The sequence below is a fragment of the Rothia sp. 88186D007BW genome, assembly GCF_053544215.1.
This window is the reverse complement of the sequence record NZ_JBPPTR010000001.1, coordinates 57,672-114,397: the sequence shown is the minus strand read 5'-3', so window position 1 is coordinate 114,397 and position 56,726 is coordinate 57,672. Positions and strand designations below refer to the sequence as shown.

Annotated in this window: 59 protein-coding genes and 2 riboswitches (2 of these 61 cut by a window edge); of the genes, 55 read left to right on the top strand and 4 right to left on the bottom strand. The window is 56.3% G+C overall.

Features of this window, described 5'->3' with window-relative positions; all coding sequences use genetic code 11:
- The 52 genes from ACEE09_RS00560 to glmM all read left to right on the top strand — a co-directional run.
- Positions 1-29: the final stretch of a hypothetical protein gene (locus ACEE09_RS00560; RefSeq protein WP_449081112.1), read on the top strand. 199 nt of this gene lie to the left of the window's left edge; 29 of the gene's 228 nt are visible here — the last part of the coding sequence; the start codon falls outside the window, past its left edge; its stop codon occupies positions 27-29.
- Positions 30-430: 401 nt separating this feature from the next.
- Complete coding sequence (gene rplJ, locus ACEE09_RS00555) at positions 431-940, top strand: 50S ribosomal protein L10 (RefSeq protein ID WP_449081110.1); 510 nt, start codon at positions 431-433, stop codon at positions 938-940.
- A gap of 114 nt (positions 941-1,054) precedes the next feature.
- Complete coding sequence (gene rplL / locus ACEE09_RS00550; protein ID WP_449081108.1) at positions 1,055-1,432, top strand: 50S ribosomal protein L7/L12; 378 nt, start codon at positions 1,055-1,057, stop codon at positions 1,430-1,432.
- 180 nt (positions 1,433-1,612) lie between these two features.
- Positions 1,613-2,638 (top strand): endonuclease/exonuclease/phosphatase family protein, encoded by a 1,026-nt coding sequence (locus ACEE09_RS00545; protein WP_449081106.1) that lies wholly within the window; start codon positions 1,613-1,615, stop codon positions 2,636-2,638.
- 97 nt (positions 2,639-2,735) lie between these two features.
- Positions 2,736-3,326: a PTS sugar transporter subunit IIA gene (locus ACEE09_RS00540; protein WP_449081105.1), complete on the top strand. Its 591-nt coding sequence runs from the start codon at positions 2,736-2,738 to the stop codon at positions 3,324-3,326.
- Between the two features lie 86 nt (positions 3,327-3,412).
- Positions 3,413-4,057 (top strand): N-acetyltransferase family protein, encoded by a 645-nt coding sequence (locus ACEE09_RS00535; RefSeq protein ID WP_449081103.1) that lies wholly within the window; start codon positions 3,413-3,415, stop codon positions 4,055-4,057.
- A 459-nt stretch (positions 4,058-4,516) separates the two neighbouring features.
- On the top strand, positions 4,517-5,755 hold the full coding sequence (locus ACEE09_RS00530; RefSeq protein WP_449081102.1) for an MFS transporter: 1,239 nt from the start codon (positions 4,517-4,519) through the stop codon (positions 5,753-5,755).
- 186 nt (positions 5,756-5,941) lie between these two features.
- Positions 5,942-6,055, top strand: a riboswitch (glycine riboswitch).
- Positions 6,056-6,168, top strand: a riboswitch (glycine riboswitch).
- Positions 6,169-6,223: 55 nt separating this feature from the next.
- Positions 6,224-9,067, top strand: coding sequence for an aminomethyl-transferring glycine dehydrogenase (gcvP, locus tag ACEE09_RS00525; RefSeq protein WP_449081101.1), 2,844 nt, complete (start codon positions 6,224-6,226; stop codon positions 9,065-9,067).
- Positions 9,068-9,084: 17 nt separating this feature from the next.
- Positions 9,085-10,203 carry a glycine cleavage system aminomethyltransferase GcvT gene (gene gcvT, locus ACEE09_RS00520; protein WP_449081100.1) on the top strand — a complete coding sequence of 373 codons (1,119 nt, stop codon included), beginning with the start codon at positions 9,085-9,087 and terminating at the stop codon, positions 10,201-10,203.
- A gap of 63 nt (positions 10,204-10,266) precedes the next feature.
- On the top strand, positions 10,267-11,784 hold the full coding sequence (locus tag ACEE09_RS00515) for an L-serine ammonia-lyase (RefSeq protein WP_449081098.1): 1,518 nt from the start codon (positions 10,267-10,269) through the stop codon (positions 11,782-11,784).
- 282 nt (positions 11,785-12,066) lie between these two features.
- Positions 12,067-15,567 (top strand): DNA-directed RNA polymerase subunit beta, encoded by a 3,501-nt coding sequence (rpoB, locus tag ACEE09_RS00510; protein ID WP_449081096.1) that lies wholly within the window; start codon positions 12,067-12,069, stop codon positions 15,565-15,567.
- A 56-nt stretch (positions 15,568-15,623) separates the two neighbouring features.
- Positions 15,624-19,514: a DNA-directed RNA polymerase subunit beta' gene (locus ACEE09_RS00505; RefSeq protein WP_449081094.1), complete on the top strand. Its 3,891-nt coding sequence runs from the start codon at positions 15,624-15,626 to the stop codon at positions 19,512-19,514.
- A gap of 224 nt (positions 19,515-19,738) precedes the next feature.
- Positions 19,739-21,829, top strand: coding sequence for a neutral/alkaline non-lysosomal ceramidase N-terminal domain-containing protein (locus ACEE09_RS00500; protein ID WP_449081092.1), 2,091 nt, complete (start codon positions 19,739-19,741; stop codon positions 21,827-21,829).
- Between the two features lie 449 nt (positions 21,830-22,278).
- Complete coding sequence (gene rpsL / locus ACEE09_RS00495) at positions 22,279-22,653, top strand: 30S ribosomal protein S12 (protein ID WP_083090707.1); 375 nt, start codon at positions 22,279-22,281, stop codon at positions 22,651-22,653.
- Positions 22,653-23,123, top strand: a complete 471-nt coding sequence (gene rpsG / locus ACEE09_RS00490; RefSeq protein WP_449081090.1) for a 30S ribosomal protein S7 — start codon at positions 22,653-22,655, stop codon at positions 23,121-23,123. Before rpsL ends, rpsG begins: the two co-directional genes overlap by 1 nt.
- Positions 23,124-23,197: 74 nt before the next feature.
- Positions 23,198-25,312 (top strand): elongation factor G, encoded by a 2,115-nt coding sequence (gene fusA, locus ACEE09_RS00485; RefSeq protein ID WP_449081088.1) that lies wholly within the window; start codon positions 23,198-23,200, stop codon positions 25,310-25,312.
- A gap of 194 nt (positions 25,313-25,506) precedes the next feature.
- The gene (gene tuf, locus ACEE09_RS00480) at positions 25,507-26,697 is read left to right on the top strand and encodes an elongation factor Tu (RefSeq protein ID WP_449081086.1); all 1,191 of its coding nucleotides are present in this window, start codon (positions 25,507-25,509) and stop codon (positions 26,695-26,697) included.
- A 556-nt stretch (positions 26,698-27,253) separates the two neighbouring features.
- Positions 27,254-27,562 (top strand): 30S ribosomal protein S10, encoded by a 309-nt coding sequence (gene rpsJ / locus ACEE09_RS00475; protein WP_068169589.1) that lies wholly within the window; start codon positions 27,254-27,256, stop codon positions 27,560-27,562.
- Positions 27,563-27,576: 14 nt separating this feature from the next.
- On the top strand, positions 27,577-28,233 hold the full coding sequence (rplC, locus tag ACEE09_RS00470; RefSeq protein WP_135012885.1) for a 50S ribosomal protein L3: 657 nt from the start codon (positions 27,577-27,579) through the stop codon (positions 28,231-28,233).
- A gap of 6 nt (positions 28,234-28,239) precedes the next feature.
- Positions 28,240-28,863 (top strand): 50S ribosomal protein L4, encoded by a 624-nt coding sequence (gene rplD / locus ACEE09_RS00465; protein WP_449081084.1) that lies wholly within the window; start codon positions 28,240-28,242, stop codon positions 28,861-28,863.
- The gene (gene rplW / locus ACEE09_RS00460) at positions 28,863-29,174 is read left to right on the top strand and encodes a 50S ribosomal protein L23 (RefSeq protein ID WP_449081082.1); all 312 of its coding nucleotides are present in this window, start codon (positions 28,863-28,865) and stop codon (positions 29,172-29,174) included. The genes rplD and rplW overlap by 1 nt, the downstream gene beginning before the upstream one ends.
- 39 nt (positions 29,175-29,213) lie before the next feature.
- A complete protein-coding gene (rplB, locus tag ACEE09_RS00455; RefSeq protein ID WP_135012888.1) occupies positions 29,214-30,050 on the top strand; it encodes a 50S ribosomal protein L2 in 837 nt (278 codons plus the stop codon).
- Positions 30,051-30,062: 12 nt separating this feature from the next.
- Entirely contained in the window at positions 30,063-30,344 is a 282-nt protein-coding gene (gene rpsS, locus ACEE09_RS00450; RefSeq protein WP_083090719.1) for a 30S ribosomal protein S19, read from the top strand.
- A gap of 64 nt (positions 30,345-30,408) precedes the next feature.
- On the top strand, positions 30,409-30,774 hold the full coding sequence (gene rplV / locus ACEE09_RS00445) for a 50S ribosomal protein L22 (RefSeq protein WP_083090720.1): 366 nt from the start codon (positions 30,409-30,411) through the stop codon (positions 30,772-30,774).
- Positions 30,775-31,572, top strand: coding sequence for a 30S ribosomal protein S3 (rpsC, locus tag ACEE09_RS00440; protein WP_449081080.1), 798 nt, complete (start codon positions 30,775-30,777; stop codon positions 31,570-31,572). It abuts the gene before it with no gap.
- Positions 31,573-31,989, top strand: a complete 417-nt coding sequence (gene rplP / locus ACEE09_RS00435) for a 50S ribosomal protein L16 (RefSeq protein WP_135012890.1) — start codon at positions 31,573-31,575, stop codon at positions 31,987-31,989.
- 2 nt (positions 31,990-31,991) lie between these two features.
- On the top strand, positions 31,992-32,225 hold the full coding sequence (rpmC, locus tag ACEE09_RS00430; protein ID WP_083090723.1) for a 50S ribosomal protein L29: 234 nt from the start codon (positions 31,992-31,994) through the stop codon (positions 32,223-32,225).
- 5 nt (positions 32,226-32,230) lie between these two features.
- Positions 32,231-32,503: a 30S ribosomal protein S17 gene (gene rpsQ, locus ACEE09_RS00425; protein WP_449081077.1), complete on the top strand. Its 273-nt coding sequence runs from the start codon at positions 32,231-32,233 to the stop codon at positions 32,501-32,503.
- A 411-nt stretch (positions 32,504-32,914) separates the two neighbouring features.
- On the top strand, positions 32,915-33,286 hold the full coding sequence (gene rplN / locus ACEE09_RS00420) for a 50S ribosomal protein L14 (protein WP_135013742.1): 372 nt from the start codon (positions 32,915-32,917) through the stop codon (positions 33,284-33,286).
- 3 nt (positions 33,287-33,289) lie between these two features.
- A complete protein-coding gene (gene rplX / locus ACEE09_RS00415) occupies positions 33,290-33,625 on the top strand; it encodes a 50S ribosomal protein L24 (RefSeq protein WP_449081075.1) in 336 nt (111 codons plus the stop codon).
- Complete coding sequence (gene rplE, locus ACEE09_RS00410) at positions 33,625-34,185, top strand: 50S ribosomal protein L5 (protein ID WP_449081073.1); 561 nt, start codon at positions 33,625-33,627, stop codon at positions 34,183-34,185. Before rplX ends, rplE begins: the two co-directional genes overlap by 1 nt.
- Positions 34,186-34,252: 67 nt before the next feature.
- Positions 34,253-34,651, top strand: a complete 399-nt coding sequence (gene rpsH, locus ACEE09_RS00405; RefSeq protein ID WP_135013745.1) for a 30S ribosomal protein S8 — start codon at positions 34,253-34,255, stop codon at positions 34,649-34,651.
- Between the two features lie 24 nt (positions 34,652-34,675).
- On the top strand, positions 34,676-35,212 hold the full coding sequence (rplF, locus tag ACEE09_RS00400; RefSeq protein WP_449081071.1) for a 50S ribosomal protein L6: 537 nt from the start codon (positions 34,676-34,678) through the stop codon (positions 35,210-35,212).
- 2 nt (positions 35,213-35,214) lie between these two features.
- Positions 35,215-35,574, top strand: a complete 360-nt coding sequence (rplR, locus tag ACEE09_RS00395) for a 50S ribosomal protein L18 (protein ID WP_185174284.1) — start codon at positions 35,215-35,217, stop codon at positions 35,572-35,574.
- The gene (gene rpsE, locus ACEE09_RS00390) at positions 35,574-36,257 is read left to right on the top strand and encodes a 30S ribosomal protein S5 (protein ID WP_449081068.1); all 684 of its coding nucleotides are present in this window, start codon (positions 35,574-35,576) and stop codon (positions 36,255-36,257) included. Before rplR ends, rpsE begins: the two co-directional genes overlap by 1 nt.
- Entirely contained in the window at positions 36,257-36,466 is a 210-nt protein-coding gene (gene rpmD / locus ACEE09_RS00385) for a 50S ribosomal protein L30 (RefSeq protein ID WP_135013749.1), read from the top strand. The genes rpsE and rpmD overlap by 1 nt, the downstream gene beginning before the upstream one ends.
- Positions 36,467-36,468: 2 nt before the next feature.
- Positions 36,469-36,921 carry a 50S ribosomal protein L15 gene (rplO, locus tag ACEE09_RS00380; RefSeq protein ID WP_135013750.1) on the top strand — a complete coding sequence of 151 codons (453 nt, stop codon included), beginning with the start codon at positions 36,469-36,471 and terminating at the stop codon, positions 36,919-36,921.
- A gap of 215 nt (positions 36,922-37,136) precedes the next feature.
- Positions 37,137-38,447 carry a preprotein translocase subunit SecY gene (secY, locus tag ACEE09_RS00375; RefSeq protein WP_449081066.1) on the top strand — a complete coding sequence of 437 codons (1,311 nt, stop codon included), beginning with the start codon at positions 37,137-37,139 and terminating at the stop codon, positions 38,445-38,447.
- Positions 38,444-39,007: an adenylate kinase gene (locus ACEE09_RS00370; protein WP_449081064.1), complete on the top strand. Its 564-nt coding sequence runs from the start codon at positions 38,444-38,446 to the stop codon at positions 39,005-39,007. The genes secY and ACEE09_RS00370 overlap by 4 nt, the downstream gene beginning before the upstream one ends.
- A 114-nt stretch (positions 39,008-39,121) precedes the next feature.
- Positions 39,122-39,955: a type I methionyl aminopeptidase gene (gene map / locus ACEE09_RS00365; RefSeq protein ID WP_449081063.1), complete on the top strand. Its 834-nt coding sequence runs from the start codon at positions 39,122-39,124 to the stop codon at positions 39,953-39,955.
- 56 nt (positions 39,956-40,011) lie between these two features.
- Positions 40,012-41,193: a 23S rRNA (adenine(2503)-C(2))-methyltransferase RlmN gene (gene rlmN / locus ACEE09_RS00360; RefSeq protein WP_449081061.1), complete on the top strand. Its 1,182-nt coding sequence runs from the start codon at positions 40,012-40,014 to the stop codon at positions 41,191-41,193.
- A 222-nt stretch (positions 41,194-41,415) separates the two neighbouring features.
- Complete coding sequence (gene infA, locus ACEE09_RS00355; protein ID WP_449081059.1) at positions 41,416-41,637, top strand: translation initiation factor IF-1; 222 nt, start codon at positions 41,416-41,418, stop codon at positions 41,635-41,637.
- A gap of 145 nt (positions 41,638-41,782) precedes the next feature.
- Entirely contained in the window at positions 41,783-41,896 is a 114-nt protein-coding gene (gene rpmJ, locus ACEE09_RS00350; RefSeq protein ID WP_004005257.1) for a 50S ribosomal protein L36, read from the top strand.
- Between the two features lie 162 nt (positions 41,897-42,058).
- Positions 42,059-42,427 (top strand): 30S ribosomal protein S13, encoded by a 369-nt coding sequence (gene rpsM, locus ACEE09_RS00345; RefSeq protein ID WP_083090738.1) that lies wholly within the window; start codon positions 42,059-42,061, stop codon positions 42,425-42,427.
- Positions 42,428-42,498: 71 nt separating this feature from the next.
- Positions 42,499-42,903, top strand: coding sequence for a 30S ribosomal protein S11 (rpsK, locus tag ACEE09_RS00340; protein WP_083090739.1), 405 nt, complete (start codon positions 42,499-42,501; stop codon positions 42,901-42,903).
- A 147-nt stretch (positions 42,904-43,050) separates the two neighbouring features.
- Complete coding sequence (locus tag ACEE09_RS00335) at positions 43,051-44,046, top strand: DNA-directed RNA polymerase subunit alpha (protein ID WP_449081057.1); 996 nt, start codon at positions 43,051-43,053, stop codon at positions 44,044-44,046.
- 98 nt (positions 44,047-44,144) lie between these two features.
- Positions 44,145-44,825 carry a 50S ribosomal protein L17, sunset domain variant gene (rplQ, locus tag ACEE09_RS00330; RefSeq protein WP_449081056.1) on the top strand — a complete coding sequence of 227 codons (681 nt, stop codon included), beginning with the start codon at positions 44,145-44,147 and terminating at the stop codon, positions 44,823-44,825.
- Between the two features lie 117 nt (positions 44,826-44,942).
- Positions 44,943-45,872 (top strand): tRNA pseudouridine(38-40) synthase TruA, encoded by a 930-nt coding sequence (truA, locus tag ACEE09_RS00325; protein ID WP_449081055.1) that lies wholly within the window; start codon positions 44,943-44,945, stop codon positions 45,870-45,872.
- Positions 45,873-46,164: 292 nt separating this feature from the next.
- Complete coding sequence (gene rplM, locus ACEE09_RS00320; RefSeq protein WP_135013063.1) at positions 46,165-46,608, top strand: 50S ribosomal protein L13; 444 nt, start codon at positions 46,165-46,167, stop codon at positions 46,606-46,608.
- 35 nt (positions 46,609-46,643) lie between these two features.
- Complete coding sequence (rpsI, locus tag ACEE09_RS00315) at positions 46,644-47,132, top strand: 30S ribosomal protein S9 (RefSeq protein WP_135013062.1); 489 nt, start codon at positions 46,644-46,646, stop codon at positions 47,130-47,132.
- Between the two features lie 174 nt (positions 47,133-47,306).
- Complete coding sequence (ppk2, locus tag ACEE09_RS00310) at positions 47,307-48,398, top strand: polyphosphate kinase 2 (protein ID WP_449081054.1); 1,092 nt, start codon at positions 47,307-47,309, stop codon at positions 48,396-48,398.
- Positions 48,399-48,417: 19 nt separating this feature from the next.
- Complete coding sequence (gene glmM, locus ACEE09_RS00305) at positions 48,418-49,773, top strand: phosphoglucosamine mutase (RefSeq protein WP_449081053.1); 1,356 nt, start codon at positions 48,418-48,420, stop codon at positions 49,771-49,773.
- A gap of 139 nt (positions 49,774-49,912) precedes the next feature.
- Here glmM and mscL read toward each other — a convergent pair whose 3' ends face one another.
- The 3 genes from mscL to coaA all read right to left on the bottom strand — a co-directional run bounded on the left by mscL (position 49,913) and on the right by coaA (position 52,196).
- On the bottom strand, positions 49,913-50,290 hold the full coding sequence (gene mscL / locus ACEE09_RS00300; protein WP_449081052.1) for a large conductance mechanosensitive channel protein MscL: 378 nt from the start codon (positions 50,288-50,290) through the stop codon (positions 49,913-49,915).
- Between the two features lie 158 nt (positions 50,291-50,448).
- On the bottom strand, positions 50,449-51,237 hold the full coding sequence (locus ACEE09_RS00295; protein ID WP_449081051.1) for a M15 family metallopeptidase: 789 nt from the start codon (positions 51,235-51,237) through the stop codon (positions 50,449-50,451).
- Positions 51,238-51,239: 2 nt separating this feature from the next.
- Complete coding sequence (gene coaA / locus ACEE09_RS00290) at positions 51,240-52,196, bottom strand: type I pantothenate kinase (protein WP_449081050.1); 957 nt, start codon at positions 52,194-52,196, stop codon at positions 51,240-51,242.
- Between the two features lie 120 nt (positions 52,197-52,316).
- Here coaA and glmS point away from each other — a divergent pair, with 120 nt between their 5' ends.
- The 3 genes from glmS (at position 52,317) to ACEE09_RS00275 (ending at position 55,701) form a co-directional block, all read left to right on the top strand.
- Positions 52,317-54,200, top strand: a complete 1,884-nt coding sequence (glmS, locus tag ACEE09_RS00285) for a glutamine--fructose-6-phosphate transaminase (isomerizing) (protein ID WP_449081049.1) — start codon at positions 52,317-52,319, stop codon at positions 54,198-54,200.
- Between the two features lie 129 nt (positions 54,201-54,329).
- Complete coding sequence (locus ACEE09_RS00280) at positions 54,330-54,776, top strand: holo-ACP synthase (protein WP_449081048.1); 447 nt, start codon at positions 54,330-54,332, stop codon at positions 54,774-54,776.
- Positions 54,769-55,701 carry an ADP-dependent NAD(P)H-hydrate dehydratase gene (locus ACEE09_RS00275; RefSeq protein WP_449081047.1) on the top strand — a complete coding sequence of 311 codons (933 nt, stop codon included), beginning with the start codon at positions 54,769-54,771 and terminating at the stop codon, positions 55,699-55,701. The genes ACEE09_RS00280 and ACEE09_RS00275 overlap by 8 nt, the downstream gene beginning before the upstream one ends.
- 60 nt (positions 55,702-55,761) lie before the next feature.
- Here the strand turns inward: ACEE09_RS00275 and ACEE09_RS00270 are convergent, their stop codons facing one another.
- A protein-coding gene (locus ACEE09_RS00270; protein WP_449081046.1) for a sugar transferase crosses the window boundary here: on the bottom strand, positions 55,762-56,726 show its 3' portion. 508 nt of this gene lie beyond the right edge of the window; the window shows 965 of its 1,473 coding nt (coding positions 509-1,473); the start codon falls outside the window, past its right edge; its stop codon occupies positions 55,762-55,764.

Below are 56,726 nucleotides of genomic sequence, written 5' to 3'. Positions count from 1 at the left end.
GGCAGTTTCTAAAACTCCAGAAAAAATAGTTTTTGGCAGGCTCCGTTGCGTGCGGAGCCTGCTTTTTAGCTGTGAGATTAGCGCAGCGGCTAGGGGGAGGCGGACGCCCGGGTCTAGAATTTGCGGGCGCAGCCTGGCACTGAACTTGTCAGGCCTTCACCTTTCCCACAATACCCCTCCCAATTTAAGTGATTAATCACCCTTAACCCCGGTTTTAACTTGCCAGGGCCCAGCTAACCGTGGTTAGATGAAGTAACCAAAGACCGCCGGTCTGTGCCTTTTACAGGCACGATAAGGGCTAACCAGCCCACCTGCGTAGGTGCCGATAAAAGAATACAAACCAGTTTCACTGAGCTTGTATTATGCCTCGATGCCTGCGCGTCGGGGCATTTTTTGTTGGCCTGGCGGGATAAGAACTGGAAGGAACACCATGGCAACACAGGATAAGATTGCTGCCGTCTCTGAGATCAAGGAACTCCTTGAATCCTCAAACGGCGTAATTCTCACCGAGTACCGTGGTCTCACCGTTGCACAGATGAAGGAACTTCGTCGTGCACTGGGTGCTGAGACCGAGTACGCCGTGGTAAAGAACACTCTGACCGCTATCGCGGCTAAGGAAGTTGGCATCGAAGCATTCGATGGTCAGCTCCACGGCCCCAGCGCAATCGCATTCATCAAGGGCGACTTCATTGATGCTGCGAAGGGTCTGCGTGACTTTGCCAAGGCTAACCCCCAGCTGATCGTTAAGAGCGGTTACTTCGAGGGCGAAGCTCTCGACGAAGCTGGCATCAACAAGTTTGCAAGCCTCGAATCACGCGAGGTACTTCTTGCAAAGGTCGCAGGCGGCGCAAAGGGCGCAATCGCAAAGGTTGCTCGCACCGTTGACGCTCTGCGTATCAAGCTCGAAGAGCAGGAAGGCGCAGCACCCGAGGCCGAGTAATCGCCTCGAAGCTGCCCACCGCACAGACTTTGGCCTTACGGCCACCCCACAATTTTCAAGCTCGCAGGCTGAAATACTGAGGCTTGCAAGAGAATCAAAGAAGGAGCCAATCTCATGGCTAAGCTTTCAATCGAAGAACTCATTGAAGCATTCAAGGAACTGTCACTCGTTGAGGTTTCCGAATTCGTTAAGGCATTCGAAGAAGAATTCGACGTAACCGCAGCCGCTCCCGTTGCTGTTGCTGGTGCTGCCGGTGGCGACGCTGGTTCTGCTGAAGAGCAGTCAGAATTCGACGTTATCCTCGAATCAGCTGGCGACAAGAAGATCGGCGTTATTAAGGAAGTTCGCGCCCTCACCTCACTGGGTCTGAAGGAAGCTAAGGACCTCGTTGACGGCGCTCCCAAGCCCGTTCTCGAAGGCGTTTCCAAGGAAGACGCAGAGAAGGCTAAGGAAGCTCTCGAAGGCGCTGGCGCAACCGTCACCCTCAAGTAAGTTTCTTACTTTTCTTATCTTTGGCGCAAGGGCGGCACCCATCACGGGTTGCCGCCCTTGCGGCTTTTAAGAAACACCGCCTTACATCTAAGGCAGCGGCCGGCCTTGCCGGGGGGCATAAAGGACGGACGCCACCGCCCATCTCTTCCCCTGCCTGCTGGTTTTAGTTAGGCTGGGGTCATGGGTAAGACTCTGTTTCGTGTGCTCTGGTGCCTGCTGTTGGTAGGTTTTCTGACCTGGCTAGCTATCCTGCTATGGCCGGGCCACCCGGTCATAGCCTGGCTGACCACCCGCCTGGTCATTGCCCAGGCCGTTGCCTTCCCCACTTTGCTTGCGGTTGCCGGGGCGGGCGTCCTGATAGTGGCCCTGCTGGTTGCCCTGCGCTCTAGAACCAGCACAATCACCCGCTACCTCGCCGGGCTGACGGCACTAGCCTGTGCCGCTTCTAGCCTTCTGGCGGTGATTGACCCCTATGGGTCTATGCGATATCAGGCACGCGGGGTGCTCGCCATCGGCTGCGCCAATATGCAGATCTACCGGGTCACCACCTATAACGCCCTCGACACCCTCACCGACCAGGGCCTGGCCCGGCTACTGGCTGATCAACCGGATTTTCTGGTGCTCCCCGAAGTTTCACCCGACACGCCCGCTCTAGCTGACGGGGTACCGGGCTACCAGGTCTTTGCCTCCACGAGCCAAAAGCCCCATATTGCCCCAACCCTGACCCTGGTGAGCGACAGGCTGGGCTCCTACACCGCGCAGGAAGTGCCCATGACATTCGGGGCCCTTCTGCTGACTCCTGAAAACCAGGCCAGCGGGCAGCCCCAGCTACTGGCGGTGCATACCGCCCCGCCTGTCCCTATCTACATGCAGCAGTGGCGTGAAGATCTCGCTACGATTGACCGGCTGGCCCGCGACGAGGGGAGCCTCGACCTGATAGCCGGTGACTTCAACGCGACCCTGCTGCACGGCAGCTTAGCCAGCTATGCGGGGGCTGGCTCACTGCTGGGGGTGGACGCCGCCTTGGCCACTGACCAGGTAGAGGGCACCTGGCCTGCAGACGGAGTGCTAGGAATGAAATCGCCCATTGACCGCGTGATAGTGATGCAGGGCCCACCTGCTGGCGGTGAAGAAGTGACCTACCGCCGTGTGGGGAACTCTGACCATCTGGCAGTGGGTGCCGCCCTGACTCTCTGCAGCCCCTAGCTGCCGCTCTCTTGAACGGTGGGGAAGTGATAGGCGATGGTAGGCTGGTGGCAACCCCGCACACAGCGCACCCCCAATCTACTATGAGGTGAGAACCATGGCAGGCTTCTTCAAAAGGCTCTTCGGCAACAGCAAGACCGCCCAGTCCCCAACACCTGACCCTGCCCAGTCCCCAGCATCTGCCTCCGCCGCAGCGTCCGCTCTGGAAACCACCGTTCTAGAGACCTCCGCTCTGACCGCCCACATGGACGGCACCGTCATTGAACTAGCCAAAGTCAGCGACCCCACCTTCTCATCGGGTGCCCTAGGCCCCGGCGCCGCAATCGAACCCACAACAGGCCAGGTGGTAGCACCAGCAGACGGTGAAATAACCCTAGCCTTCCCCACCGGCCACGCCTTCGGCATTCGTACCACAGAAGGCCTAGAGGTACTGATTCACGTGGGCTTCGATACCGTAGAACTAGACGGCAAATTCTTTGAACCTAAGGTCAAGAAGGGCGAGAAAGTCACCCGCGGCCAGGTGCTGGTTGAATTCAATCTAGACCAGGTCAAAGCCGCAGGCTACACCGCCACCACTCCGCTAGTGATCACCAACGAAAAGAACTCCGTAACAGGCCTGACAATAACCAAGGCCCTTAGCGACGTAGCCGCCGGTACTGACTTCATCACCGCAACCCATCCAGCCTAAAGATAAAGCCCAATCGCACAGGCCTCCTAGCCCGCCCCTAACTGACCAGGTACCCTTGAGAAGTAAACCGTACCCAGGAGGATTCTATGCCCGAGCAGACCTACAACTTTACCGTGCGTGAAGCTACCGAAGCTGATTACCCCGGCGTCATTGAGGCACTCACCAACGCCTTTGAATATGACCCTGTTATGAGTAAGGCCATGGGCGGGGATGGCCGCACCGAAACCGTCCGAGGTCTTTTCGATTTTCAGATACGCACCACCTACGGCCCTAAAGGCACCATTGATATCGCTGTTACCGAAGACGGCAAGGTGCTGGGGGCTGCTCTCTGGCTCTCACCCCAGGCGCAGAAGGGCAACCTGCTGGCTGACCTCAAGGCTCTCCCTGATTACTACAAGGTGCTAGGGAAGGGGCTGATTCGTGCCGCTTTCACCGAGTTCCGGCTGCTAGCCAAGCGCCCCAGATTCGCCCACTGGTACCTCTACACCATCGGTGTGCACGAGGACGCCCGCGGTCACGGCATCGGCTCCCACCTGCTGGATTACCGCTGTGAGCGCCTAGAGCAGGTTCCTGCCTATTTGGAGGCATCTACCTACCGCTCAGCGTCATTGTATGCCCGCCACGGTTTTGTGGAGCTCTTTCGGTTCAAAAGCGGCAAGCCTGCCCTGGGCATGTTGCACCCGGCCCCGGTGACGCAAGTATCCTTGCATGACCTTCACCGGAACAAGTAGTAATTTCTCTGTTCTTCTCTCCTGATGATGTGCATGAGCTAGTCAGTACTTTACGGGGAGCTGCTCTGCTGAAGATAGCGATGTGGCCGAAGCGGGGGCGTATGCAACAGTTTGAATAATTAATGTGATTATTTAGATAAACACTGATTTCGAGTGTCATAATCCTGGGGAATCAGTTTTGGTGATTTTCACTTGAAGTCGCTAGCTGCTCGGCGTTCTTGATTAATACCAATATTTGGGATGAACTAGGCTAGTTTGGAGCTGTTTTCAGGCAGAAGGGCCCCTGGAATGAAAATAGGGGAAATTATACTATATTTCCTACCTTAGAGGGTGCTTGACTGTAAGAGGGGCTACGCCAGCATGCATACCATGGGGCCAGTAAATGAGTTAGTGTCATAACTGGATTCGGTTACATGTAACTGAGTATTAATCGTGATATATCATCAGGAGCTACACATTATGGGTTCTACGGCTGCGGCTGACACTGCCCCTTCACAAGACCTCACCCAGGAGCTGAAAAAGAATCAGCTCAAAAACCTTCTTCTAGCTACCATCTTCTCAACCATTGGGTTCTGGGCCTGGACCCTGATAGGCCCCCTCGCAAAGGGTTACTACGCAAAAGAATTTGACCTCACTCCCGGTCAGGTTAGCCTGCTGATTGCTACCCCCATTCTCGTTGGTGCTTTGGCTCGTATCCCGGTAGGTGCTTTGGCCGATAACTTCGGCGGACGCATCATGTTTACCATCGTGCTAGGTGTATCTGCCCCCTTGGTTCTACTGACCGGTATCGCTGGGCTTTCAGATAGCTTTGCTTTCTTGATGGTTTCTGCATTCCTGCTGGGTCTGGCCGGTACTGTTTTCGCAGTGGGTGCTCCCTTCACTAACCTCTGGTACGAGAAGCACCGCCGTGGTTTCTCATCAGGTGTCTTCGGCGCCGGTATGATTGGTACTGGTCTGAACGCATTCCTGACCCCCCGCCTCTTCAACGCGTTGGGCTACTGGAACCTTCACCTGCTGATGGCCGCCGTTGTTGGCCTGGCAGCAGTGCTCTCCTACCTCTTGCTGCGCGAATCTCCTCTGCGCCCCACCGGTAAGTCTGCTCCTCTTCTGCCCAAGATTGCAGCAGCCCTAAAGCTGATCCCCACCTGGCAGTTCTCCGCTTTGTGCGCCATCGGCTTCGGTGCCTTCGTTTCTTTCTCTAACTACCTGCCCACCTACCTGGGTAACGTCTACGGCTGGGAAGCAGTGGATGCGGGTACCCGTACCGCTGGGTTCGCTCTGGTAGCTGTTATTGCCCGTCCTATTGCAGGTTCTCTTGCTGACCGCATCAGCCCCAAGCTCATCTGCCTTACCTCCTTTATCCTGGTAACCATTCTCGCGATGCTGATTGCCTTCCAGCCTGAAGGTGAGTACGTCTACGGTACCCTCTTCTTGCTACTGGCCGGTTCACTAGGTATCGGTATCGGTGGCCTGTTTGCTTGGTTGGCTCAGGTCATTGCCCCTGAAATGCAGGGTTCTGTTGCAGGTGTCGTGGGTGCCCTAGGTGCCTTCGGCGGTTTCTTCCCTCCCCTGGTTATGGGCGCAACCTACAACGAAGAACTTCACAGCTACTTCCTGGGTCTGACCCTGCTAGCTGGTGCTTCAATCCTTGGTCTGCTGATAACTCTCATTACTAAGAGCAAGAAGCACGCCGCATAGTAGAACTATCTAGAATCTATTGACATAGATACCCCAAGTGCCCCTGGCCTCTATAGGCTAGGGGCACTTTGTCATGCTGATAGGAAAGTGCTTGGCTCTAGCATCGCTGGGACGATAACCCGTCTCAATATGGCGCCAGGTGTGTAAGGTATGGCACAATAAGGGGTATTATAAATAAAAGCTGTTACAACTGGCGCGGGAGAGACCGTGCAGACTCGAGGTTGAGGGACCACGAGCGCCGGCGCCGAAGGAGCAAATCCTCCCCGGGAAACTCTCAGGCACATGTACCGCTCAGTTAGGCAACTCTGGAGAGGGGCATCAAACCCCCACCGAAGGGGCAAAATTCGCGCCCGCTACTACGCGTGATGGGTAGCTGCGAACCAAAACTCTCAGGTAATAACAGAGCGGGGAGGGCACCCCCACAGGGCACCCTGTGGGTAGGTTTACCCTCTACCCTTGGAGCCTCATATGTCATTCCTCGACCGTCACCTTGGCCCCCGCTCAACTGACCAAGAAACCATGCTAGCAGCCCTAGGCTATGACAGCCTCGGCGCCCTCATCAAAGAGGTCATTCCCCCCACCATTCGTCTACAGGGTGATCTCAATCTGCCCGCTCCACTATCTGAGCTAGAGGCCCAGAGTAAGATCGCCTCCTATGCAGCCCTCAATCAGGTCAAGCACCAGATGATTGGCGCAGGCTACTACGATGCCATCACCCCGGCTGTTATCCGCCGCAACATACTTGAAAACCCGGGCTGGTACACCTCCTATACCCCTTACCAGCCCGAAATTTCTCAAGGCCGTCTCGAAGCTCTGCTAAACTTTCAAAACACCGTCATGGAGCTGACCGGTCTACCCATCGCTAATGCCTCCCTTCTAGATGAAGCAACCGCCGTTGCAGAAGCTGCGGTGATGATGCGCCGTGCTAACCGCAAAGTCAAGAAGGGCTTCTTCGCTATCGACGCCCGCGCCCTGCCCCAGACCCTCTCAGTCGTCCGCGGCCGTGCCGAAGCATTGGGTATTCCCTTTACCATCACCGACTTTGCTGACGGTCTGCCCGAAGGCGACCTCTACGGCGTCATTATCTCTAACCCCGGCCAAGACGGCCAAGTGCGCGACATCGAGCCACTCATTCAGGCCGCTAAGGAACGCGGGGCCCTAGTCACCGTCATCACCGACCTGCTAGCCCAGACCCTACTGACCACCCCCGGTCACCAGGGTGCCGATATTGCTGTGGGCTCCTCACAACGCTTCGGCCTGCCCCTCTGGTACGGTGGCCCCCACGCAGCCTTCATGGCCGTCGCCCAGGGGCTAGAACGCAACCTTCCAGGCCGTCTGGTCGGTGTATCAAAGGACGCCACCGGCAAGCCCGCCTACCGCCTAGCCCTACAAACCCGCGAACAACACATCCGCCGCGAAAAAGCTACCTCTAACATCTGCACCGCCCAGGCCCTACTGGCCATCGCCGCCGGTGCATACGCTATCTACCACGGCCCCGAAGGGCTACGCGCCATTGCTCAGCGTCTGCACGATAATGCCGCCCGAATTGCCGCAGCCGGCACGTCCGCCGGACTGAAACTAGTCCACGAAACCTTCTTCGACACCGTAGCTTTTGAAGCACCGAATCGCGCCGACGAACTGGTCGCCCAGGCGCTAGAAGCAGGTATTAATATCCGCCGTCTCTCCGCTGACCGTATCTCTATCTCTGTAGGCGAATCCCACACCGAACAGGTACTCGAAGCCCTGGCAACCGCCCTGGGCGGCGAACTAGGGGAGACCGACTCCTACCAGCTACCTCAGGCCCTGCTCCGCACCGATAACTACATGAGCCATCCGGTCTTCCACCTCTACCGCTCTGAAACCTCCATGATGCGCTACCTGCGCTCCCTGGCAGATAAAGACCTGGCCCTAGACCGCACCATGATTCCCCTGGGCTCTTGCACTATGAAACTCAATGCAGCAGCCGAGATGGAACCCATCTCCTGGCCCGAATTCGCCTCCATCCACCCCAACGTCCCTGCCGACCAAGCCACCGGGTGGAAGGCCCTGATTGAAGAGCTCTCCACCTGGCTCACCGAAATCACAGGCTACGACGCTATCTCCTTGCAACCTAACTCCGGTGCGTCCGGCGAATACGCGGGCCTACGCGCTATCCGCGCCTACCACGAAGCTCAAGGCGATACCCAGCGCACCATCGTCCTCATTCCCATGAGCGCCCACGGCACCAACGCCGCCTCTGCCGCCCTAGCCGGTCTGGCTGTTGCCGGTGTGGCAACCGCCGCCGATGGCTCCATCGACGTAGAGGATCTAAAAGCCAAGATTGAAAAATACGGCGACACCATCGCCGGGATTATGATTACCTACCCCTCCACCCACGGTGTCTTCGAACAGCAGGTTGTGGAAGTCTGCCAGCTGGTGCACGAAGCCGGGGGCCAGGTCTACATAGACGGTGCCAACCTTAACGCCCAAATGGGCCTAGCCCAACCCGGAAAGTTCGGTGGCGATGTCTCCCACCTGAACTTGCACAAAACCTTCGCCATCCCCCACGGTGGTGGAGGCCCCGGCGTCGGCCCGGTTGCTGTGGGTGCCCACCTAGAAAAATACCTACCCGGCAACGGCTTTGAAGCGGACGCCCAAGGCCAGCTAGCCGGTGCGCCCCTACCCATCTCCCAGGCCATGTTCGGCTCAGCCGGTGTGCTACCCATCTCCTGGATGTACATTGCCATGACCGGCGCTGAAGGGCTACGCGCATCCTCTGAGACCGCTATCCTCTCAGCCAACTACATTGCCAAGAAACTAGGCTCCCTCTACCCGGTACTCTACGCGGGTGAAACCGGCCTGGTAGCCCACGAATGCATCCTAGATTTGCGCCAGCTAACTGCGGCCTCCGGAATCACCGCCGAGGACGTCTGCAAGCGACTCATGGACTACGGCTTCCACGCCCCCACCCTAGCCTTCCCCGTACCTGGCACCCTCATGGTTGAGCCCACCGAGAGCGAGTCCTTAGCTGAACTCGACCGCTTTATCCAGGCCATGACCAAGATTCACGCCGAGATTCAAGAGGTCATCGACGGCAAAATCAGCGCCGAAGAATCCGTACTGCGTCAGGCCCCGCACACCGTTGAGGTCCTCACCGCTGATGAATGGACCCGACCCTACCCCAGATCCCAGGCAGCCTACCCCGTCCACGAGCTACGCCTGAATAAGTACTTCACCCCCGTGGGGCGTATCGACGGCGCGGGCGGCGACCGTAACTTCGTCTGCGAATGCCCGCCCATGGAAGCCTTCGACATCGAAGCTCCCAGCGCCTAGACCAGAAAGGTAAACCTATGTCACCCCAGAAAACTGCCCTCCACCAGGTCCACATCGATTTGGGTGCCACCTTCACCGACTTCGGCGGCTGGGAGATGCCCCTCAAATACAGCAACGACGTCGAAGAGCACAAGGCCGTACGATTAACAGCAGGTCTCTTTGACCTCTCCCACATGGGCGAATTCCGCATCACCGGCCCCGACGCCGCTACTTTCTTGGACTACGCCCTACTCTCTAACATGTCCATCCTCAAGGTGGGCAAGGCCAAGTACTCCCTGCTCCTAGCCGAAGACGGCGGGGTCATCGACGATGTGATTACCTACCGACTAGGCGAGGAAGAATTCCTGGTAATCCCCAACGCCGCTAACGTTGCAACCGACTACGAGACAATGAGCGTCCGCACCACAGGATTCGAGGTGCAACTAGTCAATGAGACCGCCCAGACCTCCCTCATTGCCCTACAAGGCCCAGCATCAGAGGCCATCCTGCTAGAGATGGAACCCTCCGAAGCTGAAACCATCACCTCTATGGGCTACTACTCAGCTGCCCCGATTCGCCTCGGCAACATTCAAGCCCTGCTCGCCCGCACCGGCTACACCGGTGAAGACGGCTTTGAAATCTATGTTGCCAACAAGGACGCCGCCAAGCTCTGGGCCCTAGCCTCTGAACGCGGCCAAGAGCACGGGGCTATCCCCGCAGGCCTAGCTGCCCGCGACTCCCTACGCCTTGAAGCAGGCATGCCCCTCTACGGCCACGAACTAGGCCGGGACATCACCCCCTTCGAATCAGGCATGGGCAAACTCGTTGAAATCGCCCTGAACAAGAAGACCGCCGATTTTGTCGGTAAGGACGCCCTACTTGCGCTCGCCGATGAAACTCCAGCTCGTTCCCTGGTCGGTCTTAAAGCTCAGGGCAAGCGGCCTGGGCGGGCAGGTTCCACACTGGTAGACCAGGACGGTACCAAGATTGGTGAGATTACCTCCGGTATCCCTTCACCTACCCTGGGCTACCCCATCGCCATGGCTCTTCTGGCTACCGAGCACGCTAGCTTGGGGCAGACTGTGCAGGTGGATATTCGCGGTAAGGCTGCTCCTTTCGATATTGTTGAGCTGCCTTTTTACCAGCGCACACAGTAGAAGACGAGGCTGAAAGAGTCCACTGAGAATTCTGTACTACCCCTGCTGAGAGGAACATAACCTATGGGCCTGAATAACATCACCGATTATCTTTCTGAGCCGCCTCACACAGGAGCACAAGCTCAAGCAGAAGCCCTGGGCTATGACATTTCCGTCTTTGAGCTCTTTTCTATTGGTATCGGCCCCTCAAGCTCCCATACCGTAGGCCCCATGCGAGCCACCAACCGGTTTATTGCTGAACTGATTGATACTGGAACCCTTAAGGACGTTACCCAGGTTCATATCGACCTCTACGGTTCTTTGGCAGCTACCGGCGCTGGGCACGGAACCATGAGCGCAGCTCTCAAAGGGCTGGCTGGCTTTGTACCTGAAACCATTGATATTGCCGCCGCCGAAGCTCTCATGGGCCGTAACCAGGTAGACGGAACTCTACCCCTGGCCGGCTACCCCTCGGCTGCTTTTGAAACCGGTGCCCCCGGTCCGGACGCTACTAAGGTGAGCGGGCCCGTCCTTACCTATAAGGAATCTGATATCACCCTGCGCCCGCTCACCCTGTTGCCTCGGCACACCAACGGTATTAAAGTCACTGGTTATACGGGGGAGAAGGTACTGCTAGAGCGCACTTACTTCTCTATCGGTGGTGGCTTCATCGTAGAAGAAGACGAAGAATTATCAGAATCTACTGGCCTTTCTCAGGCCCCTTACCCTTTCGGGTCGGGCCGAGAGCTACTGGAGATGGCTAACACGGCCGGATTATCTATTGCTCAGCTCAAGATGGAAAATGAGAAGACAGAGCGCACTGAAGCAGAGGTCCGAGCTGGTATTTTGCATATTCGGCAGGTTATGAAGGAGTGTATTGGCTCGTCCTTAGAACGTATGGGCTATCTGCCCGGCCCGCTTAAGGTGCGCTGCCGTGCAGGGCAATGGCACCGTGACCTGCTAGAAGAAGACCCTCGAAAGTCAGCTGATTTCGCCATCGACTGGGTTAATCTGATTGCCCTGGCTGTCAACGAGGAGAACGCCTTTGGCGGGCGTGTTGTCACGGCCCCCACCAACGGGGCTGCTGGCATTATCCCCGCAGTCTTGCACTACGCACTCAACTATGTGCCCTCGGTGGCCCATCACGGGCAGAAAGCTATTGATGATGCCGTCGTGGACTTTTTTCTAGCTGCCGCCTCAATTGGTGCCCTCTATAAGAAGCGGGCCTCAATCTCTGGCGCTGAGGTAGGCTGCCAGGGTGAGGTGGGCACAGCCTCATCCATGGCTGCTGCCGGTCTAGCGCAGGTTATGGGAGGCACCAATGAGCAGATTGAAAATGCCGCCGAGATTGCTATGGAGCACAACCTGGGTTTGACCTGCGACCCTGTGGGCGGCCTGGTACAGATTCCCTGTATTGAACGCAACGCCATGGCCGCCTCTAATGCGGTCACCGCCGCTAAGATGGCCCTACGAGGGGACGGACAACACCGGGTTTCTCTGGATCAGGTGATTGAAACCATGCGCCAGACCGGTGAGGATATGTCTCACCGCTATAAGGAGACATCTATGGGCGGCCTGGCTGTGAATGTAGTGGAGTGCTAGGGAGAGTTTGCAAAAGCCGCAGAGATTGGGTATGGACAGCTTAAATATTATGCTGTAGCATGAATATTTGCGCTTCCCTAATCTTCTGTGCCTTCATATAGCGGTGGGCAGGTTGTAACAGGTTTTAAGTACGCCCCCGTACCCTCGAACATCAATCTAGCCACACAACAGCACGGCACAGGTGCTATGGCCGGCTAGTTTGCCTTTTCAATGGGTCCTTGAGCGTACCGCCCCTGGTGGGGGAGCGGGCACGAACAGACATGTCTGTGGAAGGATCCAATCTTGGTCGCCTCGAGCACCTCTAATACTGAAGCCGCTAACGGCGTAGGTTCGCAGCGCCGAATCTCATTCGCAAAAATTGCTGAGCCCCTGCAGGTACCCAACCTGCTCGCGCTCCAGCTTGACAGCTTTGATCAGCTCGTCGGTAATGAACGCTGGGCAGCTAAAGCTGCTGTAGCAGCAGAAACCGGCGATACCTCCGTCAGCCAGACCTCCGGCCTGGCCGACATCTTCGAAGAAATCTCCCCGATCGAGGACTTCCAGGGCACCATGTCCCTGTCCTTCTCCGATCCTGAATTCGCCGACCCCAAGTACACCATGGAAGAGTGCAAGGATCGCGATGCGACCTACGCTGCTCCCCTGTACGTCAAGGCCGAATTCATGAACAACAACACGGGCGAAATCAAACAGCAGACCGTGTTCATGGGTGATTTTCCCCTGATGACCGAGTCCGGCACCTTCGTCATCAACGGCTCTGAGCGCGTCGTTGTTTCCCAGCTGGTTCGTTCACCTGGCGCCTACTTCGAAAAGACCGCCGACCGCACCTCCGATAAGGACATCTACACCGCCAAGATTATTCCTTCTCGCGGTGCCTGGTTCGAACTGGAAATCGACAAGCGTGACCAGGTTGGCGTCCGTCTGGACCGTCGCCGTAAGCAGTCCGTCACCACCCTACTCAAGGCTATGGGCTGGACCGAAGCTAAGATTCTGGCTGAGTTCGGCGAGTTCGATTCCATCCGCGCCACCCTCGAGAAGGACACCGTCCAGACTCGTGAAGAGGCACTGCTGGATATCTACCGCAAGCTCCGCCCGGGTGAACCCCCCACAGTCGATGCTGCCCAGAACCTGCTGGACAACATGTATTTCACCCCCCGCCGCTACGACCTAGCAAAGGTCGGCCGCTACAAGGTGAACCGCAAGCTCGGTATCGACACCCCCGTCAACGACCCCTCAGCAGCAGTGCTGTCACAGGATGACATCGCAGCTATGATTCGCTACCTGGTAACCCTGCACGCAGGTGGTAGTAGCATCAAGGGCATCCGCGACGGTCAGGAAGTTGATATCCGCGTAGATGTTGACGATATCGACCACTTCGGTAATCGCCGTATCCGTGCCGTAGGCGAACTGATTGAAAACCAGATCCGCACCGGTCTGTCCCGTATGGAGCGCGTTGTCCGCGAGCGTATGACTACTCAGGACGTTGAGGCTATCACCCCTCAGACCCTGATTAACATCCGTCCCGTTGTTGCCTCCATCAAGGAATTCTTCGGCACCTCCCAGCTCTCCCAGTTCATGGACCAGAACAACCCGCTGGCAGGGCTGACCCACAAGCGTCGTCTCTCCGCACTGGGCCCCGGTGGTCTTTCTCGTGACCGTGCAGGCATGGAAGTGCGAGACGTGCACCCCTCCCACTACGGCCGTATGTGCCCCATCGAAACCCCTGAAGGCCCCAACATTGGTCTGATTGGCTCGCTGGCAACCTACGCCCGCATCAACCCCTTCGGTTTCATCGAGACCCCCTACCGCATCGTCAAGAACGGCAAGGTCACCGACGAGGTCAAGTACCTCACCGCCGATGACGAAAAGGGCAACACCATCGCTCAGGCCAACGCACCCCTGAACGCAGACATGACCTTCGCTGAAGAGCAGGTTCTCTGCCGTGCAGGCGACGGTTCTGGCGAAGCTGTGCTGGTAGACGCCTCCGAGATTGAGTTCATGGACGTCTCCCCCCGCCAGATGGTGTCTGTAGCAACCGCCCTGATTCCCTACCTGGAACACGACGACGCTAACCGAGCACTGATGGGTGCTAACATGCAGCGTCAGGCCGTTCCCCTGCTCGAATCAGAAGCACCCGTCGTTGGTACCGGTATGGAGCGCTACGCAGCTCTTGACTCCGGTGACTCCGTCGTTGCTAAGAAGGCCGGTGTGGTCTCTGAGGTCTCCGCTGACCTGGTAGTCGTTCGTAACGACGATGGCACCACCACCTCCTACCCCATCCTCAAGTTCCAGCGCTCTAACCCCGGTAACTGCTACAACCACCGCGTTGTGGTCAAGGTGGGCGACCGCGTTGAAGAGCGTAGCCTGATTGCCGACGGTCCCTCCACCGATAAGGGCGAGCTGGCACTCGGTAAGAACCTGCTCGTGGCTTACATGTCATGGGAAGGCTTCAACTTCGAGGACGGCATCATCCTGTCCCAGCGCATGATCTCCGATGACGTGCTCACCTCAATCCACATTGAAGAGCACGAAATCGACGCCCGCGACACCAAGCTGGGTGCCGAAGAGATTACCCGCGACATCCCCAACGTCTCCGAAGAGGTGCTCTCAGCCCTCGACGAGCGCGGCATCATCCACATCGGTGCCGAGGTTGAGGCCGGCGACATCCTGGTCGGTAAGGTCACCCCCAAGGGCGAAACCGAACTGACCCCCGAAGAGCGCCTGCTGCGCGCTATTTTCGGTGAAAAGTCCCGCGAAGTTCGTGACACCTCACTGAAAGTTCCTCACGGTGAGTCCGGTACCGTCATCGGCGTCCGTATCTTTGACCGCGAAAATGACGATGAAGACCTGCCCAGCGGTGTCAACCAGCTGGTCCGTGTCTACGTTGCCCAGAAGCGCAAGATTACTGTCGGCGATAAGCTGGCAGGTCGCCACGGTAACAAGGGTGTTATTACCAAGATCCTTCCCATCGAAGACATGCCCTTCATGGAAGACGGCACCCCCGTTGACATCATCCTGAACCCGCTAGGTGTTCCCGGTCGTATGAACATCGGTCAGGTACTTGAAGTTCACACCGGCTGGCTAGCTAAGCAGGGCTGGAAGATTGAAGGTAACCCCGCCTGGCTCGATAAGCTCCACAACTTCCCCAAGGAAACCGGCCCCACCAACGTCGCAACCCCCGTGTTCGACGGTGCCGGTGAAGAGGAACTCTTCGAGCTCATGGACCACGCTAACCCCAACCGCGATGGTGACCGCCTGATCAACCGTTCAGGTAAGGCACGCCTGCTCGATGGCCGCTCCGGCGAGCCCTTCCCCGAGCCGGTATCCGTTGGCTACCAGTACATCCTGAAGCTGCACCACCTTGTCGATGACAAGATCCACGCACGCTCCACCGGCCCCTACTCCATGATTACCCAGCAGCCCCTGGGTGGTAAGGCCCAGTTCGGTGGTCAGCGCTTCGGTGAAATGGAAGTGTGGGCACTGGAAGCATACGGTGCCGCTTACACCCTGCAGGAAATCCTGACCGTCAAGTCTGACGACGTTCACGGCCGCGTGAAGGTCTACGAAGCCATCGTTAAGGGCGAAAACATCCCCGAACCCGGTGTGCCCGAGTCCTTCAAGGTTTTGATCAAGGAAATGCAGTCCCTCTGCCTGAACGTTGAGGTACTCTCAACCGACGGTAAGACCATCGAAATGCGCGATGTAGAAGACGAAGGCTTCCGAACAGCAGATGACCTGGGCATTGACCTGTCCCACGCAGAGCCCAGCTCTGTCGAAGAGGTCTAACCCCTCACATCTGTTCAAACAAGACTTCAAAACACTAGGAAAGAGATAAGGACCAAATGTCCAACGAATCTTCACTTGGTTTGATGCGTATTGGCCTGGCGACCTCCCAGAACATCCTGGACTGGTCGTACGGCGAGGTTAAGAAGCCCGAAACCATCAACTACCGAACCCTAAAGCCCGAGAAGGAAGGCCTCTTCGACGAGCGCATCTTCGGCCCTACCCGCGACTGGGAATGCTACTGCGGTAAGTACAAGCGCGTACGCTTCAAGGGCATCATCTGTGAGCGCTGTGGCGTAGAGGTCACCCGCGCCAAGGTGCGCCGCGAGCGCATGGGCCACATCGAGCTAGCAGCTCCTGTGACCCACATCTGGTACTTCAAGGGCGTGCCCTCACGCCTGGGCTACCTACTTGACCTTGCTCCTAAGGACCTGGAAAAGATCATCTACTTCGCCGCCTACATGATTACCCATGTGGACGAAGACGCCCGCCACGAGGACCTGCCCAACCTGCAGGCCGCTCACGACCGCGATAAGAAGGTCCTGCAGGATCAGCTCGCTGCCGACATCAACCTCATTGCCCGTGAAACCGAAGAGGAACTGGCCAAGATTGAGGCTGACGGTGGTAAGGCTGCCGAGAAGCGTAAGCTGCGTGATGCTGCTGAGCGCCAGATGGCGTCCGTCCGCAAGAATGCAGAACGTGAAATTGAGCAGCTAGACCGTATCTGGGACCGCTTCAAGAACCTTAAGGTCGCTGACCTTGAAGGTGATGAGGCCCTCTACCGTGGCATGGTTGATAAGTACGGTATGTACTTTGAAGGTTCCATGGGTGCAGAAGCTATCAAGAAGCGTCTTGAGAACTTCGACATGGAAGCAGAAGCTGAGGCACTCAAGGAAATCATCCAGACCGGTAAGGGTCAGAAGAAGACCCGCGCCCTCAAGCGTCTGAAGGTTGTCAACGCCTTCTTGTCTACCGACAACTCACCGCTGGGTATGGTGCTGGATTACGTTCCTGTCATCCCGCCGGAACTGCGCCCCATGGTGCAGCTTGACGGTGGCCGCTTTGCGACCTCCGACCTGAACGACCTCTACCGTCGTGTTATCAACCGTAACAACCGCCTTAAGCGTCTGCTGGAACTCGGTGCCCCCGAGATCATCGTGAACAACGAAAAGCGCATGCTGCAGGAAGCTGTTGACTCCCTGTTCGATAACGGTCGCCGCGGACGCCCCGTGACCGGCCCCGGTAACCGCCCCCTGAAGTCCCTCTCTGACATGCTCAAGGGTAAGCAGGGTCGTTTCCGTCAGAACCTGCTCGGTAAGCGTGTTGACTACTCAGGTCGTTCCGTTATCGTTGGTGGCCCCACCTTGCAGATGCACCAGTGTGGTCTGCCTAAGCAGATGGCCCTGGAGCTCTTCAAGCCCTTCGTGATGAAGCGCCTGGTAGATCTCAACCACGCCCAGAACATCAAGTCTGCAAAGCGTATGGTTGAGCGTTTCCGCCCCCAGGTGTGGGATGTTCTCGAAGAGATCATCACCGAGCACCCCGTGCTGCTGAACCGTGCACCTACCCTGCACCGTCTGGGTATTCAGGCCTTCGAACCCCAGCTGGTTGAAGGTAAGGCTATCCAGCTGCACCCGCTTGTCTGTTCAGCATTCAACGCTGACTTCGATGGTGACCAGATGGCAGTTCACCTGCCCCTGTCTCCTGAGGCTCAGGCTGAGGCCCGCATCCTTATGCTGTCCTCTAACAACATCCTCAAGCCTTCAGACGGTCGCCCCGTTGCGGTTCCTGACCAGGATATGATTATCGGTCTCTTCCACCTGACCACCGCCCGTGACGGTGAGAAGAACGAAGGCCGTCTCTTCTCCTCCTACGCAGAAGCCATCATGGCTATGGACCGTCACGAGATTGAGCTTTACACCAAGGTCAAGATCGTGCTGGATGACTTCGTACCCTACGAGGGCTGGGAAGCTCCTGAAGGCTATGAGCCCGGTCAGCCTGTGCTGGTAGAAACCACTGTCGGCCAGGTGATTTTCAATGAGACTCTGCCCGCTGACTACCCCTGGTACACCGGCATTGCCGATAAGAAGTCTCTAGGTGCCCTCATCAACGACCTTGCTGAGAAGTACCCCATGCACGTAGTAGCTCAGACTCTTGACGCGCTCAAGAACACCGGCTTCTACTACGCTTCACGCTCAGGTGTGACCGTTGCTGTCTCCGATATTGCAGCGCCTCCCACTAAGCCGGCCATTATGGAAGGCTACGAGAAGCAGGCTGCTGAGATTGAAGAGCAGTTTACGATGGGTATGCTGAGCGATATGGAGCGCCGTACTGAGCTGATTGATATCTGGACTAAGGCAACTGATGAGGTTGCTGAGGCGATGAAGCTCAACCTGGCTGAGAAGAACACCACCATTAACCGCATGGTCACCTCTGGTGCGCGTGGTAACTGGATGCAGGTTCGTCAGATTGCTGGTATCCGTGGTCTGGTGTCTAACACCAAGGGCGAGATTATGCCCCGCCCGATTAAGTCTTCCTACCGTGAGGGCCTGTCGGTTCTGGAATACTTCATCGCAACCCACGGTGCTCGTAAGGGTCTGGCAGATACTGCGCTGCGTACCGCAAACTCCGGTTACTTGACCCGTCGTCTGGTGGACGTTTCTCAGGATGTCATTGTGCGTGAGCACGACTGTGGCACCCACCGCGGTTTGACCCTGCCTTTGGTTCAGAAGGACGCCGACGGTAACGTAACCCTGCACGAGAACGTTGAGTCTTCAATTCACGGCCGTGCCCTGGCTGTTGACGTTGTGGCTGAAGAGGGTACTGTACTGGCAACTGCTGGTACTGACGTTTCCGATATCGTCATTGACAAGCTGTTCAAGGCCGGTATCGAAGAGGTTCGCGTCCGCTCCGTTCTGACCTGTGAGTCAGGCGTGGGTGTTTGTGCCCTGTGCTATGGCCGTTCCATGGCTTCAGGTAACCTGGTCGACATTGGTGAGGCTGTTGGTATTATCGCAGCTCAGTCCATTGGTGAGCCCGGTACCCAGCTGACCATGCGTACCTTCCACACTGGTGGTGTGGCATCGGCTGACGATATTACTCAGGGTCTGCCCCGTATTCAGGAACTCTTCGAGGCCCGCACTCCCAAGGGTGTTGCCCCGATTTCTGAGGTCACCGGTCGCGTAAGCATCGAGGACACCGATAAGTCCCTGAAGGTTGTGGTCACCCCCGATAACGGTGATGACCCGGTTGCTTACCCTGTTCTGCGTCGTGCCCGTCTGGAAGTTGCTGATGGTGATCACATCACTGTTGGTACCCAGCTGGTTGCTGGTGCTGTTGATCCTAAGGAGATTCTGCGTATTCGCGGTCCTCGTGAGGCTCAGAAGCACCTGGTGGACGAGGTTCAGGGCGTTTACCGCTCTCAGGGTGTAGGTATCCACGATAAGCACGTTGAGGTTATCGTTCGCCAGATGCTACGCCGTATCACCGTCATCGATTCCGGTGAGACCAGCCTGCTCCCCGGTGAGCTGGTTGAGAACATCGCTTTCCAGAACGCTAACCGTGCGGCTCTGGCTGAGGGGAAGCGTCCTGCTTCAGGTCGCCCCGAGATGATGGGTATTACCAAGGCATCGCTGGCTACCGAGTCCTGGCTATCTGCTGCGTCCTTCCAGGAAACCACTCGCGTCCTGACTCAGGCTGCGATGGAAGGTAAGGAAGACCCGCTGGTTGGCCTGAAGGAGAACGTCATCATCGGTAAGCTCATCCCCGCTGGTACTGGTCTTGCCATGTACAACGACATTGAGGTTGAGCCCACTGACGAGGCACGCGAGGCTCTGTTTGCGCAGACCGCAACTCCTTACAACGATTTCAGCTATGCCGAGACCAATGAGGGTGCTATTAGCCCCGAGTTCCAGGCTATTCCGCTGGATGACTACGAGTTCGGTAAGTAAACTCAGGCTCTAGCTTAGGGCAGTCTGAAGGGCGCTTCTCCACAGATGATGTGGGGGAGCGCCCTTTGTCTGCGCGGACGTCTGGAACGCAGTGGGGTTGTTACCTTCGGCAATGAAGGGGGGTGGGATATACCAAGTTGAGGCAAATAATTAATCGATATACTTAGGTAAGTACTCACACACAGATATACACCTGCTCATCTTTCGCATATTTTGAGGGTTAAATGAAACTATCACACCATATAGGAGTTAAAATCGGGATTTTTGGGGCTACTCTATCTCTAGCTACCGGAGCTTTTATAATCCCTTCTCAGGCTTTAACTGATTTAACACCAGCGGTCGTCAACGCACAGAATCTGGCTGATTTGGTGAATTCCACCCAACCTACTTCTAGCAACCCTTTCCTTGTGGGAGCGGGGGTAGCTGATATTACGGGTGAAGTTGCTGAGGTTGCGTTTATGGGATACGGATCAGATGCTCAGAAGGGTTCCGGCCTCCATACTCGCCAGTATGCCCGTGCCTTTGTAGTAATTGACCCCGAAAGTAACTCTCGCAACCTAATAGTGGTGCTGGACGCACAGAGTGCTTGGGAAAGTGTTCGTGCTGAGCTAGTGAATCGTATTCAGGCGGAGTTCGGCCCTGAATTCACCGAAGCCAACATCATGATTACGGCCTCTCACACCCACGCGACCCCGGGCGGCGTGAGTAAGGATGTGCTCTATAACTTAACTACTCTTGGTTTTCATGAGCCTACTTTCAATAACCAAGTTAATGGGTCTATGCAGGCAATCCGTGAAGCGCTTGCAGACTTAGCTCCCGGCAATGTAACGGTCTCAAGTAGCCAGCTCACAGGAGTGGGCGTAAACCGCTCAGCGGTAGCCTTGGGGCAGGATCCCGCTCATCTTACAGATCACCTTATCGATGGGGTGGATCCCACTAGTGTCACTTTCCGTTTTGAGCATGATGGGGTAACTCGTGCCGTCCTCAACTGGTTTGCCCTTCACCCCACGTCCCTTACCAATAAGAACACTCTGGTGTCTTCAGATAACAAGGGTTATGCGCAGTATCTCTTAGAGACGGTAGACCATGGGGTTGACCTGAATGCAGGGTCTGAAGATGATGCCTTTATCGCGGCTTTTGCCAATAGTAACACCGGTGATGTGTCACCCAATACATTCTTACAGCCGGGCTTGGGCCCTACTGATGACATGTTTACCAATCTCGAGATTCAGGGAACCAAACAAGCCGACGCGGTGCGCGCCCAGCTCGCTAGTTCCGGTACCCCGGTAGGGCAGGGGCTTGATTCACGCATCACCTACGTAGATTTTTCCAATATACAGGTGGAAACTCAGTGGACGGGCACTGGGTACGCAGGCTCTACATGCAATGCTTCATTGGGCGCTGCCTTTGCCGCCGGCAGTGGCGAAGACGGTGCTGGTCCTGTTGGATTCAATGAGGGTGTTAACGCTAATAAGGTCTGGAGCGATTTTAACTGGTTAGCCTACAAGTCCTCTAAAAGCCTGAGCGATTGCCAGTACCCCAAAGCCAACTTGCTAGCTGTGCATGATATGGTGCAGCAGAAGCTGCCGGTCCAGGTGATGCGTTTTGGTAACTACTACCTGCTGGGTATGCCCGGTGAGCATAACGGGGCAGTTGGTGTGCAGTACCGCCAGGATATGGCAGCCCTGCTGGGAGTCAATGAGTCACAGATTATTGTGCAGGGCTACACCAATGCTTACAGCCACTATGTGACAACCCCGCAGGAATATGTTTCACAGCAGTATGAAGGCGGTGCTACCGTCTTCGGTATTAATACTATGGGGGCCTTCCGTCAGACCCTCAATACTGTAGCTACCTCCCTGCGCGATGGCACTGACCTGCCCCTGGGTGATAAACCTACTGTTCGTACTCCTATGAAGAGTGCGGTGGGTAAGGTCTGGTATGACGTGCCCGGTATCGGTCATTATTACGGTGAGGTTCTTACCCAGCCTGCTCATACAGATCGGGGCGAAACCGTTAGTGCGGTCTTTGTAGGTGCCCACCCTAACAACGATCAGCAGCTGAATTCTAGCTATCTTGAGGTGCAGCGTCTAGAGGGTGGTCAATGGGTGACCATCGCAGGTGATAATGATCCTGCCACCCGCTTTCACTGGAAACGTCATCTGGCTGCTCAGTCCCGAGTGACTATCGAATGGCAGATTCCTGCTGAGACGGTTCCTGGTACTTATCGAATTCTCTATCATGGGGACTCTAAGAATGGGGCAGGAATCATTACCCCCTTTACTGGAACTACTCGTACGTTCATCGTTTATTAGGTCAGCATACTTGTGAAGGTGGGGACGCTGGCGTTTCGCTTCTTTATGCGAGGAAGGGGGATGCCCGCGTCCGCGCCTAGTGCGAGACTTAAGTGCCTGACATCACCTGTTTTAAAGGCTTAAAGCTGCCTGCTGAGACGTACTGGGGGTAGATTAAGCCCTTCTAACCAGCTAGAGTAGTAACCGGAGTACTTAGCAGTAGTATTTACTGCCCGCTCAGATAATGTCTGGGCAGTACATAAGAACCAATGGCAGAATGGACACCGTCCTTTGGCTTTGTTCGCCCGGGCATCTAGCCCGAATAGCGATCTTGAGGCCTAAATGCCATTTTTTGTTGTGTCTGGGCACTCGCTAAGTCAGATAGTTTTTCTTTTGCGCTTATCCCAAGTGACAGAAGGCAAGTAAACCGGCACCCCCTAACGGGGGAGTCGATACCAAACGGAGAACAAGTGCCTACAATTCAGCAGTTGGTCCGTAAGGGCCGTGCACCCAAGGTCGTTAAGACCAAGGCGCCCGCACTTAAGGGCAACCCCATGAAGCGTGGCGTATGCACCCGTGTATACACCACCACCCCGAAGAAGCCGAACTCAGCACTGCGTAAGGTCGCACGTGTTAAGCTCAACGGCGGCGTCGAGGTTACCGCATACATCCCCGGTGAGGGCCACAACCTTCAGGAACACTCCATTGTGCTCGTTCGCGGTGGTCGTGTGAAGGACCTCCCCGGTGTTCGTTACAAGATTGTACGTGGCGCACTGGATACCCAGGGCGTTAAGGGCCGCGGTCAGGCTCGTTCACGCTACGGCGCAAAGAAGGAGAAGAAGTAATGCCTCGTAAGGGTCCCGCTCCTAAGCGTCCCCTCGTAAACGATCCTGTTTACGGTTCAGCGCTGGTTACCCAGCTCATCAACAAGGTTCTGCTGGACGGCAAGAAGTCAACCGCTGAGCGCATCGTCTACGGTGCACTCGAGGGCGTTGCTCAGAAGACCGGCGCAGATCCCGTAGCAACCCTCAAGAAGGCAATGGACAACGTCAAGCCTTCACTTGAGGTTCGCTCACGCCGCGTCGGCGGTGCGACCTACCAGGTCCCCGTCGAGGTCCGTGCAGGCCGTGCAACCGCTCTGGCCCTGCGCTGGCTCGTAGGCTTCTCAAAGCTCCGCCGCGAGAAGACTATGACCGAGCGTCTCATGAACGAGATCCTGGATGCATCCAATGGTCTCGGTGCCGCTGTGAAGCGTCGCGAAGACACTCACAAGATGGCCGAGTCCAACAAGGCCTTCGCACACTACCGCTGGTAATTTCTTCGTAGCCTGCCGTTATTACATCAGTACATAGCGGCAGGCTTTCGGAGTTTCTCACAAGGGAGAACAAAGTGGCACTAGACGTGCTTACCGACCTGAACAAGGTCCGCAACATCGGTATTATGGCGCACATTGACGCCGGTAAGACCACCACCACCGAACGCATCCTCTTCTACACCGGTATTAACCACAAGATCGGTGAAACCCACGATGGTGCATCAACCATGGACTGGATGGCTCAGGAACAGGAACGCGGTATCACCATTACCTCCGCGGCAACCACCTGCTTCTGGAAGAACAACCAGATCAACATCATCGACACCCCCGGCCACGTTGACTTCACCGTTGAAGTTGAGCGTTCACTGCGCGTCCTCGACGGCGCTGTTGCAGTGTTCGATGGTAAGGAAGGTGTTGAGCCCCAGTCAGAGACCGTTTGGCGTCAGGCTGACAAGTACGAAGTTCCCCGTATCTGCTTCGTCAACAAGATGGACAAGCTGGGTGCAGACTTCTACTTCACCGTAGACACCATCATCAAGCGCCTCGGTGCTAAGCCCCTCGTTATGCAGCTGCCCATCGGCGCTGAAAATGACTTCATCGGCGTCGTTGACCTGCTCACCATGCAGGCCTACGTCTGGCCCGGCGACGCCAAGGGTGACGTTACCATGGGTGCTTCCTACGAAATCCAGGAAATCCCCGCTGACCTGCAGGAAAAGGCAGAGCAGTACCGTGCCGAGCTCGTTGAAAACGTTGCTGAAGCTTCAGAAGACCTCATGGAAAAGTACCTCGAAGAGGGCGAACTGACCATCGAGGAAATCAAGGCAGGCGTCCGCGCACTGACCGTTGCTAACGAAGCCTACCCCGTTTTCTGTGGCTCAGCATTCAAGAACCGCGGTGTGCAGCCCATGCTCGACGCAGTTCTCGATTACCTGCCCTCACCGCTGGATGTTCCCGCGATGATCGGCCACCTGCCCACCGACGAAGAGACTGAGGTAACCCGTAAGCCTTCAGCTGACGAGCCCTTCGCAGCGCTGGCATTCAAGGTTGCAGCCCACCCCTTCTACGGTCAGCTGACCTACATCCGCGTTTACTCCGGTAAGGCTGCTCAGGGCCAGCAGGTTCTGAACGCCACCAAGGGTAAGAAGGAACGTATCGGTAAGCTCTTCCAGATGCACTCCAACAAGGAGAACCCTGTTGAAGAGATCCAGGCAGGCCACATCTACGCGGCTATCGGTCTGAAGGACACCACCACCGGTGACACCCTCTGCGATACCGCTAACCCCGTAGTTCTGGAATCCATGACCTTCCCCGCTCCCGTGATCTTCGTGGCTATTGAGCCCAAGACCAAGGGTGACCAGGAGAAGATGTCAACCGCTATCCAGAAGCTCTCTGCTGAGGACCCCACCTTCACCGTTTCACTCAACGAAGAAACTGGCCAGACCGAAATCGGCGGTATGGGTGAGCTTCACCTCGACATCATCGTTGACCGTATGAAGCGCGAATTCAAGGTTGAAGCTAACGTTGGTAAGCCCCAGGTTGCATACCGCGAAACCATCACCAAGAAGGTTGAGAAGGTCGACTACACCCACAAGAAGCAGACCGGTGGTTCTGGTCAGTTCGCAAAGGTTCAGGTTTCCTTCGAACCCATTGCCCTCGATGCTGAAGAGCTCTACGAGTTCGACAACGTCGTCACCGGTGGTCGTGTTCCCCGTGAATACATCCCCTCTGTTGACGCCGGTATCCAGGATGCAATGCAGCTCGGTATCCTCGCTGGCTACCCCGTTGTTGGTGTCAAGGCAACCCTGATCGATGGTGCTTACCACGATGTTGACTCGTCAGAAATGGCGTTCAAGATCGCTGGCTCAATGGTCTTCAAGGAAGGTGCCCGCCGCGCCGCTCCCGTTCTGTTGGAACCCCTGATGGCTGTTGAAGTACGTACCCCCGAGGACTACATGGGCGACGTTATCGGTGACCTGAACTCACGTCGTGGTCAGATTCAGTCCATGGAAGATGCAGCAGGCGTCAAGATCGTTCACGCTCTTGTTCCGCTGTCAGAAATGTTCGGTTACATCGGTGACCTCCGTTCAAAGACCCAGGGTCGTGCAGTCTTCTCCATGGAGTTCGACAGCTACTCAGAGGTTCCCAAGAACGTTGCTGATGAAATCATCCAGAAGAGCCGCGGCGAGTAATACTCATCCGAGTGCGGCTCACATTATGTGAGCCGCACCGCTTTTCAAAAAAACCTAGTAAATGAACCCGCATTCGGGTTTCGCCCCACCGGTCTTATCCGCTATTGTGGTAGCTAGACCGCCTTTTACGGCGGAGTGCGCCGGTGTGAAACCCGAGTGCAGGTTCTCAAATCTTCTCTATAGGAGGAATACTCTTGGCTAAGGCTAAGTTCGAGCGCTCCAAGCCTCACGTAAACGTCGGTACCATCGGTCACGTTGACCACGGTAAGACCACCCTGACCGCTGCAATCTCCAAGGTTCTGGCTGACAAGTACCCCGACCTGAACGAGCAGCGCGACTTCGGTATGATCGACTCCGCTCCTGAAGAGCGCCAGCGCGGTATTACCATTAACATTGCTCACATCGAGTACCAGACCGAAAAGCGTCACTACGCACACGTTGACGCCCCCGGTCACGCTGACTACGTCAAGAACATGATCACCGGTGCTGCTCAGATGGACGGCGCAATCCTCGTTGTTGCTGCCACCGACGGCCCCATGGCTCAGACCCGTGAGCACGTTCTGCTGGCTCGCCAGGTTGGTGTTCCCACCCTGCTCGTAGCTCTGAACAAGTCAGACATGGTTGAGGACGAGGAACTGCTCGACCTCGTTGAAATGGAAGTTCGCGAGCTGCTTTCCTCACAGGAGTTCGACGGTGACAACGCTCCCGTTGTTCGCGTTTCCGCACTGAAGGCTCTTGAAGGCGACGCTGAGTGGGTTGCTAAGGTTGAAGAGCTCATGGACGAGGTTGACAACTACATTCCCGACCCCGTTCGTGAGAAGGACAAGCCCTTCCTCATGCCCATCGAAGACGTCTTCACCATCACTGGTCGCGGTACCGTTGTTACCGGTCGCGCCGAGCGTGGTACCCTGAAGATCAACTCCGAAGTTGAGATCGTTGGTATCCGCCCCATCCAGAAGACCACCGTTACCGGTATCGAGATGTTCCACAAGCAGCTCGACGAAGCATGGGCAGGCGAAAACTGTGGTCTGCTGCTTCGCGGTCTGAAGCGCGACGACGTAGAGCGTGGTCAGGTTGTTGTTGAGCCCGGCTCAATCACCCCCCACACCCAGTTCGAGGCTAACGTCTACATCCTTTCCAAGGATGAGGGTGGCCGTCACAACCCCTTCTACTCGAACTACCGCCCCCAGTTCTACTTCCGCACCACCGACGTTACCGGTGTTATCACCCTTCCCGAGGGCACCGAAATGGTTATGCCCGGCGACAACACTGAGATGACCGTTGAGCTCATCCAGGAAATCGCAATGGAAGAGGGCCTCGGCTTCGCAATCCGTGAAGGTGGCCGCACCGTTGGTTCAGGTCGCGTTACCAAGATCATCAAGTAAGGTTCTTACTTCTTGAATCTAAACTCCTGTTAGCGTGCTGCTAAGGGAGGGCAATAAAGGGTTGGCCCCCACAGATTTATTCTGCGGGGGCCAACCCTTTTATTTTGCCCTTATAGCTGTCACCACCATAATTGAGGCTAGTGGGTCATAGAGAACCAGAGCAACTGTCCCCTGGCTTAGTGTGGGGCTGGGCACTAATGGCCTAAAAACCTTGCTAAGCTCTAGCTACTCTGGCAAGATTGAATACGTTGTTCAAGCGCTTACCCGTCATAAGTAACTATGGCTCCGTTCAAGAAGCCTAGTGAAGGTAAGCCCAAATATGACCCAATCGATCAGTTCGAGGGAAGAGTGCGCTCCTTTTTTGCTCTAGCAAAAATGCGACACGCCCGAGTTCGGGGGTCGGTGCCTCGGTAGGGTGAGGAACCCGGCAGCTGCCGGATTCAGCCTACGCAGAGGTGGCGCGAAAGGGATGAAGAATCATCTCTTTACCTCAAGCGCCAGATAAAGGAGCGACCGCTCCGTTACAGGGAAGTAGACAAGAAAGAGAGTCCGACAGATGGCGGGACAGAAAATCCGCATCCGTCTGAAGTCATACGACCACGAGGTCATTGATTCTTCAGCACGGAAAATCGTTGAGACAGTTACGCGTGCAGGCGCGACGGTAGTAGGCCCCGTGCCGCTACCCACCGAAAAGAACGTTTACTGTGTTATCCGTTCGCCTCACAAGTACAAGGACAGCCGCGAGCACTTCGAAATGCGCACGCACAAGCGTCTGATCGACGTCGTTGATCCGACCCCCAAGGCTGTTGATGCCCTCATGCGTCTTGACCTTCCGGCAGACGTAAACATCGAAATCAAGCTGTAGAGGATCGCATCTAAATGACTAACAAGTTCGAGCGCCAGGTTAAGGGCCTGCTAGGCACCAAGCTTGGCATGACCCAGGTCTGGGACGAAAACGGCAAGTTCGTGCCCGTTACTGTCGTCAAGGCCGATTCCAACGTTATTACCCAGCTGCGTAACGCTGAGACCGATGGCTACGAAGCTATCCAGATCGGTTTCGGTGCTATCGAAGCTCGCAAGGTAACCAAGCCCCTCGCCGGTCACTTCGAGAAGGCAGGCGTAACTCCTCGCCGTCACCTCGTTGAACTGCGTACCTCAGACGCCGCTGAATACTCACTCGGTCAGGAACTGACTGTTGAGCTCTTCGAAGCAGGCCAGAAGGTTGACGTAGTTGGTAAGACCAAGGGTAAGGGTTTCGCCGGTGTTATGAAGCGTCACGGCTTCGCAGGTGTAGGCGCATCACACGGTGCCCACAAGAACCACCGTAAGCCCGGTTCAATCGGTGGCGCATCATACCCCGCACGCGTTTTCAAGGGTATGCGCATGGCAGGCCGTATGGGCGCTGCACGCCACACCACCATGAACCTCACTATTCAGGGTGTAGATGCCGAAAACAATGTTCTTCTGATCAAGGGTGCTATCCCCGGTCCTAAGGGCGGCGTTGTTCTGGTTCGCACCGCTGTGAAGGGAGCCTAATAAACCATGGCTGTCAAGACCGTAAAGGTAGACCTGCCCGCTGATATCTTCGACGCTCAGGCCTCTATTCCCCTGCTTCACCAGGTAGTAGTAGCCCAGCTCGCAGCAGCACGTCAGGGTACCCACAAGACCAAGAACCGCGGCGAAGTTTCCGGCGCAGGTCGTAAGCCTTTCAAGCAGAAGGGCACCGGCCGCGCACGTCAGGGCTCAATCCGTGCACCCCACATGACCGGTGGTGGCATCGTACACGGCCCTACTCCCCGTAGCTACGCACAGCGTACCCCCAAGAAGATGATTGCAGCTGCACTGCGCGGCGCTCTCTCAGATCGCGCTCGTAACGGTCGCGTTCACGTTGTCGAAGCCCTCGTAGAAGGCACCAAGCCTTCCACCAAGGCAGCAAAGGCAGCAATTGCAGAGATCACCAGCCGCAAGAACGCACTGGTTGTCATCGACCGCAAGGACGACCTGGTAGCACTGTCAGCACGCAACCTGGAGAACGTACACGTTATCTACGCAGATCAGCTCAACACCTACGATATTCTGATCTCAGACGACGTCATCTTCACCAAGGATGCCTACGACGTATTCGTCGCAGTTGCTTCTAAGGCTAAGAAAGAGGCTGCTAAGTAATGTCTGTTACCACCTCAACTTTCAAAGATCCCCGCGACGTCATCATCGCTCCCGTCGTGTCGGAAAAGAGCTACGGTCAGCTCGATGAAGGTAAGTACACCTTCCTCGTAGACCCCCGCTCCAACAAGCTGGAAATCAAGCAGGCCATCGAAACCATTTTCGATGTCAAGGTTGCTTCCATCAACACCGCTAACCGTGCAGGCAAGCGCAAGCGCACCCGCTTCGGTTGGGGTGCTCGTAAGAACACCAAGCGTGCGATTGTAACCCTCAAGGAAGGTTCAATCGACCTCTTCGGCGGTCCGGCTGCATAAGCACCGGAGACCACTTTAGCGAAGGAAAGAAATATCTAAATGGGTATTCGTAAGCACAAGCCGACGACCCCGGGTCGCCGCGGCTCGAGCGTCTCAGATTTCGCAGAAATCACTCGCTCAACCCCGGAAAAATCCCTGGTTCGTCCGCTCCCCAAGAAGGGCGGCCGTAACAACACCGGTCGCATCACCACCCGTCACAAGGGTGGTGGCCACAAGCGCCAGTACCGTCTGATCGACTTCCGTCGTCACGACAAGGACGGCGTCGACGCACGCGTTGCACACATCGAGTACGATCCTAACCGTACCGCCCGCATCGCACTGCTTCACTACGTTGATGGCACCAAGCGATACATCATCGCCCCCAACAAGCTTGCTCAGGGCGACATCGTAGAGTCAGGTCCCTCTGCCGACATCAAGCCCGGCAACAACCTGCCCCTGCGTAACATCCCCGTTGGTACCGTGATCCACGCTGTTGAGCTCCGCCCCGGTGGCGGCGCTAAGATGGGCCGCTCCGCTGGTGCATCCATCCAGCTAGTCGCTAAGGAAGGCAAGTACGCTCAGCTACGTCTGCCTTCTGGCGAAATCCGCAATGTGGATGTTCGCTGCCGCGCAACCGTCGGTTCCGTCGGTAACGCTGAGCAGTCCAACATTAACTGGGGTAAGGCCGGCCGTAACCGCTGGAAGGGCATCCGCCCGACCGTTCGTGGTGTCGTCATGAACCCCGTTGACCACCCCCACGGTGGTGGTGAAGGTAAGACCTCAGGTGGCCGTCACCCGGTTAACCCCAACGGTAAGCCCGAGGGCCGCACCCGCCGCCCCAACAAGGAAAGCGACAAGCTCATTGTTCGTCGCCGTCGTACTGGCAAGAAGCGCTAAGGAGCCTGAAACATGCCTCGTAGTTTGAAGAAGGGCCCTTTCGTTGATCAGCACCTTTTCGTAAAGGTTGCAGCTCAGAACGAGAAGGGCACCAAGAACGTTATCAAAACTTGGTCCCGCCGCTCGATGATTATTCCCGACATGCTCGGTCATACCATCGCAGTGCACGACGGACGCAAGCACGTACCCGTGTTCATCACTGAGTCCATGGTTGGTCACAAGCTCGGCGAGTTTGCGCCCACCCGTACTTTCCGTGGCCACGTTAAGGACGACCGCAAGGGTAAGCGTCGCTAAGCTACGGTCACCCCGTATCTTAGAAACGTTTTCCTTTCGGCAATAGACGAAAGAGAGATAGGCAATGGAAGCCAAGGCAACTGCGTCTTACGTACGCGTTACGCCTATGAAGGCACGCCGCGTCATCAACCTTATCCGTGGTAAGCAGGCGGAAGAGGCTCTGGCGATTCTGAAGTTCGCTCCTCAGGGCGCTTCAGAACCGGTATACAAGATCGTTGCATCAGCTGTTGCAAACGCTCGCCAGAAGGCCGCCCAGCAGGGCGTACCCTTCAAGGAAGAAGAGCTGTTCATCAGCGAAGCATACGCGAACGAAGGTCCCACCATGAAGCGATTCCAGCCTCGTGCCCAGGGCCGTGCGTTCCGCATCAACAAGCGCACCAGCCACATCACCGTGGTAGTCGCTACCCCGGAGAAGGAGGAGGGCCGCTAAATGGGTCAGAAAATCAACCCCAACGGTTTCCGACTTGGCATCACCACCAACCACGTCTCAAAGTGGTTCGCTGACTCCAACAAGGAAGGCGAACGCTACGCAGACTTCGTTCGTGAAGATGTAAAGATCCGCGAACTCCTGTCCAAGGGCATGGAGCGCGCAGGTATCGCCAAGGTCGAAATCGAGCGTACCCGTGACCGTGTCCGTGTGGACATCCACACCGCACGCCCCGGTATCGTTATCGGCCGCCGCGGCGCCGAAGCTGACCGCATCCGCGGTGAGCTGGAGAAGCTGACCGGCAAGCAGATTCAGCTGAACATCCTCGAGGTTGCTAACCCCGATCTGTCAGCTCAGCTTGTTGCTCAGGGTATCGCAGAACAGCTCGCATCACGCGTTGCTTTCCGCCGCGCTATGAAGAAGGCAATCCAGTCCGCACAGCGTGCAGGTGCAAAGGGTATCCGTATCCAGTGCTCCGGCCGTCTGGGTGGCGCTGAAATGTCACGTTCCGAGTTCTACCGCGAAGGCCGTGTGCCCCTGCACACCCTGCGTGCGAACATCGACTACGGTTTCTTCGAAGCAAAGACCACCTTCGGCCGCATCGGCGTCAAGGTCTGGATCTACAAGGGTGACCTCACCGACAACGAGCTTGCTGCACAGCAGGCTGCTGGTAACCGTCGTGGCAACGGCCGCGGTGGCGACCGTCGTCGCGCAGGTGGCCGTGGTCCCCGCCGTGAACGTCGTTCCGACAACGCTTCAGCACCCGCTGAAGCAAAGACTGCAGAAAACGGTGAGGCATAAATGCTAATTCCCCGTCGAGTAAAGTACCGCAAGCAGCATCACCCCAAGCGTTCAGGTATGGCTAAGGGTGGCACCGAGGTAGCGTTCGGTGAGTGGGGCATCCAGGCCCTGACTCCCGCATACGTCACCAACCGCCAGATTGAAGCTGCACGTATTGCAATGACCCGTCACATCAAGCGTGGCGGTAAGGTCTGGATCAACATTTATCCCGACCGTCCGCTGACCAAGAAGCCTGCTGAAACCCGTATGGGTTCCGGTAAGGGTTCACCCGAATGGTGGGTCGCAAACGTCAAGCCCGGTCGAGTTATGTTTGAACTCTCCGGCGTATCCGAAGAAGTGGCTCGTGAAGCTATGCGCCTCGCAATCCACAAGCTCCCGATGAAGGCACGCGTTGTGCGTCGCGAAGGTGGTGAATAGAAATGGCAGTTGGATCAAAGGATCTGAGCATCGACAAGCTGGCAGAGCTCTCCAACGAGAATCTGGTAGAGAAGCTGCGTGAGTCGAAGGAGGAGCTGTTCAACCTCCGTTTCCAGGCAGCCACCGGTCAGCTTGAAAATCCCGGTCGTATCCGCTCGGTCAAGCGCGACATTGCACGTATTTACACCGTGCTGCGTGAACGCGAGCTCGGTATTCGTCCCGCAACCGAAGGTTAAATCACATGAGTGAAGTAAAGACTGAAGAGCGCGGCTACCGCAAGACTCGCCGCGGCTACGTAGTGTCCGACAAGATGGACAAGACTGTAGTCGTTGAGGTCGAGGACCGCGTAAAGCACGCCCTGTACGGCAAGGTTATGCGCCGTAGCTCCAAGATCAAGGCACACGACGAGCAGAACACTGCTGGTATTGGTGACCTCGTTCTCCTGGCCGAGACTCGTCCGCTCTCCGCTTCAAAGCGCTGGCGCGTTGTCGAGATCCTCGAAAAGGCTAAGTAAACCAGTGGTTTGCTAAAGCTACGAGTTAGCTAGAGCTCCCCCTTCCCCTCATAGCGAGGGGGAGGGGGAGCTCTCTATTTTTAAGGGTGCTAGCTCACTGCCTAAGAGTGGTGCATCTCTCTAGGTTGAAGTCGCCTACTATGGTAAAGTTTTGGTTCTGTGTGGTTCTCTATACCCGCACAACCACGGTTCTTTTCGTGCCACAGCATAATGCCGCTCATAACGCGGGGTTCGCCCGCTCAAGCGGGTCCAGATGTTCGTCGGCATGATAGGGGCCCAGGCGTGTCCGCCAACTCTTCAACTCATTCAAGGGCTGCAAGAGACCGGCGCGTCAACATCCCGTAGAAATGTTCCGCAAGGCTGGCTCACAAAATTACCGTGTGTCGGAACCGGCGAGACGACAGGAGAAATATGATTCAGCAGGAGTCACGACTCAAGGTTGCTGACAACACCGGTGCGAAGGAAATCCTGACCATCCGTGTTCTCGGCGGCTCAAAGCGTCGTTACGCAGGCATTGGCGACATCATCGTCGCAACCGTCAAGGACGCAATCCCCGGCGGTACCGTAAAGAAGGGCGACGTTGTTAAGGCAGTTGTCGTCCGCACCAAGAAGGAAGTTCGTCGTCCTGACGGCTCCTACATCAAGTTCGACGAGAACTCAGCAGTAATTCTCAAGAACACCGATGGTGACCCCCGTGGCACCCGTATCTTCGGACCTGTTGGCCGCGAACTGCGCGACAAGAAGTTCATGAAGATCATTTCACTTGCTCCGGAGGTGCTCTAACTCATGGCTAAAATCAAGTCTGGCGACCTGGTACAGGTTATTTCAGGTGCAGATAAGGGTAAGCAGGGCAAGGTTCTCAAGGTATTCCCTAAGACCGAGCGCGTGCTGGTAGAAGGCGTCAAGATCGTCACCAAGCACAACAAGGCTAACCCCATGACCGGCGAAGCTGGCGGCATCGAAAAGGTTGAGGCACCGATTCACGTTTCAAACGTTGCAATCGTTGATCCCGAGACCAAGAAGCCGACCCGCGTTGGTTACCGCCTCGAGACCGTAGAGCGCAATGGCAAGGAACGCACCACTCGCGTTCGCGTTGCCAAGAGCTCGGGTAAGGACATCTAATGACCGAAGCAAAGATTACCCCTCGTTTCAAGACCAAGTTCAACGACGTAGTCACCCCCGCCCTGCAGGAAGAGTTCAACTACGAGAACGTCATGCAGGCGCCGAAGATCGTTAAGGTCGTCGTGAACATGGGTGTTGGTGAAGCCGCTAAGGACGCGAAGCTCATGGATGGTGCTATCCGCGACCTTACCGCAATCACCGGTCAGAAGCCGCTCGTTACCCGCGCGAAGAAGTCCATCGCACAGTTCAAGCTGCGTGAAGGTCAGCCCATCGGCGCACACGTCACTCTTCGTGGCGACCGCATGTGGGAATTCCTCGACCGCCTCGTCACCCTGGCTCTTCCCCGTATCCGCGACTTCCGCGGCCTCTCGGACCGCCAGTTCGACGGTAACGGTAACTACACCTTCGGTCTGACCGAACAGTCCATGTTCCACGAAATCGATCAGGATTCAATCGATCGCGTACGTGGTATGGACATCACCGTAGTAACCACTGCAAAGACCGACGATGAAGGCCGTGCGCTTCTGAAGGCACTCGGCTTCCCGTTCAAGACCAAGTAACGACTACGTTATAGGTCCGCACCGAATTACGGTGAGGAAACCATAACGAGGAAGGGCTCAGCCCACCATGACTATGACAGATCCTGTCGCAGATATGCTGACCCGTTTGCGCAACGCAAACTCAGCACATCACGACACCGTGTCAATGCCTTACTCCAAGCTCAAGGCTCGCATTGCCGAAATCCTCAAGGCTGAAGGCTACATCGCTGACTTCAAGGAAGAGGAAGCAAAGGTCGGTAAGACCCTCACCCTCGAACTGAAGTTCGGCCCCTCACGTGAGCGCTCCATCGTAGGCGTTCGCCGTATTTCCAAGCCGGGTCTGCGTGTTTACGCAAAGTCCACCAACCTGCCCCAGGTACACGGTGGCCTCGGCATCGCAATCCTGTCAACCTCTTCAGGTCTGCTCACTGACAAGCAGGCTGCGAAGAAGGGTGTTGGCGGCGAAGTCGTCGCTTACATCTGGTAGTCGGTAGAAGAGAAAGGAAGAAGAATGTCACGTATTGGACGTCTCCCCATCTCGGTTCCTGCCGGCGTTGAGGTAAAGATTGACGGCAACGTAGTTGCTGTTAAGGGTGCAAAGGGCGAGCTGACCCACGAGGTTGCTGCTCCCATCACTGTTGCACTTGAAGACGGTGTTGTCACCGTATCCCGCCCGAACGATGAGCGTACATCACGTTCACTGCACGGCCTGACCCGCACCCTGATTCAGAACATGATCATCGGTGTTACCGAGGGCTACTCCAAGAAGCTCGAAATCGTTGGTACCGGTTACCGTGTAACCGCTAAGGGCTCCAACCTCGAGTTCGCACTTGGCTACTCACACCCCATCACCATCGAGGCACCTGAGGGTATCACCTTCGCTGTTGAGGGCGCTAACAAGCTGACCGTTTCCGGTACCAGCAAGCAGCAGGTAGGCCAGGTAGCCGCTAACATCCGCGGTCTGCGCAAGCCCGATCCCTACAAGGGTAAGGGTGTTCGCTACGAAGGCGAGCAGATCCGTCGCAAGGTCGGAAAGGCTGGTAAGTAACCATGGCTGTAAAGACTAAGTCAGCACAGCGCGCACGCCGTCACGCACGCGTCCGCAAGTACGTTTCAGGCACCGCAGCACGCCCCCGCCTGTCCGTCACCCGCTCAGCTCGTCACATGTTCGTTCAGGTCATCGATGACACCAAGGGCCTGACCCTGGCATCAGCTTCCACCATGGAAGCAGACCTGCGCACCGCAGAGCTGGACAAGACCGCTAAGGCAAAGCGCGTCGGCGAACTCGTCGCTGAGCGTGCCAAGGCAGCAGGCATCGAAGCAGTTGTCTTCGACCGCGGTGGTAACAAGTACCACGGCCGTGTCGCAGCAGTTGCAGAAGGCGCACGCGAAGGAGGTCTGGCACTCTAATGAGCGAGCAGACTGTAAACGAAAAGGAAACTCAGGTGACTGAAGCAACCGCAGAAGCTACCGCTGAAACCTCCGAGAAGCGCGAAGCCCGCCGTAACGAGCGTGGCGAACGCCGCGGTAACCGCGGTGAACGCCGCAATAACCGCGGCCGCGACGAAGAGAAGGACAAGTTCATCGAGCGCGTTGTAACCATCAACCGCGTCTCCAAGGTCGTCAAGGGTGGTCGTCGCTTCAGCTTCACCGCACTGGTCGTTGTTGGTGACGGTAACGGTATGGTTGGCGTTGGCTACGGCAAGGCGAAGGAAGTTCCTGCAGCTATCTCAAAGGGTGTAGAAGAAGCAAAGAAGAACTTCTTCCGCGTACCCCGTGTTGAAGGCCGCACCATTCCTCACCGCGTTCAGGGTGAAGCAGCAGCAGGCGTAGTTATGCTCCGCCCCGCTACCGCTGGTACCGGTGTTATCGCTGGTGGTCCCGTTCGTGCCGTACTTGAGGCAGCAGGCATCCACGATGTTCTGTCCAAGTCCCTCGGTTCATCGAACCAGATCAACATTGTCCACGCGACCATCGAAGCACTGCGTCAGCTCGAAGAGCCCGTAGCAGTTGCTGCACGCCGTGGTCTTCCCCAGGACGAGGTTATCCCCGGCTTCTTGCGTGTCGCTCAGTCTGAAAAGGCAGGTGCGTAATGACCGGTAAGCGTATTCAGCCCAGCGATGCAAAGCTGGAAATCACCCAGATCAAGTCCTACGTCGGCGAGAAGCAGAACATGCGCGACACCCTCCGTTCCCTGGGCCTCAAGCGCCCCGGCAACAAGGTTGTTCGCACTGCTGACCCCGTCACCTGCGGCATGATCAACACCGTAGCTCACCTGGTTCAGGTTGAGGAGGTCAAGTAAAGATGGCAAACAACGACGCTATCAAGATTCACGATCTGCGCCCGGCTCCGGGTGCCCACAAGGCTAAGACCCGCGTAGGCCGCGGTGAAGGCTCAAAGGGTAAGACCGCAGGTCGCGGTACCAAGGGTACCAAGGCTCGTTACCAGGTTCGCGCCGGCTTCGAAGGTGGTCAGCTTCCGCTGCACATGCGCCTTCCCAAGCTGCGTGGCTTCAAGAACCCCTTCCGCACCGAGTACCAGGTTGTTAACCTGGACCGCATTGCGGAACTGTTCCCCGAGGGCGGCGACATCACCGTTGACGCTCTGGTAGCAGCTGGCGCAGTTCGCAAGAACGAACTGGTCAAGGTTCTCGGTACCGGCGAAATCTCAGCAGCCTACAACGTAACCGTTGACAAGGTTTCTGAGTCAGCTAAGGCTAAGATTGAGGCCGCTGGCGGTTCTGTAACCGTCAAGTAGCCCTAAGATGCACTGGGGCAACCCGGTTGTATCAAGCTATTGCGGGGTGCCCCGCTCACTTCGGTGGGCGGGGCACCTTTCTTTACGCTCTGAGGTTTGGTCTACACACGATTGAGTATTAAGCGATAGACTGGAAAACATTGTGTATTCGCCCCGCACACCTGCCAACGGTAGGGGAGACGGGGCAACTTAAATTCTGTCTCACAGGAGGACATGTGCTGACCGCTTTCGGACGGGCCTTCAAGACGCCCGACCTGCGTAATAAGCTGCTGTTCACCCTGGGTATTATCGTGATCTACCGTGTAGGCGTATTCATCCCCGCCCCCGGTGTCTCCTACGGAAACGTGCAGCAGTGCCTGTCGACCGCCACCGCAACAGGTGGTGTCTACGACATGATTAACCTCTTTAGCGGTGGCGCGCTGCTCCAGCTGTCGATTTTTGCCCTGGGCGTTATGCCGTACATTACCGCGAGCATTATTGTTCAGCTGCTTCGCGTGGTCATTCCCCGCTTCCAGCAGCTCCACGAGGAAGGTGCCCAAGGCCAGACCAAGCTGACCCAATACACCCGTTACCTCACCATTCTGCTTGCCTTACTGAACGCCACTACCATTGTGTCCCTGGCACGCTCTGGAATGCTTCTACAGGGCTGCATGCTGCCGATTATCCCCGATGACGGTATCTGGAATATCTTGCTGATTATCACCGCCCTAACCGCCGGAACCGGTGTAGTCATGTGGCTAGGTGAACAGATTACCGAAAAGGGCGTAGGCAATGGCATGTCCCTGCTGATTTTCACCTCAATTGCGGCCTCTTTCCCCTCTGCTTTCGGTTCCATTCTGCAGACCCAAGGCTGGGGTATCTTCTCCGCAGTCCTAGCAGTTGGCCTGCTGGTTATCGTAGCGGTGGTCTTCGTTGAACAATCTCAGCGTCGTATCCCTGTACAGTATGCCAAGCGCATGATTGGGCGTCGTACCATTGGAGGTACCACCACCTATATTCCTCTAAAGGTTAATATGGCCGGTGTTATCCCCATCATCTTCGCCTCATCTATGCTGATGGTGCCCGGCCTTATCGCCCAATTCAACACCCCATCAGACGGTTCTGCACCGCCGGAATGGGTCAACTGGATTAGCACTTACCTTGTTATGGGCGACCACCCCCTCTACATGACCCTTTACTTCCTGCTGATTTTGGGATTTGCCTACTTCTACGTCTCCATCACCTTCAATACCGAAGAAGTTGCAGGCAACATGAAGAAGTACGGCGGTTTTATCCCTGGAATCCGTGCAGGACGCCCCACCCAGGAATACCTGAGCTATGTGCTCAACCGTATTACCCTGCCTGGCGCCATCTATGTAGCCCTACTAGCCCTTCTACCGCTGGTAGCCTTCGTCCTCTTTGGCGCTAACCAGAATTTCCCGCTCGGCGGTGCCTCACTGCTGATCGTTATCGGCGTTGGTCTTGACACCGTCAAGCAAATCGATGCCCAGCTCCAACAACGCAACTACGAAGGACTACTGCGATGAACCGTCTGCTCATCATTGGCCCTCCCGGTGCCGGCAAAGGCACCCAGGCCGTCAAAATCGCTGAAAAGCTCAACATTCCCGCTATCTCCACCGGCGATATCTTCCGCAAGAACATCAAGGAAGAAACCGAGCTGGGCAAAGAAGCTAAGAGCTACATCGACTCAGGCAACCTCGTACCCGACTCCGTCACCAATCGCATGGTACGCGCCCGCCTAGCTGAAGCTGATACCGCTAACGGCTTCCTGCTCGATGGCTACCCCCGCAACACCGCCCAGGTAGGCGAACTCGATACCATCCTGGCAGACATGGGTCAGAAGATCAGCCAGGTCCTGCTCCTGGTTGCTGATAACGACGAACTGGTTGAGCGTCTACTAGGCCGAGCAGCTAAGGAAGGCCGCTCAGACGACAACGAAGAGGTCATCCGCCACCGCCTTAAGGTCTACGAGGAAGAAACCGCTCCTCTTGTAGCTATCTACACCGAGCGCGGCCTCGTCACCGAAATCAACGGTCTAGGTGAAATCGACGAAGTCACCACCCGTATTATGGATGCACTCAAGTAAGCCTCCACCCCACCTGTGCCCCCGGTCATTGCGGGGGCACAGGCTTTTAAAGCACACTGGTGTAGTTTGGCTCCGCCAAGTCAACTACACGAACCTAGCCCAGGAAAGACCACTATGCGCCGCATCGAATACAAAACAGACCGCCAACTTGCTGAAATGGCCCGTGCCGGTGTCATCACTTCCCGCGCCCTCGAAGCAGCAGTAGCCGCTGCTGCCCCCGGCGTCACCACCGCCGAACTCGATACGGTCTTCCGCGGCGTCCTTGCTGAACACAATGCCGGCTCTAACTTCCTGGGCTACTACGACTACCCCGCCACCGTCTGTACCTCTGTCAATGATGTTGTTGTCCACGGTATCCCCGGTGACCTCACCCTGGCTGAAGGCGACATGGTCTCTATCGACGGCGGGGCCACTGTACAAGATGCTCGAGGAACCACCTGGCACGGTGATTCTGCCCGCACCGCCCTGATCGGCCAGGTCTCTGATACCCGACGCGAGCTCTCTGAAATAACCTACGCTGCCCTCTGGCACGGGATTGCAGCACTAGCAACTGCCAAAAAAGTCGGTGAAATCGGCTTTGCCATCGAAAACTTCGTGCGCCAGGAAACCGGCGACACCTACGGCATCATTGAAGACTTCGTAGGCCACGGCATCGGCACCTCTATGCACATGGCTCCTGACGTGCTCAACTATGCTGCCCGAGACCTGGGCCCCCGCGTCAAAAAAGGAATGGCTCTGGCCATTGAGCCCATGCTGGTAACCGGCTCCATTGAAACCGTCACCCTTGAGGATGAGTGGACCATCAAAACCGTTGATGGGGGAGACGCCTGCCAGTGGGAGCACTCCGTAGCAGTCCACTCTGAAGGTATTTGGGTTCTCACCGCAGAGGACGGCGGCGCCTCCGAACTCTCCAAGCTCGGCGTCACCGTCAAACCCATTCCTGCCTAAGTTCGCGCCCCTTCACCAATCGCCTCCGCCCCCGCATCGCATCGAAAGCAAGAGCCATGACCGAAACCACCAGCGTCCCCCTAGAAATATCCACTGCCAGACCCGAACCTGGGCAAATCATCCTCAAAGCCCCCCGCCGCGGCAAACCCCCGTGCCACATTGCAGACTTCGATATGGCTGGGCGCCGTGCCTTCCTTGAAGAACTTGGCTACAAACCCTTCCGTGCAGCCCAGCTTTCCAAGCACTACTTTGAACGTCTGGTTAATGACCCTGAGGCAATGACCGACCTGCCGGCAGCAGAACGCTCCCAGATGGTTGCCGATGCAATGCCCCAGCTGCTCACTACCGTCCGCACCATCGAAGCTGACGGAGGTGACACTCTCAAAGTTGTCCACCGCCTCTTTGACGGTGCCCTGGTTGAGTCCGTGATCATGCGTTATGAGAACCGTGTGACCATGTGCATCTCATCCCAGGCAGGCTGCGGTATGAACTGCCCCTTCTGCGCCACCGGTCAGCAGGGCCTTACCCGTAACCTCTCCACCGCAGAAATTGTCGAACAGGTCATCGCCGGTGCCCGCTACCTCAAAGAAATGAAAGGGCTAGAACAGGCCGAGGGTGGGGCTGAAGATACCCGCCCCCTACGCGTCTCTAACATCGTATTTATGGGTATGGGTGAAGCCCTGGCCAACTATAAAGCCACCATGGGCGCCGTGCACCGCCTCATTGACCCCGCCCCAGAAGGGCTGGGAATTTCAGCGCGTGGCATTACCATGTCAACTGTTGGCCTGGTTCCCGGTATTCGTAAGTTTGAGATGGAAAAGCTTCCCATCACCCTCGCCCTTTCTCTCCATGCCCCCGATGATGAGCTGCGCGATGAACTGATCCCCATCAATCAGCGGTGGAAGGTCGATGAGACTCTTGACGCCGCCTACGACTACTACCGCACCACCGGCCGCCGTATCTCCATCGAATATGCCCTTATTCGCGATATCAATGATCAAGGCTGGCGCGCTGATTTGCTGGGCAAAAAACTAGCTTCACGCGGACGCGGCTGGGTGCACGTTAACCCCATCCCCCTGAACCCCACCCCTGGCTCTAAATGGACGGCCTCCCGTAAGGGCGTTGAACAAAACTTTGTTGAGCGTCTGCGTGCCCATGGCATCCCCACCACTGTGCGCGATACCCGCGGAAGTGATATCGACGGTGCCTGCGGTCAGCTAGCTGCCAAGGAAGACTAAAGGAAATACGCAGAACAGGATGTTAATGTGAAGCTCGCTATGTTTTGCGAAAACCATTAACATTCCAGGGCTTTTGCCGTATATTTGTTTGTTGGTTGTCTGTGCCATGCGTTTTGAGCGCAAGCGGAGCGGTACCCGGCCCCGGGAGAACGCTTCGAATACAGGAAACACTACCAAGAGCCCCCAAGAACCCCTTGGGTGCACGAAAGTAAAGCGGAGGATATGGCCAAGAAAGACGGCGTCATCGAGATTGAAGGTACCGTGGTCGAAGCACTGCCCAACGCATCATTCCGCGTTGAGCTAGACAACGGACACAAAGTACTTGCACACATCTCAGGCAAGATGCGTCAGCACTACATTCGAATCCTGCCTGAGGACCGAGTAATAGTCGAGCTCAGCCCCTACGACCTCTCACGTGGTCGTATCGTCTACCGCTACAAGTAAACACGAGCACCAAACGTCGCTAAGCTAAGCGGCGTTTACGCCGTGTAAAAGGGGTAAACAGTTCTCCCACCGGCACCGCCGGACACAGAACCTCTTACCCCGCCCGTCCAAAGCATTAGCTGAAACATCAACGCAAAGGAATGCGATGAAGGTCAAGCCGAGCGTTAAGCCGATCTGCGACAAGTGCAAAGTGATCCGCCGTCACGGTGTGGTCATGGTGATCTGCGAAAACCCGCGCCACAAGCAGCGCCAGGGCTAAACACGTAGCCCCAACGCTGAGAAGACCACCTCATAAGGTGGCACAACAGAAAATGGCACCGCTCCTGCCCTAGAGGCAGGATACCTCCGGGCACAGAGGCCGGGGACCGGGACAACCGGGCAGTGATGTCACAGACCTCTGCGAAAACAAGGAGAACGCCCCATGGCACGTCTCGCTGGAGTCGATATTCCCCGCGAAAAGCGCGTGGAAATTGCTCTTACTTACATCTACGGCGTGGGCAAGACCCGTGCAAAAGAAGCGCTTGCTGCAACCGGTGTTGACCCCAACACCCGCGTCAAGGACCTTGACGACACCCAGCTCGTAGCACTTCGTGACTTCATCGAAGGCAACTACAAGGTTGAAGGTGACCTTCGCCGCGAGGTTGCTGCCGATATCCGCCGCAAGGTAGAAATCGGTAGTTACCAGGGTCTGCGTCACCGCCGTGGCCTTCCCGTACACGGCCAGCGCACCAAGACCAACGCACGTACCCGCAAGGGCCCGAAGCGTACCGTCGCAGGTAAGAAGAAGTAAACAGTGTTGCCTCAGTCTTGCACATCGCGTAAGACCAACACTTCAACCAAAACTTTGTAGGAGAATCAAAAATGCCTCCCAAGACTCGCGCAGCGGCCAAGCGTACCGGCCGCCGCAAGGTTTCCAAGAACATTGTTGCCGGTCAGGCACACATCAAGTCAACCTTCAACAACACCATCGTTTCAATCACTGATCCCTCTGGTGCTGTTATTTCCTGGTCATCCGCCGGTGAAATGGGCTTCAAGGGTTCACGTAAGTCAACCCCCTACGCTGCTCAGATGGCTGCTGAGACCGCTGCAAAGCGCGCTCAGGAACACGGTGTCCGCAAGGTAGACGTTTTCGTCAAGGGCCCCGGCCCCGGTCGCGAAACCGCTATCCGCTCACTCCAGGCTACCGGCCTCGAAGTTGGCTCCATCCAGGACGTCACCCCCGTTGCCCACAACGGTTGCCGTCCCCCGAAGCGCCGCCACGTCTAAGCCCTCACCGGCCAGACGCGTCCCGAACATCGGGCGACCGACAACCTACCGGTTGCAGGTCAATGAACAGACTGCTTCGTCTGCTTCCTCACTCGTTTTTCCCAACCTGTGAGCTCATATAGCGGATGCTCACCGAAAGGAAACAAAGTGCTCATTGCACAGCGCCCCCTCCTGCGTGAAGAACACGTATCGGAAAACCGTTCACGCTTCACCATCGAGCCCCTCGAACCCGGCTTCGGCTACACCCTGGGTAACTCCCTCCGCCGCACTCTTCTCTCATCCATCCCCGGTGCCGCTGTAACCAGCATCCGCATCGACGGTGTGCTGCACGAATTCAGCACTGTAGAAGGTGTGACTGAGGACGTCACCGAGATCATCTTGAACATCAAGAAGCTCTCCATCTCATCAGAGAACGACGAACCCGTCATCGCTTACCTGCGCAAGCAGGGCGAAGGTGAACTCACCGCAGGCGACATCGAGGTGCCCGCAGGCGTCGAGATCCACAACCCGGATCTCCACATTGCAACCCTCAACAACCGCGCAAACTTCAACGCAGAACTGACCATCGAACGCGGCCGCGGCTACGTCTCGGCAGCACAGAACAAGTCAGGTGACGCAGAAATCGGCCGTATCCCGGTTGACTCTATCTACTCACCCGTTCTCAAGGTCACCTTCCGCGTCAGCGCAACCCGTGTTGAGCAGCGCACCGACTTCGACTCCCTTACCCTGGACGTCGAAACCAAGGAAGCAATCGCTCCCCGCGACGCAGTCGCATCAGCAGGTAACACCCTTGTTGAGCTCTTCGGCCTAGCCCGCGAACTCAACACCGCCGCTGAAGGTATCGAAGTTGGCCCGTCACCCGCTGATGAGTCAATGGCCGCAGACCTCGCTCTGCCTATCGAAGACCTGGACATGACCGTCCGCTCTTACAACTGCCTCAAGCGCGAAGGCATCCACACCGTGGGTGAACTCGTGACCCGCAGCGAAGCAGACCTCATGGACATCCGTAACTTCGGTGCCAAGTCCATCGACGAAGTCAAGGCCAAGCTCACCGAGCTCGGTCTGTCCCTCAAGGACTCACCCGCCGGAATGGACCTTTCAGCCCGCCTGCAGGACGACGACAACTACGGCAGCGACTACTAAGACACCGGCAGTCAACGCTTCAGAGCGTTACACCAGTCAAACATCTTTGGTTCCCCTGCCGTGAGGCAGTAAGGAACGGCAAACCAGGAGAATAAATTATGCCTACTCCCACTAAGGGTCCCCGCCTCGGCGGATCACCGACCCACGAGCGCATCATGCTGAACAACCTGTCTCAGCAGCTCTTCGAGCACAAGCGCATCACCACCACCGTTACCAAGGCAAAGCGTCTGCGTCCCGTCGCTGAGCGTCTGATCACCTTCGCAAAGAAGGGCGACCTCAACGCACGCCGCCGCGTCCTGCGCTCCATCGGTAACAAGACCGTAGTTCACGAGCTCTTCACCGTCATTGCTCCCGCAATGGCAGAGCGCCCCGGTGGCTACACCCGCATCACCAAGATCGGTAACCGTAAGGGCGACAACGCTCCTATGGCAGTTATCGAACTGGTCATGGAACCCGTTGCAACTGCAGCAGCCGTTTCAGAAGCTACCAAGGTAGCCGAAACCGCAGCTCCCGCAGCAGAAGAGACCAAGGCAGCAGCACCCGCAGCCGCTAAGTCCTCAGACCTGCCCGCAGGCGCACACGCAGCAACCGAGAACGGTGAAGCTCCCGAGGGCTTTGCTATCAAGGGCAACGCTGGCTCTATGAAGTACCACGTACCCGGCTCACGCTGGTACGCAAACACCCAGGCTGAAATCTGGTTCGACACCAAGGAATCAGCAGAAGCCGCAGGTTACGCACCTGCCGGTGGTGCAGCAGCACAGACCATCTCCGAAGACTAATTTCTAGTTACCGGTAGATAGAAGGCGGCTCTTTCCCCTCATAGGGAAGAGCCGCCTTCCTGTCTTAAAGAGAGTAAAGTTGACTGAGCCTGTACCAGCCACCTGCTGAGGAGAGCCGTGATTGAAAACCCTGAGCCGCTCTATGAGCCGCGCGTGCGCGTCCGCCTTGATTTCGCCTACGACGGCGGCCCCTTTGCCGGCTGGGCAAAACAACCTGGCCTTATCACCGTTCAAGGCGTCCTAGAAGAGGCCCTGACCCTTATTTTCCGCCGCCCTGTCTTCACCACGGTGGCCGGGCGTACCGATGCAGGAGTTCACGCCCTGCACCAGGTAGTGCATTTTGATCTTTCCAAGGACGCTTGGGAGCGGCTACCTGGGCGAAGCCAAGACGCACCGGCAACAGCACTGCGCCGCAAACTAAGAGGGGCACTCAGCCGGGCCCTGGCAGATGCTGAAACAACTCTGGGCCTTCCTACCCGTTTGCAGGGGTATCTGCAAAGAGCTATTACGGTCAGCTCGTGCCAGGAAGTGTCCGACGAATTTGATGCTCGTTTCTCAGCCCTGGAACGCTCCTACCGTTATCTGCTAGAAGATGGGCAAGAGGAACACGGTAGTAATCCGCTCAACCGGCAGATTGCCTGGCAGATTAACCCGGCGCTCAATCTTGACACAATGAATCATGCCGCTCAGCACCTACTGGGCTTGAACGATTTCCTTTCCTTCTGTAAACCTCGTGAAGGTTCCACCACTATTCGTGAACTACGAGAACTCAGCTTTGCTCGGCGCGAGGACGGTTTGATTGAAGCAACCATCAGGGCAGACGCTTTTTGCCACAACATGGTGCGCACCCTCATTGCCTCACTGGTCATGGTGGGGGAGGGGAAGAAAGATCTTGCCTGGCTGATCTCTCGCATCACAGAACCGGTGCGTGATTCTCAAGTGCGCCTAGCTGCCCCGCGTGGTTTGGCCCTGGCCTCTATCACCTACCCTGAGGCGTCCGGATACGCGGCTCAAAGTGCTAAAGCGCGAAACCTCCGAACCCTCTAAATCACAAGCCTGTCATTTAAAACGTGAGGTCGGTCAAAGCCCCTGTATTTAAAGCGGAGAAACCTGGATTAAGAGACTTAAAGTCTGTATAGTTTCATACGTTGTGCGTGTACCGCCCTCATGTCGTACCCTGTTCTTCGGTCTAGTTGCAGGACAATAACGGGGAACAAGAGGTCTGAGGGAATCGGTAGCACAGATGCGTTTGGCCCTCACCCAAACCCTGTGACAACGCACCTATGTAATCCAGCGCGACACCCAACTAGCGCTACACGAAACGAGAAAAGGCGAAATTTTGCGCACTTACACTCCGAAGTCAGGCGACAACAACCGCCAGTGGCACATCATCGATGCCTCTGATGTTGTTCTCGGCCGTCTCGCAAGCCAGACCGCAATCCTGCTGCGCGGCAAGCACAAGCCCACCTTCGCACCCCACGTTGACATGGGTGACTCCGTCATCATCATCAACGCTGAAAAGGTTGCACTGACCGGTGCCAAGCTTGAACAGAAGCGTGCCTACCGCCACTCCGGTTACCCCGGTGGTCTGAAGTCAGTTAACTACGCCGAACTGTTGGAAACCAACCCCGTTCGCGCCGTAGAAAAGGCTGTCAAGGGCATGCTTCCCAAGAACAAGCTGGCTGCACAGCAGCTCAAGAACCTCAAGGTCTACGCAGGTTCTGAGCACCCCCACGCAGCTCAGCAGCCCAAGACCTACGAATTCACCCAGGTTGCCCAGTAATTCGGGCCTACGAAAGAACTATTAAAGGAGACATCGTGGCTCAGAACGAAGAGTACACCACCGAAGAAGAGCTCACCAGCTACACTTCCGAGTCCTCAGCACCCGTTGCTGAAAAGGCTGCCCGCCCCGCGCTGACCGTTGGTGGTCAGGCTGTTGGTCGTCGCAAGGAAGCCGTTGCCCGCGTCCGCCTGGTACCCGGTACCGGCAAGTGGACCGTTAACGGTCGCGAGCTCGACAACTACTTCCCCAACAAGCTGCACCAGCAGGAAGTAAACGACCCCTTCAAGCTGCTTGAACTCGAAGGCGCCTACGACGTCTTTGCACGTATCTCAGGTGGTGGCCCCTCCGGCCAGGCAGGCGCACTGCGTCTTGGCGTTGCTCGTGCCCTGAACGAGATTGACGCTGAGAACAACCGCCCCGCCCTGAAGAAGGCAGGCTTCCTGACCCGCGACGCTCGTGTTATCGAGCGTAAGAAGGCTGGTCTTAAGAAGGCACGCAAGGCTTCACAGTTCTCAAAGCGTTAAGCTACGATTACTGGGCCTACTGCTCAGCTTTATTGTCAAACGCCCCATTTCTCTCAGAAGAAATGGGGCGTTTGCCGTACTGGGCTTAGGGTCAAATGATGTGTAACAGTGGAGCTTATAACTCTCATATACCTAGGATGAGTATAGAACTAACACACAAAAGAAAGGGAGCCCATGGCCTCTTCAAACACCACTGGCACGTCAAGCTCCGCTCCGGTCACCAGCAAGGACGCCACTGCTGAGGCAGAAACTCCCAGCAAGGAAACTGTAGAACAACCCCCCTTGCAGCAGGCCAAGGACCCTAAAAAAGAAGCCGTCAAAGCTGCCCTGACCAAGGAAACCCGCCGCGTATCAGTAGTAGAAGACTACAGTGCAGAACTCGACGAAATCTCCTCCCTAACCAAGAAACTTAGCGGCGGGGGAGAGAAATCGGATGCCTGGAAGGCCGGCTACCCCTACGATAAGAAACTCTCCCGCAAGGAGTACGAGAAAGAGAAGCGGGCCCTGCAGATTGAGCTGCTCAAATTACAGCTCTGGGTCAAAGAAACAGGACAGAAAGTACTGGTCATTTTTGAGGGGCGTGACGCAGCCGGTAAAGGTGGCGCTATCAAACGCTTTATGGAACACTTGAACCCCCGCGGTGCCCGCGTCGTCGCCTTGGAAAAGCCCACCGATATAGAACAAACCCAGTGGTACTTCCAGCGCTACATCAAGCACCTGCCCTCTGGCGGAGAAATCGTGCTCATGGACCGCTCCTGGTACAACCGCGCCGGTGTCGAACGCGTCATGGGCTACTGCACCTCCCAACAGTACTACGAGTTCATGCGGGAAGTCCCTGACCTTGAGCGCATGCTGGTCAACTCCGGCATCAAACTCATCAAGTTCTGGTTCTCCGTCACCCGCGCAGAGCAACTGGCCCGTTTCAACTCCCGCCGCACCGACCCCGTCCGCCAATGGAAACTCTCACCCACCGACCTAGCCTCCCTCGATAAGTGGGACGATTACACCGCCGCCAAAGAAGCCATGTTCTTCTACACCGACACAGGGGACGCCCCATGGACAGTGGTGAAATCCAACGACAAGAAGCGTGCCCGCCTTGAGGCCATGCGCCACGTACTCAACCAGTTTGATTACCCCGATAAAGACCACGCCCTGGTAGGCTCTACCGATCCGCTGATCGTGGGCAAAGGCGCTGACGTCCTAGAAGACGATGTGCCCGAAAACCCTGAGGGTTTCCCCATTCTGCGTGAAGAAAAAGAGAACTGAGGGCGTAGAATAATCAGTGATGTCTAGATTATTCGGAACCGACGGTGTTCGCGGCCTCGCTAACGAAGTGATTACTCCTGCTCTTGCTATGGAGCTTGCTCAGGCTGCGTCCATCGTCCTCGGGTTCAATACGGTTAAAGAAGGTACCCGCCCCAAGGCTGTTATCGCCCACGACTCTCGTATCTCTGGCGGGTTTATTCGTGCAGCGATGACCGCAGGTTTTGCAGCATCAGGCGTGGACGTACTCGATGCGGGCATGGTGCCTACCCCCGCGGCGGCCTACCTGGTGGCCAGCACAGATGCTGATTTTGGTGTCATGATTTCTGCTTCCCATAACGCGGCTGAGGACAACGGAATTAAGTTCCTGGCTCGGGGCGGTAAGAAACTGGATGATGCAATTGAGGACGCCATTGAAGCCCTCTACCGCTCCAAAGACTTCCGTTACCCCACCCACGGTCAGGTAGGGTGCGTCCGTCCCCTGAGCGATGGTGAAGACCACTACGTCACCCACCTGGTATCAACTATGCCTGAACACCGTCACCTGCGCGGCCTTAAAGTCGTGTTGGACTGCGCGAACGGTGCCTCTTCGGGTGTTTCTCCTGACGCCTTCCGTGCCCTGGGCGCTAAGGTTGTCGCTATCGGGGCAGACCCCAACGGCACCAATATCAATGATGGGGTAGGTTCGACCCACCCTGAGAAGCTCCAAGAAGCAGTGATTCAGCACAGCGCCGATTTGGGTATCGCCCACGATGGTGATGCTGACCGTTGCATGGCTGTTGATGAGCAAGGCAACCTGGTAGACGGTGACCAGATTATGTCGATTCTGGCTGTCTCAATGAAAGAATCTGGCACCCTTAAAGATGACACCCTGGTCGCTACCGTCATGTCATCGCTGGGTCTAGAGATTTTCTTGAAGGAAAACGGTATTAAGCTGGAGCGCACTGCTGTGGGCGACCGCTATGTGCTGGAGTCCATGAACAAGAATGGCTTCAACCTGGGCGGTGAGCAGTCCGGCCACGTGATTATGTCAGATCACGCTACCACCGGCGATGGTGTGCTCACTGGCCTGCACCTGGCTGCTGAGGTGGCCCGTACTGGTCTGCCCCTTTCTGAGCTGGCTAATCGTATGCAGGCAACCCCGCAGAAGCTTATTAACGTTAAGGGCGTTGACCGCTCTGGTGTAGCTGGTTGCCAGCCTTTGCAAGAAGCTATTAAGGATGCTGAAGCCCAGCTGGGTGAGACCGGGCGAGTCCTGCTGCGCCCCTCCGGTACTGAGCCGCTGGTGCGTGTCATGGTTGAAGCTCAAACTCAAGAGGTAGCCGATGAAACCGCTCAGAAACTAGCTGATGTGGTTGCTCGCGAACTAGCTATCTAAAGTACCTCCCCTGGCTCCTATCGGACTCCATTCTCCCTTTGCTGGGGGAGTGGGGCCCGGTTTTATATAGGAAAAATCTTTGCACAAAGGCCCCGGTAGATATCTACCGGGGCCTTGCTTGTTGTAAATGGCTAGAGAATTACTTGACGGTCAGGGCGTCGCGGATTTCCTTCAGCAGAGCAACCTGGGGGTCCTCTTCCTCAACCTCAGGCTCGAGGTCAAGCTTGGCTGCGCGACGCTCGTTGAGCTTGTTCAGGGGCATGACGATGCAGAAGTAGAGGGCTGCTGCAACCAGAAGGAAGTTAACGACGGCAGTTAGGAAGACACCGACTTTGATGTCCCCAAAAGCCAGCCAGTTATCAAAGTTAGGTTCGTTGAATACCATTGCGATGGCAGGCATCAGAACGGAGTTAACCAGGGCGTTGACAACGGCGGTGAAGGCGGTACCAATAATCAGACCGACTGCCAGGTCGATGACGTTACCGCGGGTGATGAAATCTTTAAAACCACTAAGCATGAGTTCAAGAATAGCGGTTTCTTTCGGGGGTACAAACCCATCTGCCCTAAAATTTTCGTTGTAAACTAGTGGGTTTACTCACAGGTGGGGCTATTCTATAAAATCATGCTCATAAGGTGCAGATCTCTCACCGTTACCTACTAGTGAGAACCTCTTTCCTAGTAGGTTGGTGCAGGCCCTGCGCCCCAGAAATCTTCTAAGGTTTCAGAGCTAGATGCTTTGAAAGCCGCTGCCTCTTCCTCACCGATATAGCGCAGATGCCACGATTCATACCAATAGCCTGTGGTCTCGTGCTGCCACCAGGGGTAGCGCACCACAAAACCGTAGCGGTGGGCATTTTCAGCCACCCAGAGGGCAGCGGCAGTGTCCTTAAAACAGGGCTGCACATCGCAGTTACCACCGGTGCCAATATCAAGAGCAAGCCCCGTCTGATGTTCCGAATAGCCGGGGCGGGCTGAGGCCACATCGGCTTGATCTGGGCCATACTGAGCGACCCAGCTAGCATAAGTTCTCTCTTGGTCCTCATAAGATCGGTAGCCGCTCAGAGCCACCATAGGAACCCCTGCTGCAGAAGCATCCTCAAACATACGGTGTGCTGCTTCTGCAGCTTCGGCACGAAGCATCACAGCACCAAAAGGCTGAAGATTATCAGGGACGTAAGTCAGCGGAGAAAGAGGGTTCTGCTTATTAACGAGAACCGTGAGTGAAGACGCAGACTCAATATCGGCAGGGCGGTGTGTGCTCTGTTGAGGCGGCGTAGAAGGGGAGGTAGCTGAGTCTGTAGAAACTAATCCACCCGGTGTAGCTTGCGAGCTAGAAATAGCTAGGGCGTTGGAAGATGAAGCGGTGACCTCCTGCGGTGCAGAAGGGGCCTGGCCGCAAGAAGTAGCAGTGAATGCTACAAGCGTCCCTGCAAGTACTAGCATGATAGAAGGAACTAAACGCATGCCTAATTCTTTCGTAGTAGAACCTTGCGGATCTTATGATCGTGGGACTTCTTCAAAATAAGCTTAGCTCGCCCGCGCGTAGGCCGAATATTCTCCCGCAGATTGGGTTCGTTGATAGACCGCCAGATACTCAGAGCCAACTCAATAGCGGCCTCCTCTGACAAGTCAGCGTAGCGCCTGAAATAAGAATGAGGTTTGGTAAAAGCTGAACGCTGAAGCTCTAAGAATCGCTGCACATACCACTGCTCAATATCCTGGGTGGAAGCATCAACATAAATAGAGAAATCAAAAAAATCTGCCAGGCTCAAAGCTGAACTTTTTTCGCTTTCTAATTTAGCCGGAGCAAGCACATTCAGCCCCTCTACGATAAGAACATCGGGGCTCGTCACCTCAATGCGCTCCCCTTCCACAATGTCGTAGTAAAGGTGGGAATACTTGGGGGCAGTGACCAGAGGAGCCCCCGATTTTACTTCGGAGACAAAGCGCAAGAGGGCCCGGCGGTCATAAGACTCCGGAAAACCCTTACGCCCCATTAACCCACGACGTTCTAGCTCAGCATTAGGATAAAGAAAGCCATCGGTGGTGACCAGCTGGACGTTGGGGGTCGAGGGCCAGCGCCGGAGCAGCTCTTGTAGCACGCGGGCAGTAGTAGACTTACCTACCGCCACCGAGCCAGCTACACCAATAATAAAGGGGACTTTTTGCCCCTGTAGACCTAAAAAGTCGTTGGTCGTACGTGTAGCACTCGTAGTTGCATTGACATACAGATTGAGCAAGCGAGAAATGGGTAGATAGACTTGGGCCACCTCATCCAAATCGATGGTTTCACCCAGCCCACGAAGCTGTTGCAACTCGTCCTCTGTGAGTGGAACCGAAATTTCGGCAGCAAGTCGTGACCAGGTGCCCCGGTCTAGCTCCGTAAAGGGAGAATATTTAGAAGAAAGCGCAGGGATGCTCATTTACATCAGTGTAGAGGCCAAAAGAGAACAGGCCTAATCTGAGAAATTTCTCAAAAGGGAGCTCGACACTGTGGCGCGCGTATCAGCGGGGGAAGAATAATAAAAGGGTAGGATAAAAGCATGTGTGGAATCGTAGGATACGTAAGTCTCGGCACTGCCGCAGACGGTAAGACATTTGACCATACCGCATACGATGTGGTTCTTGAGGGTCTGCGCCGCCAGGAATACCGCGGCTATGACTCAGCCGGAGTCGCTGTCATTGGCGATGAAGGCATTGAATTCCGTAAGAAGTCAGGCAAGCTTGTTAATCTCGAAGCAGAAGTGGAAGCTAACCCCCTCCCTGACTCACCCATCGGCATCGGTCACACCCGCTGGGCTACCCACGGTGGCCCCACCGACAATAACGCTCACCCCCACGTTGTCGACAACGGACGCCTGGCAGTTGTACACAACGGTATTATCGAAAACTTCGCTGAACTGCGTGCAGAACTCGTCGAAGAAGGCTGCGAATTCAAGTCCCAGACCGACACCGAAATCGCCGCAAACCTGATTGCCTCCATCTACAACAAGCTGGAGAACAAAGATCTCACCGAAGCTATCCGTCAGGCATCAAACCGCCTAGAAGGTGCCTTCACCATTCTTGCTATTCACGTCGATCACCCCGACCGTGTTGTTGCAACCCGTCGTAACTCACCCCTGGTCATTGGTCTGGGTGAGAACGAAAACTTCCTAGGCTCTGACGTTTCAGGCTTCATCGACTATACCAAAAAGGCAGTCGAAATGGGCCAGGATCAGATCGTTACCATCACCGGTAGCGACTACTCCATTATCGACTTCGAAGGTTTCCCCGCCAACGGCAAAGAATTCACTATCGAGTGGGATGCCGCTGCTGTTGAAAAAGGCGGTTTTGACTCCTTCATGGAAAAGGAAATCCACGAGCAGCCTGCTGCTGTGCGCGACACCCTACTGGGCCGTCTAGATGAGAATGGCAACCTCACTCTTGATGAACTGAAAATTGACGATACTATCTTGCGTTCTGTCAACAAGATTATCGTCGTCGCTTGTGGTACCGCAGCCTACGCAGGCCAGGTAGCCCGCTACGCTATCGAGCACTGGTGCCGCATTCCCACCGAGGTCGAACTTGCCCACGAGTTCCGCTACCGCGACCCCATCGTAGACGAAAAGACCTTGGTCGTTGCCCTTTCACAGTCTGGCGAAACCATGGACACCCTCATGGCAGTACGCCACGCCCAGGAACAGGGCGCCAAGGTCGTTTCTATCTGCAACACCAACGGCTCCACCCTGCCCCGTGAATCTGATGCAGCTCTCTACACCCACGCGGGCCCTGAGATCGCTGTTGCCTCCACCAAGGCCTTCCTCTCACAGATCGCTGCTGCTTACCTGCTCGGCCTCTACCTGGCCCAGCTACGCGGCAACATGTACAAGGACGAAATTCGTATCATCCTTGAAGAACTGCAGAAGATGCCCGAGAAGATTCAGGCTGTTATCGACAATGAGCAGCAGGTCAAGGACCTAGGCACCTCTATGAAGGATGCCAAGTCCGTCCTCTTCCTGGGCCGCCACGTTGGCTTCCCCGTTGCAATGGAAGGCGCCCTGAAGCTGAAGGAAATCGCCTACCTGCACGCTGAAGGCTTCGCAGCAGGCGAGCTCAAGCACGGCCCCATCGCCCTGGTGGAAGAAGGCCAGCCCATCTTTGTCATCGTCCCCTCACCCAACGGCCGTGACTCCCTGCACTCCAAGGTTGTCTCCAACATCCAGGAAGTCCGCGCTCGCGGCGCAGTGACCATCGTTATTGCAGAAGAAGGCGATACCGCAGTTGAGGAACACGCCGACCACATTATCCGCATTCCTGCCTCACCCAGCCTGCTCCAGCCCCTGCTCTCCACCGTGCCTCTGCAAATCTTTGCATGCTCAGTGGCTCACGCTAAGGGCTACGACGTAGACCAGCCCCGTAACCTGGCCAAGTCAGTAACCGTCGAATAAAGCCTCTGTGCGCATGAGCGATAAGGACCCCGTACCTGGTAAGGTGCGGGGTCCTTTTTCACGGTAAGAAGCCGGGGCGTAGAATGAGCAGAAGAAGCATACCCCTGGCAAGAGTGAGGATAAGAGCTCATGATTATTGGTACCGGTACGGACGTAGTCAATATTGAGCGCTTTGCTGAGCTCTTGGCACGTACCCCCGCCTTAGAGAATCGGCTCTTTGCCCCGGGGGAGCGGGGCTTACCCGTCCGCTCCCTAGCTGCCCGGTTTGCTGCCAAGGAGGCTGTAGCTAAGGCGCTGCGGGCTCCTGCTGGGCTATCCTGGCAGGACTGCTGGGTAGAAAAAGAGGCGGACGGGGCTCCCTACCTAGTCATGCAGGGGACGGTAGCTGCCAGGGCTACTGCACTGGGAATCAACCGGTGGCACCTGACCATGAGCCACGATGAGCCTGTAGCTACTGCAACCGTAGTAGCAGAACACCTGAACGAGGAAGACTTGCGCACCCTAAGGCACCTGGACCCGGATAGGCGAGGGGTTCCTATCGGCCAAGCTACAAGAGAAGGCGATGAGAGTGGCTAAAGTAGAAGAACTAAAGCAGAGGGACATCGAAAAATATGTTACGTCTCCTCAAGCAACATCCCATAAATATACCCGCGGGGTACTGGGCCTACTCACCGGCAGCGATACCTACCCGGGCGCTGCCCTGATGTCTGCTCGGGCGGCTGTTAACACCGGGGTAGGTATGTTGCGCTTTGCAGGTACCTCTTCCCTCAATTTCCAGGTTCAACTCACCGTGCCCGAGGCCGTGTGTAGCCTGGATGAACCAGAAAACCTGCACGTCGATGCCTGGGCCCTTGGCTCTGGTCTAGCTGGTGATGCCCGTGAAGCTGAAGCCCTAGCCGTCCTTTCCACTGGCTTACCTGCCGTCATTGATGCAGCAGCGGTAGCCCTGGCCTGCCGGCTAGTGGCTGATGGGCTCAAACTGCAGGCCCATCATATTCTCACTCCCCACGCCGGGGAACTCGTGGATGCCCTCACCTGGCTCCTAGCCCTAACCCCACACCTACTGCAAGAACAGGGCACAGCGCTACTAGACCCGCCTACCCGCCAGCAGGTAGAAACCCACCCACACCGCTTTGCGAATCTACTGGCCCAGGCCACTGGGGCGACCGTCCTGCTCAAGGGCGGCACCACTACTCTAGCTGCACCCAGCGGTGAGCTTTTCCAGGTAAGTAGTCAGAACCATTGGCTAGCTACAGCGGGAAGCGGAGATACCCTCACCGGTATTCTTGGAGCCCTTCTAGCCCGCTACCAGGCTGAAGATCCTAACCCCGGGGCTCTTACCGGAGACTATGCCAGGTTGGCGGGTGCTGCCGTGCATATTCACCAACTGGCAGCAGGCCTAGTGCACGGGCCTGAAAGTTCTGGCCCCACCCCACCTACTTTTGTCTGCCAGCACCTTCCCCAAGCGGTTGCTACTTTCCTCCAACAAAAAGGGCTCTAGGGTAAAACCTCAAACAAAGGCCGGTTACCACACGGGTAACCGGCCTTCTGCCAACCAGCCTTAGTAGGCGCCGTCCTTAGCAAAAACTGCGCGAACAGTACGGAAAAGAATGACAATATCACTCATGACCGACCAGTTCTCCACATAGTAGAGATCAAGGCGGATAGACTCTTCCCAGGAGAGGTTAGAGCGGCCAGAAACCTGCCACAGGCCAGTAATGCCGGGCTTGACCAGTAGACGGCGGTAGGCGTCCTCTTCGTACTGCTCAACCTCAGAAGGAAGCGGCGGTCGCGGCCCCACCAAGGACATATCGCCCACAAGAACGTTCCACAGCTGAGGAAGCTCGTCAATGGAAAACTTGCGGATGAACTTACCGATGGGGGTGATACGCGGATCATCTGCCATCTTGAAGAGCACCCCGTTACCCTCGTTCTGGTCCATGAGCTCTTTCTTGAGCTCTTCGGCATTAGTCACCATGGAACGGAACTTAATCATGTGGAAGGGGGTGCCACGGTAGCCGACGCGTTCTTGCAGGAAGAAGATAGGCCCGCCGTCCTTCTTCACGAGCAGAGCCACCGGAATTAGCAGGGGAGCCAGGAAAAGCAGGCCAAGCCCAGAAGCTACGATATCGATAGCTCGCTTGATCAGGGCCTTAATGCCTTCGATGCGGGGAGTATGAACGTGAATTAGGGGCACGCCATTGAGCGGCTGAGTATGGATGCGGGGGCCTGCGATATCGGTCATGGCAGGAGCCATAATGAGGGCCACATGGGCAGCAGCTAGCGCCCAGCCCAGGCGGCGCAGCTCTGCGGGGTTCAGCCCGTGACCGGTTGATACAGCCACTGCATGAATATTGTTCTCACGAACCACATCAAGGACGTCGGCGGCTTCGGGGGAGTAACCCAGGGTGGGAATAGCCCCCTTAGCTAGCTGGGTTCCAGGACGAGAGCGGGGCAGATAAGCTGCCACAGGGGAGAGGCCTGAAGTGCGGGCCCCCTGGAGGGTCTTGTGGAGGTGCTCGCCTG

What these genes read in the sequence shown, in the direction of transcription:
- rlmN (WP_449081061.1), top strand. Translation starts at nt 40,012, where the DNA reads ATGACCGAAACCACCAGCGTCCCCCTAGAAATATCCACTGCCAGACCC.
- rpsS (WP_083090719.1), top strand. Translation starts at nt 30,063, where the DNA reads ATGCCTCGTAGTTTGAAGAAGGGCCCTTTCGTTGATCAGCACCTTTTC.
- rplE (WP_449081073.1), top strand. Translation starts at nt 33,625, where the DNA reads ATGACCGAAGCAAAGATTACCCCTCGTTTCAAGACCAAGTTCAACGAC.
- rplB (WP_135012888.1), top strand. Translation starts at nt 29,214, where the DNA reads ATGGGTATTCGTAAGCACAAGCCGACGACCCCGGGTCGCCGCGGCTCG.
- coaA (WP_449081050.1), bottom strand. Translation starts at nt 52,196, where the DNA reads ATGAGCATCCCTGCGCTTTCTTCTAAATATTCTCCCTTTACGGAGCTA.
- rplN (WP_135013742.1), top strand. Translation starts at nt 32,915, where the DNA reads ATGATTCAGCAGGAGTCACGACTCAAGGTTGCTGACAACACCGGTGCG.
- rplW (WP_449081082.1), top strand. Translation starts at nt 28,863, where the DNA reads ATGTCTGTTACCACCTCAACTTTCAAAGATCCCCGCGACGTCATCATC.
- rpmD (WP_135013749.1), top strand. Translation starts at nt 36,257, where the DNA reads ATGACCGGTAAGCGTATTCAGCCCAGCGATGCAAAGCTGGAAATCACC.
- rplP (WP_135012890.1), top strand. Translation starts at nt 31,573, where the DNA reads ATGCTAATTCCCCGTCGAGTAAAGTACCGCAAGCAGCATCACCCCAAG.
- rplF (WP_449081071.1), top strand. Translation starts at nt 34,676, where the DNA reads ATGTCACGTATTGGACGTCTCCCCATCTCGGTTCCTGCCGGCGTTGAG.
- rplO (WP_135013750.1), top strand. Translation starts at nt 36,469, where the DNA reads ATGGCAAACAACGACGCTATCAAGATTCACGATCTGCGCCCGGCTCCG.
- ACEE09_RS00535 (WP_449081103.1), top strand. Translation starts at nt 3,413, where the DNA reads ATGCCCGAGCAGACCTACAACTTTACCGTGCGTGAAGCTACCGAAGCT.
- glmS (WP_449081049.1), top strand. Translation starts at nt 52,317, where the DNA reads ATGTGTGGAATCGTAGGATACGTAAGTCTCGGCACTGCCGCAGACGGT.
- rplQ (WP_449081056.1), top strand. Translation starts at nt 44,145, where the DNA reads ATGCCTACTCCCACTAAGGGTCCCCGCCTCGGCGGATCACCGACCCAC.
- rplR (WP_185174284.1), top strand. Translation starts at nt 35,215, where the DNA reads ATGGCTGTAAAGACTAAGTCAGCACAGCGCGCACGCCGTCACGCACGC.
- rplD (WP_449081084.1), top strand. Translation starts at nt 28,240, where the DNA reads ATGGCTGTCAAGACCGTAAAGGTAGACCTGCCCGCTGATATCTTCGAC.
- rpsH (WP_135013745.1), top strand. Translation starts at nt 34,253, where the DNA reads ATGACTATGACAGATCCTGTCGCAGATATGCTGACCCGTTTGCGCAAC.
- ACEE09_RS00500 (WP_449081092.1), top strand. Translation starts at nt 19,739, where the DNA reads ATGAAACTATCACACCATATAGGAGTTAAAATCGGGATTTTTGGGGCT.
- map (WP_449081063.1), top strand. Translation starts at nt 39,122, where the DNA reads ATGCGCCGCATCGAATACAAAACAGACCGCCAACTTGCTGAAATGGCC.
- ACEE09_RS00505 (WP_449081094.1), top strand. Translation starts at nt 15,624, where the DNA reads ATGTCCAACGAATCTTCACTTGGTTTGATGCGTATTGGCCTGGCGACC.
- ACEE09_RS00540 (WP_449081105.1), top strand. Translation starts at nt 2,736, where the DNA reads ATGGCAGGCTTCTTCAAAAGGCTCTTCGGCAACAGCAAGACCGCCCAG.
- ACEE09_RS00280 (WP_449081048.1), top strand. Translation starts at nt 54,330, where the DNA reads ATGATTATTGGTACCGGTACGGACGTAGTCAATATTGAGCGCTTTGCT.
- rpmJ (WP_004005257.1), top strand. Translation starts at nt 41,783, where the DNA reads ATGAAGGTCAAGCCGAGCGTTAAGCCGATCTGCGACAAGTGCAAAGTG.
- ACEE09_RS00530 (WP_449081102.1), top strand. Translation starts at nt 4,517, where the DNA reads ATGGGTTCTACGGCTGCGGCTGACACTGCCCCTTCACAAGACCTCACC.
- gcvP (WP_449081101.1), top strand. Translation starts at nt 6,224, where the DNA reads ATGTCATTCCTCGACCGTCACCTTGGCCCCCGCTCAACTGACCAAGAA.
- ACEE09_RS00295 (WP_449081051.1), bottom strand. Translation starts at nt 51,237, where the DNA reads ATGCGTTTAGTTCCTTCTATCATGCTAGTACTTGCAGGGACGCTTGTA.
- ACEE09_RS00545 (WP_449081106.1), top strand. Translation starts at nt 1,613, where the DNA reads ATGGGTAAGACTCTGTTTCGTGTGCTCTGGTGCCTGCTGTTGGTAGGT.
- infA (WP_449081059.1), top strand. Translation starts at nt 41,416, where the DNA reads ATGGCCAAGAAAGACGGCGTCATCGAGATTGAAGGTACCGTGGTCGAA.
- rplL (WP_449081108.1), top strand. Translation starts at nt 1,055, where the DNA reads ATGGCTAAGCTTTCAATCGAAGAACTCATTGAAGCATTCAAGGAACTG.
- ppk2 (WP_449081054.1), top strand. Translation starts at nt 47,307, where the DNA reads ATGGCCTCTTCAAACACCACTGGCACGTCAAGCTCCGCTCCGGTCACC.
- rplC (WP_135012885.1), top strand. Translation starts at nt 27,577, where the DNA reads ATGACTAACAAGTTCGAGCGCCAGGTTAAGGGCCTGCTAGGCACCAAG.
- rpmC (WP_083090723.1), top strand. Translation starts at nt 31,992, where the DNA reads ATGGCAGTTGGATCAAAGGATCTGAGCATCGACAAGCTGGCAGAGCTC.
- rplX (WP_449081075.1), top strand. Translation starts at nt 33,290, where the DNA reads ATGGCTAAAATCAAGTCTGGCGACCTGGTACAGGTTATTTCAGGTGCA.
- rplV (WP_083090720.1), top strand. Translation starts at nt 30,409, where the DNA reads ATGGAAGCCAAGGCAACTGCGTCTTACGTACGCGTTACGCCTATGAAG.
- rpsM (WP_083090738.1), top strand. Translation starts at nt 42,059, where the DNA reads ATGGCACGTCTCGCTGGAGTCGATATTCCCCGCGAAAAGCGCGTGGAA.
- rpsC (WP_449081080.1), top strand. Translation starts at nt 30,775, where the DNA reads ATGGGTCAGAAAATCAACCCCAACGGTTTCCGACTTGGCATCACCACC.
- mscL (WP_449081052.1), bottom strand. Translation starts at nt 50,290, where the DNA reads ATGCTTAGTGGTTTTAAAGATTTCATCACCCGCGGTAACGTCATCGAC.
- rpsE (WP_449081068.1), top strand. Translation starts at nt 35,574, where the DNA reads ATGAGCGAGCAGACTGTAAACGAAAAGGAAACTCAGGTGACTGAAGCA.
- ACEE09_RS00370 (WP_449081064.1), top strand. Translation starts at nt 38,444, where the DNA reads ATGAACCGTCTGCTCATCATTGGCCCTCCCGGTGCCGGCAAAGGCACC.
- rpsJ (WP_068169589.1), top strand. Translation starts at nt 27,254, where the DNA reads ATGGCGGGACAGAAAATCCGCATCCGTCTGAAGTCATACGACCACGAG.
- rpsG (WP_449081090.1), top strand. Translation starts at nt 22,653, where the DNA reads ATGCCTCGTAAGGGTCCCGCTCCTAAGCGTCCCCTCGTAAACGATCCT.
- rpsK (WP_083090739.1), top strand. Translation starts at nt 42,499, where the DNA reads ATGCCTCCCAAGACTCGCGCAGCGGCCAAGCGTACCGGCCGCCGCAAG.
- ACEE09_RS00515 (WP_449081098.1), top strand. Translation starts at nt 10,267, where the DNA reads ATGGGCCTGAATAACATCACCGATTATCTTTCTGAGCCGCCTCACACA.
- rpsQ (WP_449081077.1), top strand. Translation starts at nt 32,231, where the DNA reads ATGAGTGAAGTAAAGACTGAAGAGCGCGGCTACCGCAAGACTCGCCGC.
- gcvT (WP_449081100.1), top strand. Translation starts at nt 9,085, where the DNA reads ATGTCACCCCAGAAAACTGCCCTCCACCAGGTCCACATCGATTTGGGT.
- rplJ (WP_449081110.1), top strand. Translation starts at nt 431, where the DNA reads ATGGCAACACAGGATAAGATTGCTGCCGTCTCTGAGATCAAGGAACTC.
- glmM (WP_449081053.1), top strand. Translation starts at nt 48,418, where the DNA reads ATGTCTAGATTATTCGGAACCGACGGTGTTCGCGGCCTCGCTAACGAA.